Annotated in this window: 46 protein-coding genes, 2 tRNA genes and 1 pseudogene (1 of these 49 cut by a window edge); 31 read left to right on the plus strand and 18 right to left on the minus strand. The window is 59.7% G+C overall.

All coding sequences use genetic code 11. From position 1 onward, the window contains the following. From HWX76_RS30340 to HWX76_RS30355, 4 genes are all read right to left on the minus strand, one after another. On the minus strand, positions 1–331 hold the beginning of the coding sequence (locus tag HWX76_RS30340; RefSeq protein WP_176016807.1) for a hypothetical protein. The gene continues 857 nt to the left of window position 1, outside the view; only the first 331 of its 1,188 coding nucleotides appear in the window; it begins with the start codon at positions 329–331; the stop codon falls past the left edge of the window. Between the two features lie 301 nt (positions 332–632). Next, positions 633–1,556, minus strand: coding sequence for a plasmid partitioning protein RepB C-terminal domain-containing protein (locus tag HWX76_RS30345; RefSeq protein ID WP_239664417.1), 924 nt, complete (start codon positions 1,554–1,556; stop codon positions 633–635). Next, positions 1,553–2,440, minus strand: coding sequence for a plasmid partitioning protein RepB C-terminal domain-containing protein (locus tag HWX76_RS30350; protein ID WP_176016808.1), 888 nt, complete (start codon positions 2,438–2,440; stop codon positions 1,553–1,555). Before HWX76_RS30350 ends, HWX76_RS30345 begins: the two co-directional genes overlap by 4 nt. Beyond that, on the minus strand, positions 2,437–3,999 hold the full coding sequence (locus tag HWX76_RS30355; RefSeq protein ID WP_048989150.1) for a recombinase family protein: 1,563 nt from the start codon (positions 3,997–3,999) through the stop codon (positions 2,437–2,439). Before HWX76_RS30355 ends, HWX76_RS30350 begins: the two co-directional genes overlap by 4 nt. 222 nt (positions 4,000–4,221) lie before the next feature. Between HWX76_RS30355 and HWX76_RS30360 the strand changes: the two genes are divergently transcribed. The 13 genes from HWX76_RS30360 (at position 4,222) to HWX76_RS30415 (ending at position 13,249) form a co-directional block, all read left to right on the plus strand. Further along, positions 4,222–4,944: a hypothetical protein gene (locus HWX76_RS30360; protein WP_239664418.1), complete on the plus strand. Its 723-nt coding sequence runs from the start codon at positions 4,222–4,224 to the stop codon at positions 4,942–4,944. 118 nt (positions 4,945–5,062) lie between these two features. Then, positions 5,063–5,191, plus strand: a complete 129-nt coding sequence (locus HWX76_RS36985) for a hypothetical protein (RefSeq protein WP_279612911.1) — start codon at positions 5,063–5,065, stop codon at positions 5,189–5,191. Further along, entirely contained in the window at positions 5,184–5,618 is a 435-nt protein-coding gene (locus HWX76_RS30365) for a hypothetical protein (protein WP_080353735.1), read from the plus strand. The genes HWX76_RS36985 and HWX76_RS30365 overlap by 8 nt, the downstream gene beginning before the upstream one ends. 90 nt (positions 5,619–5,708) lie before the next feature. Next, positions 5,709–6,677 (plus strand): DUF932 domain-containing protein, encoded by a 969-nt coding sequence (locus tag HWX76_RS30370; RefSeq protein ID WP_176016809.1) that lies wholly within the window; start codon positions 5,709–5,711, stop codon positions 6,675–6,677. After that, on the plus strand, positions 6,674–6,874 hold the full coding sequence (locus HWX76_RS30375; protein WP_176016810.1) for a hypothetical protein: 201 nt from the start codon (positions 6,674–6,676) through the stop codon (positions 6,872–6,874). The genes HWX76_RS30370 and HWX76_RS30375 overlap by 4 nt, the downstream gene beginning before the upstream one ends. Positions 6,875–6,942: 68 nt before the next feature. Continuing rightward, positions 6,943–7,938 (plus strand): lambda-exonuclease family protein, encoded by a 996-nt coding sequence (locus HWX76_RS30380; RefSeq protein ID WP_176016811.1) that lies wholly within the window; start codon positions 6,943–6,945, stop codon positions 7,936–7,938. Positions 7,939–7,963: 25 nt separating this feature from the next. Beyond that, complete coding sequence (locus HWX76_RS30385) at positions 7,964–8,191, plus strand: hypothetical protein (RefSeq protein WP_176016812.1); 228 nt, start codon at positions 7,964–7,966, stop codon at positions 8,189–8,191. 59 nt (positions 8,192–8,250) lie between these two features. After that, positions 8,251–9,159 carry a phage capsid protein gene (locus tag HWX76_RS30390; RefSeq protein ID WP_176016813.1) on the plus strand — a complete coding sequence of 303 codons (909 nt, stop codon included), beginning with the start codon at positions 8,251–8,253 and terminating at the stop codon, positions 9,157–9,159. Further along, positions 9,156–10,244 (plus strand): hypothetical protein, encoded by a 1,089-nt coding sequence (locus HWX76_RS30395; RefSeq protein ID WP_176016814.1) that lies wholly within the window; start codon positions 9,156–9,158, stop codon positions 10,242–10,244. Before HWX76_RS30390 ends, HWX76_RS30395 begins: the two co-directional genes overlap by 4 nt. Positions 10,245–10,309: 65 nt before the next feature. After that, positions 10,310–11,116, plus strand: a complete 807-nt coding sequence (locus HWX76_RS30400) for a DUF4942 domain-containing protein (protein ID WP_176016815.1) — start codon at positions 10,310–10,312, stop codon at positions 11,114–11,116. A 105-nt stretch (positions 11,117–11,221) separates the two neighbouring features. Next, positions 11,222–11,521 carry a hypothetical protein gene (locus HWX76_RS30405; RefSeq protein WP_176016816.1) on the plus strand — a complete coding sequence of 100 codons (300 nt, stop codon included), beginning with the start codon at positions 11,222–11,224 and terminating at the stop codon, positions 11,519–11,521. Between the two features lies 1 nt (position 11,522). Continuing rightward, the gene (locus HWX76_RS30410; protein WP_176016817.1) at positions 11,523–12,152 is read left to right on the plus strand and encodes a hypothetical protein; all 630 of its coding nucleotides are present in this window, start codon (positions 11,523–11,525) and stop codon (positions 12,150–12,152) included. A 383-nt stretch (positions 12,153–12,535) separates the two neighbouring features. Beyond that, positions 12,536–13,249, plus strand: coding sequence for an HNH endonuclease signature motif containing protein (locus HWX76_RS30415; protein WP_176016818.1), 714 nt, complete (start codon positions 12,536–12,538; stop codon positions 13,247–13,249). Between the two features lie 195 nt (positions 13,250–13,444). Here HWX76_RS30415 and HWX76_RS30420 read toward each other — a convergent pair whose 3' ends face one another. From HWX76_RS30420 to HWX76_RS30430, 3 genes are all read right to left on the minus strand, one after another. Next, positions 13,445–14,248, minus strand: a complete 804-nt coding sequence (locus tag HWX76_RS30420; RefSeq protein WP_176016819.1) for a hypothetical protein — start codon at positions 14,246–14,248, stop codon at positions 13,445–13,447. Positions 14,249–14,373: 125 nt separating this feature from the next. Next, positions 14,374–14,613, minus strand: coding sequence for a hypothetical protein (locus tag HWX76_RS30425; protein WP_176016820.1), 240 nt, complete (start codon positions 14,611–14,613; stop codon positions 14,374–14,376). A gap of 462 nt (positions 14,614–15,075) precedes the next feature. Continuing rightward, entirely contained in the window at positions 15,076–15,405 is a 330-nt protein-coding gene (locus HWX76_RS30430) for a helix-turn-helix transcriptional regulator (protein WP_176016821.1), read from the minus strand. 200 nt (positions 15,406–15,605) lie between these two features. Here HWX76_RS30430 and HWX76_RS30435 point away from each other — a divergent pair, with 200 nt between their 5' ends. The 3 genes from HWX76_RS30435 (at position 15,606) to HWX76_RS30445 (ending at position 18,457) form a co-directional block, all read left to right on the plus strand. Continuing rightward, entirely contained in the window at positions 15,606–17,615 is a 2,010-nt protein-coding gene (locus HWX76_RS30435) for an acyltransferase family protein (RefSeq protein WP_176016822.1), read from the plus strand. Positions 17,616–17,787: 172 nt separating this feature from the next. Then, positions 17,788–18,102: a hypothetical protein gene (locus HWX76_RS30440; RefSeq protein ID WP_176016823.1), complete on the plus strand. Its 315-nt coding sequence runs from the start codon at positions 17,788–17,790 to the stop codon at positions 18,100–18,102. A gap of 13 nt (positions 18,103–18,115) precedes the next feature. Then, positions 18,116–18,457, plus strand: coding sequence for a hypothetical protein (locus HWX76_RS30445; protein ID WP_176016824.1), 342 nt, complete (start codon positions 18,116–18,118; stop codon positions 18,455–18,457). A 401-nt stretch (positions 18,458–18,858) separates the two neighbouring features. Here the strand turns inward: HWX76_RS30445 and HWX76_RS30450 are convergent, their stop codons facing one another. Together HWX76_RS30450 and HWX76_RS30455 are read right to left on the minus strand one after the other, a co-directional pair. After that, a complete protein-coding gene (locus HWX76_RS30450) occupies positions 18,859–19,629 on the minus strand; it encodes an SDR family oxidoreductase (protein ID WP_012339016.1) in 771 nt (256 codons plus the stop codon). Positions 19,630–19,774: 145 nt separating this feature from the next. Next, a complete protein-coding gene (locus HWX76_RS30455; protein ID WP_012339017.1) occupies positions 19,775–20,329 on the minus strand; it encodes an OsmC family protein in 555 nt (184 codons plus the stop codon). A 243-nt stretch (positions 20,330–20,572) separates the two neighbouring features. Here HWX76_RS30455 and HWX76_RS30460 point away from each other — a divergent pair, with 243 nt between their 5' ends. The 6 genes from HWX76_RS30460 (at position 20,573) to HWX76_RS30485 (ending at position 25,485) form a co-directional block, all read left to right on the plus strand. Beyond that, positions 20,573–21,136, plus strand: a complete 564-nt coding sequence (locus HWX76_RS30460; protein WP_012365316.1) for a TetR/AcrR family transcriptional regulator — start codon at positions 20,573–20,575, stop codon at positions 21,134–21,136. Between the two features lie 126 nt (positions 21,137–21,262). Continuing rightward, positions 21,263–21,604, plus strand: coding sequence for a carboxymuconolactone decarboxylase family protein (locus tag HWX76_RS30465; protein ID WP_012339018.1), 342 nt, complete (start codon positions 21,263–21,265; stop codon positions 21,602–21,604). Between the two features lie 69 nt (positions 21,605–21,673). Continuing rightward, positions 21,674–22,354 carry a DsbA family oxidoreductase gene (locus HWX76_RS30470; protein ID WP_125380561.1) on the plus strand — a complete coding sequence of 227 codons (681 nt, stop codon included), beginning with the start codon at positions 21,674–21,676 and terminating at the stop codon, positions 22,352–22,354. A 154-nt stretch (positions 22,355–22,508) separates the two neighbouring features. Further along, complete coding sequence (locus tag HWX76_RS30475) at positions 22,509–23,618, plus strand: alkene reductase (protein WP_041489984.1); 1,110 nt, start codon at positions 22,509–22,511, stop codon at positions 23,616–23,618. Positions 23,619–23,999: 381 nt separating this feature from the next. Then, positions 24,000–25,208 (plus strand): PatB family C-S lyase, encoded by a 1,209-nt coding sequence (locus HWX76_RS30480; RefSeq protein WP_176016825.1) that lies wholly within the window; start codon positions 24,000–24,002, stop codon positions 25,206–25,208. Between the two features lie 58 nt (positions 25,209–25,266). Then, positions 25,267–25,485, plus strand: a complete 219-nt coding sequence (locus HWX76_RS30485; protein WP_176016826.1) for a 4-oxalocrotonate tautomerase family protein — start codon at positions 25,267–25,269, stop codon at positions 25,483–25,485. Positions 25,486–25,835: 350 nt separating this feature from the next. Here HWX76_RS30485 and HWX76_RS30490 read toward each other — a convergent pair whose 3' ends face one another. After that, a complete protein-coding gene (locus HWX76_RS30490) occupies positions 25,836–28,307 on the minus strand; it encodes a UvrD-helicase domain-containing protein (protein ID WP_208458934.1) in 2,472 nt (823 codons plus the stop codon). A gap of 163 nt (positions 28,308–28,470) precedes the next feature. Here HWX76_RS30490 and HWX76_RS30495 point away from each other — a divergent pair, with 163 nt between their 5' ends. Together HWX76_RS30495 and HWX76_RS36840 are read left to right on the plus strand one after the other, a co-directional pair. Beyond that, positions 28,471–28,809, plus strand: coding sequence for an H-NS histone family protein (locus tag HWX76_RS30495; protein WP_176016827.1), 339 nt, complete (start codon positions 28,471–28,473; stop codon positions 28,807–28,809). A gap of 147 nt (positions 28,810–28,956) precedes the next feature. Continuing rightward, entirely contained in the window at positions 28,957–29,148 is a 192-nt protein-coding gene (locus HWX76_RS36840) for a hypothetical protein (RefSeq protein ID WP_244138039.1), read from the plus strand. 632 nt (positions 29,149–29,780) lie between these two features. Here HWX76_RS36840 and HWX76_RS30500 read toward each other — a convergent pair. The 5 genes from HWX76_RS30500 to HWX76_RS30520 all read right to left on the minus strand — a co-directional run bounded on the left by HWX76_RS30500 (position 29,781) and on the right by HWX76_RS30520 (position 34,517). Further along, positions 29,781–31,157: a hypothetical protein gene (locus HWX76_RS30500; protein ID WP_176016828.1), complete on the minus strand. Its 1,377-nt coding sequence runs from the start codon at positions 31,155–31,157 to the stop codon at positions 29,781–29,783. 353 nt (positions 31,158–31,510) lie between these two features. Beyond that, positions 31,511–32,377 carry a hypothetical protein gene (locus HWX76_RS30505; RefSeq protein WP_176016829.1) on the minus strand — a complete coding sequence of 289 codons (867 nt, stop codon included), beginning with the start codon at positions 32,375–32,377 and terminating at the stop codon, positions 31,511–31,513. 13 nt (positions 32,378–32,390) lie between these two features. Further along, positions 32,391–33,167, minus strand: a complete 777-nt coding sequence (locus HWX76_RS30510; RefSeq protein WP_176016830.1) for a hypothetical protein — start codon at positions 33,165–33,167, stop codon at positions 32,391–32,393. Between the two features lie 261 nt (positions 33,168–33,428). After that, positions 33,429–33,505 (minus strand) — tRNA-Arg (locus tag HWX76_RS30515). 181 nt (positions 33,506–33,686) lie between these two features. Next, positions 33,687–34,517: an undecaprenyl-diphosphate phosphatase gene (locus tag HWX76_RS30520; RefSeq protein WP_050013665.1), complete on the minus strand. Its 831-nt coding sequence runs from the start codon at positions 34,515–34,517 to the stop codon at positions 33,687–33,689. A 480-nt stretch (positions 34,518–34,997) separates the two neighbouring features. On the opposite strand from HWX76_RS30520, the gene HWX76_RS30525 reads away from it, so the two are divergent. From HWX76_RS30525 to HWX76_RS30545, 5 genes and pseudogenes are all read left to right on the plus strand, one after another. Continuing rightward, entirely contained in the window at positions 34,998–35,909 is a 912-nt protein-coding gene (locus HWX76_RS30525) for an aldose epimerase (RefSeq protein WP_050013664.1), read from the plus strand. 132 nt (positions 35,910–36,041) lie between these two features. Then, positions 36,042–36,743, plus strand: a complete 702-nt coding sequence (locus HWX76_RS30530) for a peptidoglycan DD-metalloendopeptidase family protein (RefSeq protein ID WP_006476318.1) — start codon at positions 36,042–36,044, stop codon at positions 36,741–36,743. Positions 36,744–37,110: 367 nt separating this feature from the next. Beyond that, a pseudogene (locus HWX76_RS30535) lies at positions 37,111–37,353 on the plus strand (AMP-dependent synthetase); the annotation flags it as partial. A 116-nt stretch (positions 37,354–37,469) separates the two neighbouring features. Continuing rightward, the gene (locus HWX76_RS30540) at positions 37,470–37,793 is read left to right on the plus strand and encodes a DUF2288 domain-containing protein (protein WP_050013661.1); all 324 of its coding nucleotides are present in this window, start codon (positions 37,470–37,472) and stop codon (positions 37,791–37,793) included. Positions 37,794–37,803: 10 nt separating this feature from the next. After that, positions 37,804–39,183 carry an MATE family efflux transporter gene (locus tag HWX76_RS30545; RefSeq protein WP_176016831.1) on the plus strand — a complete coding sequence of 460 codons (1,380 nt, stop codon included), beginning with the start codon at positions 37,804–37,806 and terminating at the stop codon, positions 39,181–39,183. 19 nt (positions 39,184–39,202) lie between these two features. Here the strand turns inward: HWX76_RS30545 and HWX76_RS30550 are convergent, their stop codons facing one another. After that, positions 39,203–39,379, minus strand: a complete 177-nt coding sequence (locus HWX76_RS30550) for a hypothetical protein (RefSeq protein ID WP_089467143.1) — start codon at positions 39,377–39,379, stop codon at positions 39,203–39,205. A 136-nt stretch (positions 39,380–39,515) separates the two neighbouring features. Between HWX76_RS30550 and HWX76_RS30555 the strand changes: the two genes are divergently transcribed. Continuing rightward, complete coding sequence (locus HWX76_RS30555; protein WP_006476323.1) at positions 39,516–39,686, plus strand: hypothetical protein; 171 nt, start codon at positions 39,516–39,518, stop codon at positions 39,684–39,686. Positions 39,687–39,888: 202 nt separating this feature from the next. Here HWX76_RS30555 and HWX76_RS30560 read toward each other — a convergent pair whose 3' ends face one another. Next, positions 39,889–40,695 (minus strand): GNAT family N-acyltransferase, encoded by an 807-nt coding sequence (locus HWX76_RS30560; RefSeq protein ID WP_050013659.1) that lies wholly within the window; start codon positions 40,693–40,695, stop codon positions 39,889–39,891. Between the two features lie 170 nt (positions 40,696–40,865). Continuing rightward, positions 40,866–41,327: a phosphohistidine phosphatase SixA gene (sixA, locus tag HWX76_RS30570; RefSeq protein WP_176016832.1), complete on the minus strand. Its 462-nt coding sequence runs from the start codon at positions 41,325–41,327 to the stop codon at positions 40,866–40,868. A gap of 161 nt (positions 41,328–41,488) precedes the next feature. On the opposite strand from sixA, the gene HWX76_RS30575 reads away from it, so the two are divergent. Further along, positions 41,489–41,565 (plus strand) — tRNA-Pro (locus HWX76_RS30575). The last annotated feature ends 837 nt before the right edge of the window (positions 41,566–42,402 follow it).

The raw sequence follows: 42,402 nt of genomic DNA on the forward strand, positions 1-42,402 counted from the left end.
CCTTCTGCAAGTTGCCAGTCGTCTTCTCGAACGTGTGTCCTTCACGGCAAACGAACTGGTAGCGCGCCATACGACCGGCATATTTGGCGGACAAACAATGCCCGCCTGCCTGTCGCGCAAGTTGATCAAGCTGTCGCAGCGTTTCCTCATCACGGCAAGTCGGACACGCGACGAGATGGTAGTACAGATGGGAACCGGATCGGCTGACCTCGTGGCCGTTGCGGCATCGGACACGATATTGCGCATTCCATCCGTGCCATTCCGATCTCAGCAGCTTGAACCCATAAGGCAGAAGTGCCTCACGTAATCGTTCCAATTGATCAACCGACAACGTCGCTACTCCGAATGATTGATCTGCCTTGCTTGATGTCGCGACAACCGTGGCAAGTCGCGAGCAACAATCCGTGTGGTTTGTACGATAACGCAAAACCTGTCGATCAACACACTCGCGCAACGTCGGAGCGACGCGTTCGTCGATTTTTAACTATTTTTTTACTGTCTACCCGTCTGTGCAGAAATACGGCCCAGCATCCCCTTTCATCAATACCGCACATTCTCAGCGCATTTTGTACCGAGAATGTCAGGCCCCTCCATACCGCATCTCGCCTTGCTGATACCGGCTTCGATTCCTGTCATGCCGCCTGGTCGACACCCTTTGGTGTGCCCAACGACTTCACCTCCGCGATTGCTTGCAGTTGTTGCAAATAATCGGCCTTATGTTGCGCCAACCATCGGACGACACGCGCGTTATCAAGCAGATTCGTCACGTAGCTCTTGATGACTACAAGCTTGAGACTGTCCGGACCGTAATTTTCCTCAAGCAACTTGGTATCTGCCTGAAGCACTGCCAACTCACGCTCAAGTCGCTGCACCGCTTCGAGAGTCCCGCTTTTCGCTGCTCGCTCCCTCGGCCCTTCCAGCAGTTGATCATCCGGTGTGGTCTCGAGCATCGCTAGCGCGAATTTTCCTGAGTAATTCTCAAGCGTATTCATCGTGTGTGCTACATCGATCTGGCGCAGAGGCTTCATTTGACGCAGGATCGAAAAAACGCGTCGGGGCACGATCTTGTCCGACAGCAATCGGACGGCTTCGTCGCAAATACCGTCCAACATCTTGAAATGCCCCCTGATTGTTGAGGCCGAAAGGCCAAGCGCCTCCGCCAGCTGCTCGGCTGGCACTCCGCTTTCGTACACTTTGACAATCATCTTGTGTTCTTGCACGGCCGCCATCCGGCTAACTTTCTTGTTGTACGTAACCCCTTCATCATCTTTCGCAATTAAGCAACGTGCGTGGGTCCTGCCAAGCTCCCTCAATGCCTCGACTCGAAGATGACCATCGAGGATCGAAAATTGACCGGGAATTGACGAGTGTTGAATGACAACGACAGGTTCCACAAGACCGATCACTCCCACCGAGGACCGAATCTGTGCATATTTCGAGCTTTCCGTTACCTTACTCGGCAGCACTTTTGACGGATGAAGTACCGCCAAAGGTATATCGAACCACTCGTGGTTGAATCCACTCTCAACGGGTCTAATGCGTGACTTCTCCATCATACGAGCCCTCCACGGGTGGCAGCCTCGACCAGTGGTTGCGGAACTGTCGCCAACCCTTCCGCTTTTACTATTCGTACGAACTCCGGAGTGGCAAACAGCTCCTTGAAAATTTCGTTCGCAATGAGCAGTGAGTTACTGACACGATCGGCCTTGAGTTGGATGACCTTATGCCTGTCGGCGTCTCGTTGATACAGTCGCATCAGATCTTCCGGGCTCAACTTCTTGCGCTTAACATTTCTCCCTGCCTGCTCGCTAGTCCCCTTTCCGACGCGCGCGCGCTGATTGAGAATTCGGCGAATGACCGCTACCTTCTTCCCGCGAATCTCCCCGCTATTCACTGCGTCAAGCAACAGATGTTGAGCCTCAGCATCGGACGCCCGCGAGATTTCGATCGCCAAATGCAACGAGATATGTCCAGCTTCTGCCGCAGCAAGCAGACGTTTCTCGCCCTTCGCCAACAGCGTTCCGACCATGTTTACCCATGAGGCCGTATAGCCGATTTTTTTTCCTACCTCCGCATCCGAGTAGCCCTTCTTACGCAGTATCTCGACTTGCGCCAGCATCTCGCTGGCGAGAGGATTCCGTCGAGCAACGTTTTCGACCACGCCCATCATCAACCCGGTCTTTTCATCGATGTCTAGAATGATGGCCGGAATCTCTGTCTGTCCAAGCATCTTGAAGGACTCCAAACGCCCCTGACCGCAAACGAGAACGTATCGATTCGGATCGTCGTTGCAACGACGTACTTCGATCGGCCGCTTCAGCCCTACCCGTTGAATGCTCTCAGTGACCTCGCGGTGCGTCTTTTTGCTGCGAATTCGAGGATTGACTACTGTAATCGAATCCACAGGAATCGTGACAACCGGTCCAGTTTCATTGTTCACGTTACCTCCGCGAGCGGCACCCGAGCCGCAAGTAAATAAAATACTTCAAGGGTATCGAACTGGTATGCGTCCAGCGCAAAGCCGTTGCGCTCCGCACAGGGCAAAAATGCCGATGTGAAATCGATAGAAGGGAGAAGGTAAAAGTCGTACGGAGCGGTGTTGTCGTGATTCATACGAACAACAACCGTTATGTCGGGTTCTAAACTGGTATCGAGACGGATACGCCAGCGATAACTTCCACCAGATGTCGGCTTACACCGCGCAATGACGAGCGACGCAGTGAATTCCTCATTGACGTTGAGCAGATCTGTTTCAGTGTCGCGAAAAGACCGCCCACCAGCCTGCTCGATGCCCGCTTGGATCTCATCCAGTACTTCCGGATGCCGTCGGCGCAGCGCACGGTTGATTTCTAGATACGAGTAGTCGCGTCGCGGCAAGAAGCCAACGAGGCTATACGCGCGCAGAAGACTGCCAAAACGGGACCGGTATGCGGCACTCGATGGCGCCCCATCCTCCTCGTCAATGATCAACCCCGAAAGGGCGCCGTATTTGTCCAGAATACTCGCGAGTGCCTTGAGCATTTCAGCGTCGTCCAGGTGGCGGGAGCGATTCGCAATGATCGCCTGCACCTTCAGGTACCAGTCTGTGGGAATAATCGCCTCAAACGCTCCATCCTTCCGTATCCATTGTTCCGGTGGGTTCCGGACATGCTGCATCTTCAGTTTGAACGAGGTTCGGTTGTATACGTTGTTTCCGATGTACTTTTCGTTCGTCAGGATTTGATGAATCGTTCCTCTCGTCCACGGACGGCCGCAGTGATTCAGTACACCCTCGCGGTTAAGCAGCGATGCGATCACGCGCTCGGGCATACCTTGGTCCAGAAAGAGTCGATAGATGCGATGCACGATCGCTACCTCTTCCGCCGGGCCCGGCACCAGCACGACGCGATCGGTCTGGATGCTTTTTTTCTCCCCGTGATGTAGAGGCCCTTTTACGACGTGGTTCTCATCGATCAGTTGCCGCTGTAGCCCGAAGCCGGCCATACCGCCCTGACGATAGCCTCGCTGAATCAAATTGCGTGCGCCGGCAAACACCTTGTTCGATAGTTCCCTGCTGTACTCCGCCGCCATGCTGCGTTTGAGCCCCTTGAGCAGCGTCGAGCCGATTGACATATCACTGCCGAATTGTTCAGCGCAGTAAATGACTTGGACTCCATTGCGCTTGCACATCTGTTCGTAGACCGCCGCTTCATCGGGGTCGGGGAAACGCCCCCATCGACTCACGTCGTAGACAAGCACTGCCACGAAATCGATCTTCTTGCTTTGTATGTCTTCAAGCAGTCGTCTGAGCCCCGGCCGGCCCTCGATGTTCAACCCACTTTTTCCATCGTCCTGGTACGTGCGCACGATTTCCATGCCGTGCGTTCTCGCGAACTCAGCGATGTACTGGGCCTGATTTTCCGTCGAGTAACGCTGATGCTCTGTCGACATGCGCGTGTACTGCGCGACGGGAATCCTCTTGTCACCACGCTCTTCTTCAAACGTTTCCGAATCCCGCATGATCGCGCTCCAACGATCGACGTTGAAAGACAATCGTTCGCCGAACGCGTGACAGATTGATGGCAGCAGAGACTATTAATTTGGGACATGAGCACTTGGTTAGGAAAACTATTAGGGTCTATCCCAGAAAATTTCACACCTATATCACCTCCACGAGCACGGCCTGCTTTGGTCGCTCCGCCGCTGTATTTCCGCATCGGTGCACTTCGCTCAGGAGATTTCGTGAATTCCACTCTCTATACTGCCGTGCTGGTCGGCTTGGCACTCGTCCTCGTCGCGATGTTCGCGTTCGGCTTTTACTGGCTCGCGACCAAAGATCGTCCGACCTCCCCTCCCTTCCCGGCCCCGTCTTCGCCGTCGTCCGCCGTGATCGACGAACACGATGAATGGGAAGCGCTCGCGCCGTATCCCGATCATGCGCTGGATGCGCTACGCACCCCAGCTTCCATGTCGTCAAACCGCGAAGCATCCGCTTCATTCGCGCCGCGCGAGTTTGATGAGCCGCTTTTCGAACATGCATCGCCCGCACCGGAGGCACGTCACACGCCGCCGCCCTCCGACTATTTCTCTTACGCACCGTCACAGACGCAGGAAGCTGCCTCATCCCGAGCGGACGCGCACAGCTGCCCGCAGTGCGGTTCGATGCACGTTGAAACGCGCAATGTCGGTCGCAAGACCGGCGGCACGATCGGCAGCGTCGCTGGCGCGACCAGCGGTTTTGCCATGGCGTTGTCCGGCGCCGAAGCCGGCGCAGCCGTTGGCGCGGTTGGCGGACCGGTCGGCGCTGTGTTCGGCGGACTGGCCGGTGCGGTGATTGCCGGTCTGCTTGGCAGCGCAGCCGGTTCCGTCGCCGGCTCGGCTGTCGGCGCCGTGCTCGACGACAACGTCTTCGACAACCATAGATGTTTGACGTGCGGTCACAGCTTCGGCTCCACCATTCGTTGAGCCCCTCCGTGCCGTCTGATCCGCACAACCGGCCGAAAGCGCTCAATTACCGCACCATCGGCCAGCGTCGGCATGCCAATGCATCACGTCGCGTTCGTCCATTCTCAGGAAACGAACCATGCTCTATCCCTCTCCACTCGACTACCTCGCCGCGTTCGCCCCCGCGTTCATTGGCGGGATGCTGGTCGCCGCATGCCACTGCAAGTACGTCGGCAAGATTCGCAAGGAGACTACAACCCATGCATGATCACCGCCCGTTCGATGACGACGAGGAATCCTGGTCCACCGGCCCGTCACGATCGGATACCGCTGAATCCACCCATTACCGTCCCGGATTGGGGCCGGCTTATCCGTGTCCGCAGTGCCAGTCGCCGCGTACGGAACCCCGCCATGTCGCTCGTCGTATTGGCGGAACAGTCGGTGCAGCGGCCGGCGCAACCGGCGCCGTCGCTATCGCGTTGTCGGGCGCGGAGGCCGGCGCCACGGCCGGCTTGATCGCCGGTCCGATCGGTTCCGCGTGCGGTGGCGTGGCCGGTGCAATCCTAGCCGGCCTGATCGCTGGCGCGGCTGGCTGCGCAACCGGTGCCGCCTTTGGTGAAGCCGTCGACCAAAAGATTCTCGACAACTGGCGCTGCCTCGCCTGCGGACGCGCCTTCAGCGTTCAACCTCGTTAGTCCGTTTCTCGTCGCATTTTCCTCATTGATTTCGTTCCGCTCGGCCTCGGCCGGGCTTTATGCACCGTGATTTTCTAATAGGAGTTTTTCATGCATCTCGTTCAGTCAATGGCCTACCTTGGGGCCGAACCGTGGCATGGCCTCGGCAACAAGCTCGCCCCGAAACAACCGCTCGAAGTCTGGGCGCGCGCTGCCGGGATGGACTGGCGCATTGAAGAAGCCGAAGTACGCTTCGTCGCCGCCGGCGGCCGCAGCCTTGGCTCGATTCACGCGTTTCCGGAACAGAAAGTGCTGTACCGCTCGGACAACAAGACACCGTTGTCCGTCGTCTCCGCTCGCTATCAGGTCGTACAGCCCGAAGAGATCCTGGAGTTTTATCGCGACCTGACGGAGATCGGCGGCTTCCAGCTCGAGACGGCCGGCGTGCTCAAGGAAGGACGCAAGCTGTGGGCGCTCGCCCGCACCGGTCAATCCGGCACGCTCAAGGGCAAGGATCAGGTCAACGGCTATCTGCTGCTCGCCACGGCCTGCGACGGGACCTTGGCGACCACCGCGCAATTCACGTCGGTACGTGTGGTTTGCAACAACACACTTCAAATCGCCTTGGGCAATAGCGCTGGCGCGATCAAGGTGTCGCACCGTTCGCAGTTCGATGCGGCGGCTGTCAAGCGCCAGCTCGGCATCGCCGTCTCCACATGGGACGCCTTTATGGCACGAACCAAAGCGTTATCCGAGCGCAAGGTGACCGACTCGGCCGCCGAAGCGTTCCTGCGGCGCGTGCTGACGTACTCCACGACCAATCTCCCCGATCGTGAAGCAGTGGCCGTCAACGAGCGCGCCATCAAGGCGGTCGGTCAGCTCTACGCCGGACGCGGGAAAGGCGCGGACCTGGCTTCGGCATCGGGCACGGCGTGGGGCTTGCTCAATGCGGTCACCGAATACGTGGATCATCATCGCCGCGCGCGCAGTGACGATCACCGCCTGGACGCTGCTTGGTTCGGCGCCGGCGCAACGCTCAAGCAACGCGCGTGGGACGAGGCCATGAAGCTTGTCGCATGACCAAGCCCATCCCGCCTCTGGCTGTCGACATGCGCATTCAGATTCCGCGCGGCGCCGGGTTACGGTTCGGCGGCCGTTACGCCACGATCCTGCAAATCACACCACAAGGTACGACAGTCCACCTCGGAAACGGGAAGCTCGTGACCTTCGCATACGACGCATTGCAAGACGCCATGCGCCGTATCGGTTCCAAATAGCCTCCCATCCCCTCACCTCTCGCCCGGCCAGATCTGCTCTGCCGGGCTTTTTGTTTTTGGAGCAAACCATGACTACACCTCACCCCGAACCACCTCGCGCACGCAAGCCCGCGCTGAAGCTCGTCAAGACGCAGGAACTGAGTCGAGATGACTGGCTCGCCGTGCGCCGAACCGGCATCGGCGGATCGGACGCCGCTGCTGCGGTCGGCCTGAATCCGTACATGAGCGCGCTGGAATTGTGGCTCGACAAAACCGGCCGTGCCGACGGCCTTCCCCGTCCCGATCCGGACGATACAACGGCACCTACGTATTGGGGCACGCTGCTGGAACCGATTGTTGCAGCCTCGTACACGAAGCAGACCGGCAATCGGGTTCGGCGCGTGAACGCCGTGCTGCGGCATCCCTCGATCCCGTTCATGTTGGCGAACATCGATCGCGAGATCGTCGGTGCGCCCGACGTGCAGATTATGGAATGCAAGACAGCCGGCGAGTTCGGCGCGCGGCTCTGGCGTGACGGTGTGCCCGAGTACGTACAGATCCAGGTTCAGCATCAGTTGGCCGTGACCGGCAAGACGGCGGCACACGTCGCTGTGCTGCTGTGCGGCCAAGCCCTCGAAGTCCATCGGATCGAACGCGACGACGCGCTGATTGGACGACTGATCGAACTCGAAGCCCGGTTCTGGCGGTTCGTCGAAACCGACACGCCGCCCCCCGCCGATGGATCGGAGTCGGCCGACCGTGCGCTGCGGCACCTGTATCCGGGCAATGGCGAAACGGTCGACTTCAGCGACGACCACCGCCTTTCGTCCGTCTTTGCCGATCTGGTTGCGGTACGGGCGGAGATCGAGACGCGACAGCTGCTCGAAGCGCAATTCAAGCAAACGATCCAGCAGGCGATGGGTGACGCAATCCGGGCTGTCTTCCAGACCGGCTCCGTGTCGTTCAAGCGCAGCAGGGATTCGTCTTCAGTCGACCTGGAGCGGCTATTGGCCGATCACCCCGCGCTCCAACAGCAGTACGCCATCTTGAAGCCCGGTTCACGGCGCTTCCTCATTTCCACCTAACGGAGGTCTGACCGTGAGTCGACACATGACGAATCTCGAATGCCTCACCGACATCATGGAGTTCTCGCGATACGGCGCACTCGCGCAGGCATTCGTCATGGACGCGCTGAGCAAGCACGCCGAACGCGTCGCCAAGCTCCCTCTCGACGAGTTGCATAAACAGCTCGGGAATCACCCGCTTGTCAGCGCGCGTGCCTGGCACGGCGTCGCCCAGGAAATCCACATCAAGCTCGAATCGCATTTCGCTCGGTAGCCCGTACAGCTTACCGGCGATCGCTGCTCTCTTTTCCCTTTTCTATTTGGAGGACCATCATGCTCAAGGGTTTGGCTATTACACCACCGGTTGTCGGTCGCATCGCGATCGGAAAAATTGTCGAGAAGAACGGCAAGCGCTTGCCCGAGAAGGACGACCAATTCACGCTTACCACACAGGTACAACAGCGCGGCGAGTGGATGTTGCATCCGCTGAACGAAACGCTGCGCAAAGCGACGCCCGGCAAGCTGCGCGCAATTCCGATGCGCGTGCTGTTCAACGATCCGGACCTGAACCTGCGTGCCGAGTACACGCTGTTCGACCGTGATACCGGACGGCCCGTGTGCGTCGGCAACGGCGAGACGTGCCGACGTGTGACGGATGCGGGCATCGAAGCCCTTCCCTGCCCCTCGCCGGACAGTTGCACGTTCGGTCGTCAAGGCAACTGCAAACCCTACGGCCGGCTTAACGTGATCGTCGGCGACGACGACGAGTTGGGCTCGTTCATCTTCCGTACCACGTCCTATAACAGTATCCGAACGCTCGCCGCACGGTTGCATTACTTTCGCGCGGTGTCCGGCAATCTCCTCGCCTGCCTGCCACTGGAACTGAAGCTGCGCGGCAAGTCGACGACACAGAGCTATCGGTCGGCGATCTACTACGTCGACCTCGGCGTGCGTTCGGGCAGTGCGCTCGAACAGGCGTTGATGGAGGCGAAGGAGCTGGATACGCGTCGCCGCGCCGCCGGATTCGATCAGGCTGCGCTCGATGCCGCAGCACGTGCGGGGTTCGCCAACGGCGCGTTCGAGGACAGTCCCGATGAGCGCGCGGCCATCGCCGAGGAGTTCTATCCGGAGACGACGCCGGAACCATCGGATGCGGCGAACAGCGGCGGTGCGAAGACGCCGCCTACCCTGCGCGACAAGCTCGAACGCAAAGCCGTCCTGCTCGGCAGCAAAGCGGCATGAGCGCGCAGCGCTGGGCGTTCGCTCTGGCGACCGCCGCGACCGCCACCGCGCTCAGCCTGTCGATTCTGGCAGGCTGGCAGCGCGGCGGCGCGTTGGCAGAGCGAGTCGTCTGGGTCGCGATCGGCATCGTGCTGGTCGTCAGTGCGCACCTGCTGCCGGCGCTGATTCGCGATGCGCCGGTCTTGGTGCGCGGCGTAGGTAGCCTGCTATGGGGCGCGTGTCTCGCGACGGCGTGTTACGGGCACGCCGTTTTCTTCGTCACGGCACAACAACATGCGGGCGAAGTGCGGGCGTCGGCCGTGCCGCCGACTCGACCGCCCGGACGGAGCCTGACGGTCGTGATGGGCGAACGTGCGACCGTCGCCGCACAGCTTGCATCGGCCAACGCGCGTTACTGCGCCGGTAATTGCGCAACGCTCGAAGCCCGTCGCGCGACACTCGCGGCGCGACTGGACGCGCTGAACGCCGAAGCGGACGACGTTCGGCGTCAGCAGGCCGCAACGGATCGCGTCACGGCGCAGCGTGACGCGTTACGCGTCGATCCAGTCACGTCGCGACTCGCCGCGTTACTCGGCGTCACGACACCGCGTATCGACCTTGTGTCGGGATTGATGTTCGCGGCTGTACTGGAAGGTGTCGCGTGTCTGTTGTGGACCGTTGCGCTTCGGTCGTCGGTACCGGTGGCTGAATCGACCGGAACCAGCGCCGCGTCGTCAGTCGTCCCGGCAGTCACGGAACCGGCCGACGTGACCGGTCCGGTAGTCGCGCCGGTCACGAATGTGACGGATTCCGACCAGCCGGAAGTCACGCTCGTCATGGCGAGTCACGCCGCGCCGACCGTTAGTCGCAAAAACGAGCGCCCTAGTCACGTCACTGCACCCGGCAGTCGTGCACCGCGTGATGCCCCGGTCGCACCGTTTCCCGCTGGTGCGCCTATCGACGACTACCTGTCGCAACTCGTTCAAGACGTGACCGCCGGCATGGTTCGCCCGACCGTCGCCGACATCCGTCGTCACCTCGGCTGCTCCCAGGCGCGCGCGACGACACTCCGTCGTCAGCTCGCCGAACTCAACGTGACGGCATAAGGCCGGGCTTCGCGCCCGGCGCTTTTGCTGTTGCTTTCCCCATCACTTTCTCATCGCCATGAAATATGGAATCGAACACGCTCGTCCCCAGCATCAGCATCGCAAATCTCGCCAACCAGCGCGTCGCCGTCGTCGAGCGCGTGCGCGCCGCCCTCGATCTGCTCGGCGAAGCCCAACAGCTTGCCAAGGCTGCACATCTCGGATTTCCAAGACTCGTCCTCGATGAAAGCTACGGCTGTCGTGGGCGACCGACCATTACCGGAGAATATGCCAAACGTGACGAGGCCGAAGCCGCCATGGTCCGCATTGTCGACATACGCGGCTGGGACTACCTGCTTGTGGAGTCGGGACTGCGCACCTTCATGGACGCCAAGGCCCGCGAACAATGGAGCAACCAGATTGCCGAAGGCGACGTGCCGGAACTCACCGTCTCCAACATCGAAGCCACCTTCGCGCAGCTCTACGGCGCGCGGGGCGACATGTTCGAGCGCGGTGTACTACAGTGCTTCCGGCGGCTGTCGTGGTGCTACAAGACAAATCAACCTTTCAAGTTCGGCAAGCGCATCATCGTCAAGTACCTCTTCTCGCACGGTAGCTCGAACTACCGTGTCACGAACGAGCTCGACGATCTGATGCGGGTATTCAGCGTCCTCGATGGAAAACCGGAGCCGGATCATCGCCACGGCATCTCGGGGCTCGTCATGGACGCACAGCATCAACGAAAGACCGAAGCTGAAAACGCCTACCTTCACCTGCGCTGGTTCAAGAACGGCAACGGACACTTGACGTTCCTACGCCCGGATCTGGTTGAGCAAATGAACAAGATCCTCGCCAAGCACTATCCAGGCGCGCTCGCCTCGGAAGCACGGTAGCACCGGGACGCGTCCTGCGTCTCGTCTTTCCCCATTTCATTCAGCGACATCGGTATCCGGTTCTACCGGAGGCCAGCGCTCGCCCATATTCAGGAGCAATCCGTCATGACACTACCTTCCAAGATCCACGCCAGCCCGCGCTTCAAGCTCGGCCGCATCTTCGCCACGCCCGCCGCGCTGGAAGCGATCACCGACGCGCGTGTTTCGATCATCGACCTGCTGATCCGCCATGTACGCGGCGACTGGGGCGATCTGTCCGAATCCGACCGTGAGCAGAACGAGTTGTCGATCGAGGTCGGACTGCGCCTGCTGTCCAGCTACGTGCTGCCCGGCGGACAAACAGTCTGGGTCATCACGGAGTGGGATCGCTCGTCGACGACATTCTTGCTGCCAGGAGATTACTGACATGCTGATCCAGCAATTCCACCCCGGCATGCGGCTCGGCCGGCAGCCGACGCTTGCCACGTCGGGTAACCCACTGTTCAGCCGTCAGGGACACTGGGATGGCGGCAGCACATTGCACCGCGTCGCGATGGCGCTCGCGTTGCTCGGCAAGCTGGCTGATCCTGTCTACTTGCCGTATCACACCGATGGCCCCGAACAGAGTGTGTGGGACGACGCTTGGCCACACCACCTGCATGGTCTGGCATTGTCTGAACTCGCAAGCTTCATTGCCGAACTGAATCTTGGTGTGCGCCCAGCTAACTGCTCGGCCTCCGGCCCAACCATCCTGCACTTTGCTCGCCGGGAACTGGAAGCCGGTTGGCCGGTGATCGTCGGCTGGCGACAACGACATACGGTCAGGCGGCATGCCGCGCTGGTTGTCGGCGTCGAGGGATGTCGGCACGGTCGGGCGTTCGACGCGCAGGCATTGTTGCAGATCGATCCAGCAGGCAACGAACCAGGGCTCGCGGGATTTAATCCGCGTCTCGACCGACACCGCAACAGCCTATTCCGCTATCGATCACCCATCACCGCGCGAGCCGTGAAATTGCGCGGCGGCGTGTCGATCCGCTATGCGGTCGGCGGCTGCTGAAGCGTGATCTCGTGCAGCGCCGCGTTCGCGCGGCGCTCAGTGCCGCACAGTCGCAGAACAAACAAGCCGTTAGAGCACTTACAAACCAGGGCCGGCTGTTGGCGACGCTTAAGGTCCTGCGGGCTCACGTCTACTCACAAGCTGCTTCCAATCTGTAACCGCCCCTCGCGGCGGTCATCTGGGCATCGATGCAAATGTGTTCAAGGCGCAGGTCGCCGCACGTTGAACCGTAGCTACAATACCGTACCCATCCACCTCGCCAGCGGTCTGCAAGCCGAGAGGTACGCGCGGAACATCCGCACGGTCGCAGTGGGGTAATTCTGCAAGGTAGACTGCATAATCCGGCAAGCACAATTCAGATCTATTTGAGGAACTGATTTACCATGGCAAAAGGATACGACGCATTTGAAACGCATCTGCGTAACCTGCCCGAAGACACCGTTAGGCTTACGTACGAACAAATTCGAGAATACAGTGGCCTGGAAAAATTGCCCAAATCCGTTTTTGTCCATGCGCCTCAATACCTCAGTAACTCAAAGTCGCAACCTATCCCGGCCGCGTGGCTGCGCGCTGGATGGAGGAAGTTCAATCACAACTACGATGAACAGTACATCGACCTGCATCGTGCCGTCCCACTTGAAGTCGTGACGCTTGCGGATGAAACTGGCGACGATGGTGTGGATAACGAAAATCGGCAACTTGTGAACGTCAAAACTCGACGTGGCCAACCTGACTTCCGCGAACGTCTCCGGCACGTTTACAGTGACACGTGTGCAATTACGGGTTCAATTGTCGTGCCTCTCCTTGAGGCAGCGCACATCGTGCCGCACGCGCACAAAACGGACTACGCCACGTCCAACGGGTTGCTCCTGCGTGCAGACATTCACACGCTGTTCGACATGCATCTAATCGCTATCGATCCAGACGGCCAGGTGGTTGTCTCAGGACGGCTTCAAGGTACAGAGTATGCGCAATACCAGTTCCAGCGCCTTAAGGCTTTTCCTGAGACTCCGGATGACCAACCGTCCTTGGAAAACTTGAAACGCCATCACGACCTGTTCCTCGCTAGACAAGAAGCATCACCGGACCAACGTTGACGACGCCGACTAGCCTTACTGACGATGCCCCGGTGATCGAATGACCGGTCGCGAGTAGAGCCGCCTCCTTCGCTTCCAATGCAGCAGGATTGTCCCCGATCATCAACGCTAATCGTGGTTGAAAGACTCCTTGAGATCGCATACGCCGTAGTTCGAAACGTTGTCGGCAAGGGACGTTCGCTCCCCAGGCTTTTGCTACTCCATAAGAGCGATAGTCAAGCGCCACAAAAATTCGTCAGAACACCGCTGCGCAACAAGCCCGCCCCCCCGACCAAGCGACTCAGGGCTCACCCGCTCAATGGCAACATCGAACCCATCGAAATTTAGATCGTATCTAACGAGCTTTTCGATTTTCTTGAGAGCGGCGTCGTCCCATACCGTCCAGTCCGGACTGTAGGTGCGAAGCCCCATATAGACAGTCTTCTCGTCTCCATGACCGATGTCCCACGCGAGTGCATCGGACAAGTCAAAAAACGGATCTTCGGTGGCGCGGACGATGTGCGGCCAAGTCGTATAAAACTGCAGGCGAGACAACGGGGGCCACGAGTACTTGTTCAGTTCGCGGCCGTCCGTAAACACATTGCGCGGGAATGCGTTGTGCCGAATCCGGTGTTTCAACCGACCCGCCGACCCGGCAACCTGCATACTTCGGCCGTTGCTGGACGTAACTGAAATCCATTGACTGTCAGTCGACTCGCTGTCAATGATCTCCCTCACTTCGCCCTCATTGAGCAGGCAAACGGTCTCATCTCCGCATACCAGCACAAACCAGACAATATAGTCAGCTGACGAGGTGAGATCCACCAGATCGTCGGGGCGGACCGTAAAGCGCCACGTTCCGCGATTGGCCGTCGCGTACTTAATGAGCAGACGCTTGTCACCGTTGAGCTGGTAGTAGCCTTCCTTTTCACTAACCGAATGCACTTGAGACAGAGCCGGATACGCCGCGATCTGCGCCAATGCAGCGCCGTAGTAAAAATCCCCGACCTTGAGCTTCATATTTTCACTTAGTTGGAGGCCGCCGGCACTCGTCCGGATGAACGGGACCGGCTTAACTTCAAGGACTGTTTGCTCGATGCCCAGACACGCGCGCTTGCGCTGATCGAACCATCCGTCCCGAGGATCTACCCCTTGACCGGATTGAAGTTGTAGTCCTGGCACACGACGACAACTGCTCGACCATAGGCAATCAGCAAGCTCCTCGCACCAAGGCTGTGCGTTAACTGTTCCTGGAAGGCCTCCTTGATTCGCTCGCGGCCCGTCGCCTTGTAGAAGTCTTTCCATTGGTACGTGAGGGCTTGTGCGCCCTGCTTGCGCATCTGATCTGAGATTTCTTCTGCGATTGTTGCAGCGGACTTCGGCATGTCGCTTCTCCTTATTGGAAGCCGAAGTATAAGGCTCACGTACAATCAGCACAACAAGATTTTGCGCTACTCCTAAAAAATTCTAAGGTATCTCTAAGACAATCGTAACAGCGGTTATGGTCGGCCGAACGGGGTTTTCGCGCTGTTGCAAACACGCAGAGCAACGGCACGTGACAAGAACGATGCGACGCAGCGAATGGCAATTCGCCCGCCGATCGTAATGGATGATTCCGCGAGACTGACTGTGAGATTCTAGTGAGATGCTCGGACGGCGCACGGGGAATGCCCGTGACTGTCATCAGCGGCGCTGTCATGATCAAGGGCAATTCTCGGGCAAAGGGCCGCCGTTCAAAGGTCGACACTGAATGCCGAGCGAACGACCGGATGTGGCCGACAACCGACCTTCGATTTTCGGTCATGCATCGGAATTTGGGCCCGACAAGCCCGCAGGAACCATCCCAATCACCGCAACCGCTGGCGCTTGATCTCTGGCGGTGTCGCCGCGTTCGCGCGCCGCTCGCCGGTCGGCTTCAGCGACACCCCATCCAGCGGCGCAAACAGCTCCGCCAGCGTCACGTTCAACGAGTAGCAGATGTTCGCGAGCGTCTCGATAGAAGGATTCGCGATGCCGCGCTCTATCGCCGAGATATAGGTACGGTCGACGAGCGCTTCGAAGGCAAGCGTTTCCTGGGATTTCTCAGCCGCATGCCGACACTCCTTGATCCGTTTGCCCAAGGCAATCGAGATCGGAGCCGGTCGGGTAACGGACGGGGATGAGCGCTTCACAGTCATGGCGTGCAGGATGCCGCGCCGTCGACTGATTCACGACGTAGTATACACAACGTTAATCGCAGTGTTTACTCTACAATCCGTTAGCTATTGATCCGAGGGATGCCGGATTGTCCTCTGCCGCTCGCGGCCGAGCGAGCCATCGCACCCCGATTTGTCGAGTAAACACTACAAACCAAACGCAGCAGCTCACAAGAACAACCATGACCAAAATCCTTTCCGCCCCGGCCACGGCGGCGGCCGGCACGCTCGTCTACCGGCCCGACATCGATGGCCTGCGCGCCGCCGCTGTGCTCGCCGTCGTGCTGTTTCACGCATTCCCGTCCGCACTGCCCGGTGGCTTTGTCGGCGTCGATGTTTTCTTCGTCATCTCGGGCTACCTGATCACCGGCATCCTGTTGTCCGATCTAGAGACGGATCGTTTCTCCTTTCGCCGTTTCTACGCGCGCCGGATGCGGCGTATCTTCCCGGCGCTGATCGCCGTGCTGCTCGGCACCTACGCAATCGGCTGGTTCAGCCTCTATGGCGACGAGTACCGCGAGCTCGGCAAACACATCGTCGCCGGCGTTGGGTTCGTGTCGAACTGGGCGTCGTGGACCGAAGCCGGCTATTTCGACCAGGAGGCGCAAGCCAAGCCGCTGCTACACCTGTGGTCCCTTGGTGTCGAGGAACAGTTCTACATCGCCTGGCCGCTCGTGCTGTGGGCGGCGCACAAGGCCAAGCGCGTCGGATGGGCGTGCGGCATCGTCGGCCTCGCCTCGTTCGCCGCCAACGTCGCGCTCGTCGGCCACCATCCGTCCGCCGCCTTTTACTGGCCCATCACGCGCATGTGGGAATTGCTGGCCGGTGCAGCCCTGGCGATCGGTGCCGTCGGGTTCTCGCCCGTCGGCGGGAAATGGGCGAACGCGCTGTCGGTCAGCGGCGGCCTGCTGTGCGCCGCGTCGTTCACACTGCTGAACGCGCGCATCGTCTTTCCCGGCTGGTGGGCACTGATGCCGGTCGCGGGTGCTGTCACGCTCATCGCGGCCGGTCGGAACGGCTGGGTCAACCGCCACGCGCTCGCCCATCCCGTATCGGTCTGGTTTGGCAAGATCAGCTACGCGCTGTATCTCTGGCATTGGCCGCTGTTGTCGTTCGCGTTCATCGTCGCCGGCCGGGCGCCCTCGCCGGCGGTACGCTGCGGACTGGTCGTGATCGCCGTCGCGCTCGCGTGGCTGACGACCTCCATCGTTGAACGTCCGATCCGCTTCGGGCCGGCGAAACGCTGGAAGCTGATCGCACCGTGTCTATTGATGGTCTGTGTCGCCTATCTCGGCGGCATGACGTACGCGCGCGGCGGACTCGGTTTCCGCAAGGGCTACAGTCCCGATGCCGATGTGACCACCGCCAAGCTCGGCGCGGGTCATGAGTTCGTCAATTCCATGTGCGGCGTGTCGCCGGACGAACAGCAGCTGTTTCCTTTCTGCGCGACAGACAAGCGCGTGCGCTCGCACTTTGCCGTGTGGGGTGACAGCAAGGCCGACGCGCTGTACTGGGGGCTGGTCCGCGAATCAGCGCCCGGCGAAGGCTGGACGCTGATCGCGCGTCCGAGCTGCGCGCCGATGGCAGGCGTCTGGCGCACCTCATCCAACGCAGATGACGATCCGGCGCTATGCCGTGACGCCAACGCGATAGCGCTGCGGATGCTGCTGGACACCCCGGAACTCAAGACGGTCGTGCTCGTCATGACCGATCGAGACGTGATCGGACAAACCTTTGCCGACCGCAACCAGACCACGGCCCGTGAATCTGCCGCGCTCGACGGTCTAGACCGGGCGGTGAAGGCACTCGAGCGGGCCGGCCGGCGCGTCGCGCTGGTCCTCGATAACCCGCGTCTGCGCGATCCCCGACAGTGCATGGATCGACGCCCGCTCGCGTGGCCCTTCGTGCGGCATGCACTGGGCGTCACCGACATGAGCGCGGCTCAGCGTTGCGCGATCGGCTATCGCGCACACGTCGCGCGCATGGCGCCGTTCACCGCGCTCATTGACGAACTGAAGCGCCGCCATCCCGCTCTGCTCGTCTACGACCCGGCAAACGCGCTGTGCGACCGCAGCCGCGACACCTGTCCGATGACAAAGGATCGCCACTACCTCTACAGCTACGGCGATCACCTGTCCGACTACGGAAACGAACTCGTCGCCCGGCAGTTCTTGCCGTTGCTGCGCCGCTGATCGCGCCATGCGAATCAACACTCGCGCCATGCTTCATTGCCTGGGTTCTGGCGCCCATCCGCCTCGGATTGCCAGAACCACTTTGCCGACTGGGGAACCGGTCGGCTCTTTTTATTCCTATTGGCCGGTTGCGTCGGCCCCCTACCTCACGCGCATCACTCAAGGAGACCCTATGAAAAACCTCATTGCCTCACTTTGCGCCGTACTCGCGTTGGCCGGCTGTTCGGACAGTCACCTGAAGGTGGGCCTGACCAACAACCCCGCCTTCCCGGAGATTCCTCGCCTGCGTCTTGCCGCTACCGATCAAGACGTGACCATCAGCGGAGTCAAAGTCAACGACGGCGACTGCTCGCTGAACATGCTCGAACGGTTCCCTCGGACGATCCCGAAAGGATCGAGCGATGCCATCGACATTCTGTCGTCATGCGACACCGTAAAGAGCGTTGCCATCAAGACCGACGATGGCACCTTCCACTTCTCTTTTTGAAAGGAAATCGACTATGAAACAGATCCTTGCGCTACTCGCTGCTGCCTGCGCGTTCACAACCGTCCATGCTGGTACCACGTGCGTCTATACGAAGACAAAGACGTTGCCCAACTACAGCCTCGCCCTCGTACATCCGATCACTGTCTATAAGGAACCTGATGTGAAATCGGAATCGAAGCAGATCACAGAAGTCGGCACATACTACGTGACCGCGCGCAAGAACAACTTCATCAAGCTTGCGGACGCGCGCTATCACGAGAAGAATCCGGCGTATGCGTTCGCTGGATGGGCGAAGAAGGACGATTTCGACGTCGTTGCATATCGCAACTGCGCCGCAGCCTCGACATCTGAGTGATCTCCGACGATCACAACGGCCGCAGGGGAATCCCCTGCGGCCCACTGCATCGTTTTGCTTTTTTTGTCCAAGGGTTCAAAAGTGAGGCAGATCGCCTTTGAACTGGTAGCGGCTGGATCGAGCTAAAGCCGTGAGCCCATACCACCGCTACCTGAGACATCGTCCGGTTAACAGATGCCGCCTATCCGCGATTAGATGTGTTTTATCGATTCACCGTAGCACAGGTTCGATCCGCCGCGAATAGTCTTCACAGGCGTGGGCATCTCCTTGCTCGACCTCCATGAAGGCGTCGACTGCTCCGTCAATGTCCTGTTGGACCACCGCTGGAAGTGGCGGTGGTCCTTCTTTCATCTCGTTGCCGTTGCACATCAGCTGCTAGCGCGCACCCCTCCAAACAGCCATCATTTGCGCACTGCCATCACCCCCGCGTCCACATTCCAGATGGCACCGGTTACCCACGAGGTCTTGTCCGAAAGCAGGAAGACAATCGTGTTCGCAACGTCTTCGGGCGTACCGACGCGTCCGAGCGGATGAAACGAATCGAGCGCTTTCATCGCACCGGCAATGTCTTCCTTCGCCATGAAGCCTTCGTAAATCGACGTCTGTACGATCGCCGGCGAGACAGCGTTCACCCGGATACCCGCATCGGCGAGTTCAATCGCGAGATTGCGCGTGAGCGCGTGCAGACCTGCTTTCGCCATGGAATACGCGGACGCCGCCGAGTCGCCCAGCGCTGCCTGCGCGCCGATCGACCCGACGTTCACGATCGCGCCTTGGCGCTTCGCGGCGAGCATGTTCCTGACCACGTCCTGCGTAATAAAGAAAGTGGCGCGATTGAGCGACAGGTACATGTCGTAATCGGATTCTTCGTGGTCGATGAAGGCTTTCGGAACAAAGATGCCCGCAGAATTCACCAACAGCGAAATATCTTTGTGATTCGCGTTGATCTCCGCACGGATGGCGTTCATGCCTTCCTCGGTCATGAGGTTCGCCGCGATCACGGAGACCGGACCGAGCCCGCTCAATTCGGCGCGCACAGCTTCAGCCTTGTCCTTTCTATTACCCGTTAAGACGACGCTACCGCCACTTTTCAGTACTTGTTTGGCCGTTGCGAGCCCGATGCCGCTGGTGCCACCGACGACAAGAAGTTTTTTACCGGAAAAATCGTTCATTTTGGTTTCCTTAATTTGAATGTCTGGACCAGTTCCGTATGCGCGGCCGTGCCAAAGCGCACCATCGCTCGCCTTGTCGCGTCCATGAATCAGTTCGCCCCGCGTAGAACGCGGGACGTGACCGGCATCGCAATACGTGCGCCGGTTAGCCTTCGCGGACTTCGAGCGTCGAGACCACGCGGATCGCCTTCGAGAAATTCGCGCGGTTGACCGAAGTTTTCGTCACAACCCGGTGCAACTCCTCGACACGCTCGCGCGAAGCGTCGGTGTGGAGGCGAACGACGTAGCTCACTTCGTCGTACCCAGGGTTCACGCTCTCGTCGAGCCCGAGGAAACCGCGCAAGTCCAACTCACCATCCGTCTCGATTTCCAGACTGTGGACAGTGATCCCCATCGCGGCGGCGTTGACGACGTACCCGACCGTCAAACAGGCATTGAGCGCCGCCATCAGCAGTTCCTGCGGGTTGGGCGCGCTATTCGTACCCAGAAGCTGCGTGGGTTCGTCCGCTGCGATTTCGAAATGCCGCTGGTGGGTTACCCCGCCCAGCTCATAGTGGCTGACGGTTGCCACGGAGCGCGTCTGGTGCGCCCATTTCGTCTTGACGTTGAAGCGTGCATTCCGCTTCGTGGGGTCCGTGGCGACCTCTTGCACGAATTGCTGCAAAGCCGGCACGTCGATTCCGTTCGGGTGGGTAGTCATCTGGTGGTCCTCCTGGGGGCGCTCTCGCGCAGGGAAAATTGAAACTCACCAGAAGCCTACCATCTAGTTGGTAGCTTCACAAGGATCTTTCTCGTCCTGGAGGTCGCGGTGTTCCTGCGAGATTGATCACACAATTTGCCGCCCTGCGGAACTGCAAAAGATCGGGGCGCCGCTATGCTTGACAAGAAACCAACTAGTAGGTAGACTGCATCTCATTGAGTTTGGCAGTGAGCCGGAGGATGCATGGCAGTAGGTACGCGCGACGCGCTGGTTCAAGCTGGAGAGGGCCTGATGCGCTCGATGGGTTATGCCGCGTTCAGTTATGCGGATCTGGCCGAAACCGTTGGTATCCGGAAGGCAAGCATTCACCACCACTTCCCGACGAAGGAAGATCTGGGCGTTGCAATTGTGGAAGCCTATGTCACGAGAGTGGTGGAAGCGTTCGAGCGAATCGACCGCGAGAATGAGGACTTCTGGGGTCGCCTGAACGGATTTTTCGATACCTTTCGCGCCAGCAGTGATGGAAGCCTGCTCCCGCTTTGCGGTGCGCTTGCCGCAGAGCTGGCTGCTTTGCCGCCCGAACTACAGAAGCTCACACACCGGTTTTTCGAGCTGCAACTGCGCTGGCTGACCAAGGTCATCGACAAGGGCATCGGCGACGGTGAGATCCCCGCTGGCGTCGGAAGCTACCAGAAGGCGCATCAGGTATTGAGCGTTCTTGAGGGAGCCAGCTTTGTCGAATGGGCGATGAAGAACGGCGAAACGCTCGATCGCGGCATTATCCGACTTATCGTCTCCGCAGCATAAAAAGGAATCGCTTCCCCAAGCTATTCATCGTTGCACCAACCGTGAGAGCCGTTTTCCACGTGAACATGGCTCTTTTATTTGGCCCCAAACCCTACCAACTAGTTGGTTGTTATCTGGAGAGGAACCATGGAAAACTGGACTGAAACTATCGGCGCCGTCACCCGCCGCGTGCATGAACTTGCACGGTACACCCCGGACACCATCAAAGGCGTCGGTTTGCTTGGTGCCGCCGGCGCCAAGACAAATCATCTCGACGCAAAGACGCGGGAGCTGATTGCGCTGGCAGTCGCTGTCACCACACGCTGCGACGGCTGTATCGCTTTTCACGCCGCAGAAGCCAACAAGCTCGGCGTGACGAAGGAAGAAGTCGCGGAAGCACTCGGTGTCGCCATCAATCTCAATGCCGGTGCCGCTGTGGTCTATAGCACGCATGTGCTCGACGCGCTGGACCAGCTCGGCCGCGAGTAAATGTCCTGCCCGGCGCTGCCGCTGCGAGCGGAGCGCCACCAAGCAGCAATTTCCAGCTGAGGATGAAACATGAAGCGGGTCAATGTAGAAGTATGGTCGGACTTTGTCTGTCCCTGGTGCTGGATCGCAAAACGACGCCTGGAAAAAGCGATAGAAGGCATGGCGCAGCACGTCGACGTTGTCGTGACACACAAGTCCTACCGTCTCGCGCGAGGCATGGTTCCGACTGGCTTTACAGACGCGCTTTATGCCAAGTTCGGAAACCCCGCAGCAGCGCAAAGAATGATGGATGCGGTGTGCTCGGCCGGCGCCCAGGAAGGACTGAACTATCGATTCGAGACCATGCGCTTTGGTGATACGAGCGACGCGCACTTGCTCGTCAAAAGCGTCCAAAAGCCTGAAGACAAACAACGATTGATCGAAGCGATCTACCGGGCCGCGACGACCGACGGTGTTGACATCTTCGACAGAGCCGCGCTCGTCGAGCTTGCGAAGAACATCGGTATCTCTGCTGCGTCGCTCTCCTTCGACGATCGCGAGATGGTGTCCGAAATCGCGCGAGATGAAGCAGAAGCGAATCGGATCGCAAACGGCGTTCCGCTGTTTGTCTTCAACAACCGAACGTACCTCTCGGGCGCACGTGAAGTCGCTGTGTTCGAAAAAGCGTTGATCGACTCCGCCGAGAACGTACCGGACGAAAGCGCAGACACCGGAGGCATGAGTTGCAGCATCGACGGATGTGCTGGCTAGGCGGCGGCGCCCGATTCATAGGGGAGCCAATTTTCCGGATTTGTTCAATATCCGCGTGAAGCGGCGATCCACCGCGATTCGATAACCGTCCAGTTCATTTCGCATTCAGCGCGACACTTAACCAGCGCCCTGGCGCACCTTCATTTTGAGCAACATGATGAGTAAATTGTTTACGCCCTACGATCTTTCCGGGACGCAGCTCGCCAACCGCGTCGTGATGGCACCGATGACGCGCACGCGTACGCCCGATAACATTCCCAACGACCTCACCGCGCTCTACTACGCGCAGCGGGCTTCTGCCGGCCTGATCATCACCGAAGGTCTTCCGGTGTCCGAAGAGGGTCGCGGCTATCTGTATACGCCGGGCCTGTACACCGACGAGCAGACGGAAGGATGGCGAAAAGTCACCGATGCCGTGCACAAAAAGGGCGGCAAAATCTTTGCCCAGCTCTGGCACGTTGGCCGGCTGTCCCACGTTTCCATCCAGCCTGGCAATGCGGCTCCGGTGTCGTCGGGCGAAGTGCCGGCGACCACGACCATGGTCTACGCATGGGTCGAACCCGGCAAGGAAGGCCCGGTCCTCCCGAGCGTGCCGCGTGCGCTGACCACGGCAGAAGTGCAGCGTGTCACTCAGGACTTCGTTGCATCCGCGCGTCGGGCGATGGACGCAGGCTTCGATGGTGTGGAAGTGATGGCAGCCAATGCCTTCCTGTTCGACCAGTTCCTGAGCAGCAAGCTAAATACCCGCACCGACCAGTATGGCGGTTCCATCGCTAATCGTCAGCGCTTTTTGCTCGAGACGATCGACGCTCTGGCGGACGCCATTGGCGGTGAAAAGGTAGGCGTGCGCATCTCGCCGTTCGGGCGCATCTACGATATGGAGGCCTTCGAAGGCGAAGCGGATGCATGGGCGAGCATGGCCTCTGCCTTGAACGAAAGAAAGCTGGCGTTCGTGCACCTGAACTATCAGACGACTATCTCCGCTGCCGGTACACCGGAGGGCTTTGGTGCGGCTTTCCGCAAGGCCTACCAGGGCACGCTGATCGGCGCCGGCGGCTTCACACAGGAGCTGGCCGAAGCCGAACTCGCGAAGGGAGAACTTGACCTGATCGCATTTGGCACGGCCTTCATTTCCAACCCCGATCTGGTGGAGCGGATGAAGAACGGTTGGCCGCTCACGGAGCCCGATCGGTCGACCTTCTATGGCGTCATTGGTGCCAAGGGCTACACCGATTATCCGACGTTCGAGCAGGAAACAGCGTAATCGGACTGAAATGCCGACGCACCAGTCCGGTCCCCGACATGAAAGTGAGATGAGGTACGGCGGGCTCGGACTGCTTTCATGGGAAGTCTTCGAATCAACTTTTTCAGGTCATTCGAAGTACTTCCCGTCGGCATTAAAAATGCGTCCAAAGATCTGGCGAAACCACGCCGGCCGGCCATGGTCCGGACCGGTCGACGCGTCGCCTCAGGTTGCATGCCACATTCAGACCGCCCATCGACGTCAATGCAGGCCATCGAAGCTGTTGCGCGTCATGGGGCCGAAAGGTCAAGCGGATATGCCGTCGTACGTCGGTGCGATAGACCCGTAGCTGCATCGCGCGAGGCTCGTCGAATGCTTGATCTCGTACATGGAGAATCCAGTATGGGCTATAACTTTGATCGCTCGATCTCACGCCGCGACACAAATGCGATCGCGGAAGAAGGTTTCGCCAACTATCTGTTCGGAGCGGATGCACCTGCACTTGCACTCGAGATGCCGAGAGAAGAGCTGCTATCGATGTGGGTGGCCGACATGCAATTCGCGGCCCCCGATGCCGCCATCGATGCCATTACCGAGCGCCTCAAACATCCCATCTTCGGGTACACAGCAGACCTGGACGAGCAGCTCTATCAGGCTTTCCACTCGTGGTGCGCGCAACGATATGACTGGCATTTCGCTCGCGAGGAAATGCAGGTCTCACTTGGCGTCATACCCGCACTCTTCGCGCTCGTCGAGTACGTGTGCCAACCCGGCGACAAGGTGCTTGGTCTGACGCCTGCCTACGGATACTTCAAACACGCGGCGAAGCAGCGCGGCCGCGAGTTCGTGACGTCGCGCATGCTCGCATCCAACGATGGCGAATACACGGTCGACTTTGAAGACTTCGAAGCGAAAGTGAGCGATCCGGCAGTGAAGCTCTTTTTTCTGTGCCACCCGCACAATCCGACCGGCCGAATCTGGACAAACGACGAGTTGCGTCGCATGGGCGAACTCTGTATCGCAAACGGTGTGAAGATTGTCTCCGACGAGATCCATTGCGACCTGCTGAGAACCGGCAAAGCACACACGCCGTTAGCGAAGCTGTTCCAGGGCAGCCCGGACATCATCACGTGCATGGCCGTTAGCAAGACATTCAATCTCGCCGGGATGATGATCGCAACCGTCATCATCCCGGACCCGGAACTGCGCTCGGAATGGAAGCGTCGCCACTACCCGTTCGCGAACCCGCTCAGTCTCGCGGCCGCCATCGGCGCGTATCGCAACGGCGCTCCGTGGCTGGATGCGCTGCGGCTGTATCTCGACGAGAACTTCGCCTTGACTCAACGCTTTCTGGGGGATCACTTGCCAGAAGCCAAATTCCACGTTCCGGAAGCGACCTATCTGGCGTGGATCGACCTGCGGATCTATTTCGACGATTCAGTCAACCTCACGCGATTCTTTCTTGAAAAGGCTGGTGTCATTCTCGAGGGCGGTGAAATGTTCGTCGAGAACGGTGACCGAAGAGTGCGACTCAATCTTGCGTGCCCTCGGGCTCAGCTCCAACTGTCTCTGGAACGAATCCGCGATGCAATTTTGAGCCAATACCGTTGAATCAAGCAGACGCAAGGCAAGACAGCGCCATCAACTCAAACAAATCCAGGGAACACTTATGCCACTCATCAATGTAAAAGTCATCGAAGGCGTTTTCTCCGCAGCCGACAAGGAAAAAATCATTTCTACCCTGACCGACGCGATGGTGTCGATCGAGGGCGAAAACATGCGGCCCGTTACCTGGGTCATTGTTGAAGAAGTAAAGAGCGGTGACTGGGGCATTGCCGGCAACGCACTAACAACCGAGAAAGTTAAGGTACTGGCCGCAGGCCAGTAACTGACTAGCCCCGACGGGCTCCAGCGGCAGTGAGCGACCATCACTTATGCAGTTGGAGCCCTTTTCATTGCCTCCAAGGCATGCTACGTATATCGCGCAGTCAGCGATGTATGTTCGAATAGTCGAACTACAGAATCGAGAACTACCATCCACGCCTCCATCCAAATCCTCATCGCATAGGTGCACAGCCAGTTTGACGCCCTGCGACGTCATCGTTTGGGTATCTTCTCACGCGAATCTGTGCCCCTACGCTTCCAGATCGAGCGTGGGGGAACACACTAGAGCGGGTTCGAGAAGAGCTATATCGACTGCGCTGAAGAACGGGCGGCCATCCCAACCACGCCCCATAGTTATCGCTTACGCTCGTCTCGGAAATACGGCCTGTCGGTGGGAATATGCGCCGATGCACGGGGCCGCCCCTGAGCTCCGGTGGGAGCACCAATGAACCAAAAACACTGGCGAGCTGCCCGCGTAATAGCAACGTACGCAAGCCGGAGGATCTCGTGGCGCTGGGCTGTGTCGAACGGCGTAATGTCGTTATCGACACCCAGCCCTGCCGCGATATATGCCTGATTCTTGTACGGGGAGTCCGTCATGTGGACGCAGTCACCAATTAGAAATACCGCGTCCGCCTCCAACCCCTTCGAGCGATGGTAGGTGAGCAGCTTCAGACGCTGCTTCTTTTCAGGAAGACGCTTGTCGACTTTAATCAAGTCGGCCAGCAATTCCTTCATCGCCTCTCCGTCGTCGCCTCGCCGGAAAAGAACCATAACTGAGTCGCCCTTGGCATATCGCTCGCGGACACGCTCCGCGAGGGCCGCATCGTCTCGATCAAGCACCACCACGGGAACTGGATCCGCCGCCGCCGTGCCTGCGGATCGAGCCTTCTTGCCAGGAATCGCCGGCGCCGATCTAACGATGTGCTCGGCCGCATCGATGACGTACTGGTGGCTGCGAAAATTCTCGCTCAGCATCACCTGTGTTGTGGCAGGAGATTCGAATTCGTCCTCAAACTCGAGGAAATATTTTGGCGAGCTGCCCCGCCAGCTGTAAATCGATTGCCAGTCGTCACCCACACAAAGCAAGGAGCTATGCATAGCGTTGCGCCCAGCATGCAGCGCCGCGCCACGACGCCGAATCTCAGTCAACACGGCCCGAACCCATGACACGATCTGCGGTGAGATGTCCTGGAACTCATCGACCATCAGGTGCGACATCGTGCGCAACACCGGATCTGGCACAAGGCGCAAATTGGCTCGTGAGTGCTCTCCGAACAGCGCGAACATGCGATTGAACGTCATGATTTTCGGCTGCTGGGCATCCAGGTGACTTTCGAATGCTGGCCAGAAAATCGCCAAAGCCTCGAAGAACAAACGGTCCGGATCAGACGACGTGAATTTCATCTGACCGACGGTCCCAGGCACGTCAAGCCCTAGGTTTTCAATGAACGACGCCGCCGAGAAAAAACACTGCAACAGGGACTCGGGCCTGATCTCCCCTGCGATTTGATACTCGAACCCCGGAGGGGCACTCGCGCCGTCGGCCAACCACTTCAGCAGACCATCCGTTGCGTTCGGTTCGGTAAGCCAGACAACAGGTACGTCACAGCAAGCACGAAAGATTGTTTGCTTGAGCCCCAGTTCCTGCCCCAGTCGATATTTGCTTCCCGGCCTGCTGAACGCCGAACCGGGAAGTTTGTCAGGCATCAATATCACGGGCATATCGAGAGCGGTGATTCTGCCGTGAACGTAAAACGTGCGCCCTTGGACCTTGATGACTTCGCGGCACTCAGTAACGCCAGCGATCGGCCATTTGCCAGCGCTTCGCCATTCGGCTTCAACTGCGTCCATCACGGCAACGTCATTCTCCGAAGCATTCTTGATCAGCCGAAGCTTTTTCTTCACCTCCTCATCATGCTCAACCGGCGGAAGGATCAACGAGCGCCTATACAGGATCTGGACGAGTGCACGAAATGCTTCGTTGTCAGCGTACAGCTTGGTGAAGGTCTCGTTCAAAAGCTCCTGTTGCAGACTGTTCAGGCGAGTTTCGAACGGCAGTCGATCTTCGTCCTCACCATCGGCGACACTATCCCGCTTCTTGACGAACTCAAATGCACTCACCTTCGCGTACCCAGGCAAGCCTCGAACGAAGGTCAGAATCTTTGAATGAAAGGTACAAACAACGTCTTTCGCCTCTTTGAAAGGTAAGTCGATACCCCAAAGCGCAAACGTCTCGATCAGCTTCGCAACGAAGTCCCAGCGCGACATGTTCGTAAACGTCACGACAGTAAGCGACGACAGCTCGAATCCGAGATAGTGATGCAGCAGTAGTATGCGGAGCACCAGTGTCGTCGATTTCCCGGAGCCCGCCCCCGCCACAACACAGGTCGAAGGCGTCGTACTGAAGATCATTCGCCATTGATCGTCGGTAGGCTGCTTGTACGCCGGCAGCTTCGCCTGGACATCTGCTATGACGCGTTGCCGGAGCGATTCATCGATCGGAAGGGACCAACTATCGAACAGATTGTTGTCAATACCTGGCCTTGCAAATTCATTACTACGCCGATCGACGACTTCCAAGACCTGCTTACCCTCTTCCAACCCTTCCGCATATCCGACCTTATGCCCAGCCTTCTCGCCTGCCCTCTTTCCCATCGCATAGCCAGCTACATGACCTTGCTCAAATGAAGGATCATGCAACACTCCAAGGCGCGTCAACGCTCGCGAGAGCATCGATGCAACGAGCCGTATTTGGAAAGGTTGGTGTTTGCTGGAAGCAAGTGGCACCGACGAAAAGAATTTATTCTGATCAGCTTCGGACAAGATGACGCCTTACGTAGAAGTTCGTTGTTCAGTATCACGCCGTGGTCTATTCTGACATACGCAGCAGAAATGTGACGGATTGATTTTGACGTTTCACACAAGTAGATATTTTCTCTACAATGTCGCATCACCCTTCACACACCACAACCGATAGACAAAACAGATGACGACAAGCGAAAACATTGCCGCAGAAATAGCCGAGCTCGAGCAGAAGCTCAAAGAGCTGCGAAAAGCCGCCGACGAACAACTTGCCCGAGAGAAGGTAGACATCATCGGTCAAATCAATGAACTGATAGCCAAGTACGGTATCTCACCCCAAGAACTGGCCTTCCCCAAAACAATCAAGGGCAATAAGGCACCGTCCTCCAAACCCCAGAAAGGAACTCCTGGCAAGCCCAAATACCGGGATCCCAAGACCGGAGCGACCTGGACGGGCAAGGGCAAGCCCCCGGCCTGGATCCGAGACGCAGCTAATCGCGACGAATTCTTGATCCAAGGCTAATGAAACGACGAGGAGGGACGTCCCTCCTCGTTATTCGCTCCGAACCTGAGGCACTCAGAGGCACCTTCGCGCGGCTCTATTACGGGCACGCACCGATCTTCCCTTCTCCCGGTAGAATCAATTTTCCGAAAACGAACCTAGGCCTCCATGCAAGTCCGTGTCGCATACGAACACAGCCTTTCCGATGCTCCGGATGACTTCATAGCCAATGTACCGTCTCAGGTCATTGAAAACGTTCCAGCGAACATCCCACCAGCATTGTTGCCAGAGTACCTCACCGACCTGATTCTGAAGCGCTCACCTCAGATCGGAAAGGTTCGTAATCTTCGGCTGCTTTGAGGCTGAAGATTGCCATGATGCGCGCAGTAGAGAACTGTATTCGATCGTCCTGTCGGACATAGGGTAGATGGTCAGCTTAATTTAAAAGTCAGTCTCGCGGTCAACTCGACCGCTTCGAGTAGAAGACTACGCTGCGTGTCCTTAGCGCCCACAAGGCGCGTTGGACACTTCGCTATTTCAAAGTTAGATCTCGTCCCTCTCTGGGGACTCGATAAGGTGCCGCTCCACGAGGAGTCCTCGTTCCGCTTAATAAAGTTAGTCGGTGACCTTGGAGGGTCACCGATAAAGGGGTAACGCTACGCTTATGCTTGACAGCATAAGCTCCGCTCTAAGTGCCTCGACGTTGCTTCGCTCGTCTCGGAGAACGGGGGTGGTTCAAACCATAAGCAGGACGATAAAATTTTATACCAAACCACGTTTCGATAAACAAACTACTCCCGTACAAACTATCGGGCGCAGACGCCCAATCGTTCGAACGGAAGTAGTTTGTTGTGTGCTGCGTGATTTCCCCGAAGGGGAATGTGTAGTCAGGTTTGTATCATGCGCGCGCCGTTTGATCCATCCAAGCGCGCTGCAACGCGCACACGACATACACAACGGCACCCGAATCTCTTCAATGCCTCAACCAAACATTACGGCCGCTTCTTTCGCTCATACGTGATGCCCGATTTACCTTGTTTTGCCCCGCGCCCTTCCTTATCATAGCCGCACCCGGTTCGGAGATCACTTTTCCCAAAGCGCCGCGTATTATCCTTGATCAATGTCGCAGTCGACGATTGCTTCCCCTGCTTTCTCAGAGCCGCCGAAAACACCATCGTCTTTGCGACCTTCAGCAAATTACGTGCTCGTGCAGAGTCTCTTGCAACAACCCCTACGAACCCTTGCTCGTCAGGAATTCGACCTATCCTCTCCATCCTCGAAATAAGATTTCCCGACGAATAAGGACTGAGGCTCGCTCCAGTAAGTGCGCGGCATCCACCAGCGCCGTCTGTAATTTTACGCCATCGCTCGCTGATATGTTCCCCGATAGCATCTATTTGACCGTAAAGACTTACATCGAAGAACAACACGAGATCATAGTGCAATGCGATCCCGCCATTCACACCCTGCTTACCTATCGTCCACAACCGCTTCCGCAAGCTTACCTTGAAACTCTCCTGTAACACCCAAAAATATCCGACTGCTTGTTTCAGGTAAGTATCGCCGCGCCGATCTCCAATCAAGCGATTAAACGCTTTCGCCATTCGATCGCCCATGTAATCCAGCGCGCTCGCCTGCCGGATAGACAATCTTAGCGCCACCACTACCAGTCGCGTGTGATGGTTCAGCAGTCCATTGATTAAGGACGAAACACTATTTGCTCGCGATCGGAGCTTGGATAGCTCCCTTGCCCGCTTCGAACGATACTCGTTGCCGCTGACAATTTCTGCGATCCGCTGTATGGCTTGATTGTAACGCTCAACGGCCGGCCACACCAGTTCAGTAACTCCCTTCCTAAATTCAAACTCCGAGACATCGTCCGGACGAGGAAATCCAATTGGCGGAAGCTCGATAAAACCGGTCGGATACACAGACAATAGTGCATGACGAGCCGCTTCGATACTGACGCAATATTTCAGTGCCCCGTACTCGGGCGTACAGAGCAACGCGTAGAACGCTCGCAATATCTCGTAGAAATTCACCGCCATCGGTGAGTGTCTCAGCAATTTCGCAAACTTTGGCTTACCAAACGGAATATCGCTCGACGGATATTCCTCTAGTGAGAACTTTGCGCCCCAGAAGGACGGCGATCTATGGAGGTTGATCTCAATATGCCGCACGACCTCATAAACCAGACCCAGGGTCTTTTGCGGAAATTCAGCAACGTCCTCCTGTCTCTTATCCCTTTCAGGATCACGGAGAAGCTGAATGACCTCTCGGGTGACGTCCTGTTCGAGTCCATCCCCATATTCGTACACTTCGTAGATTTCAAGCGCATCCTGGCCATATGGCCGTACCTTCCTTACCACGACGCTCCTCCAAATTTACCCCATCGGTTCATGTTCGACGCCCATGCATGAGTCGCCCTACCGCCCGGTAATCGCTGCCGTGGTCGAAAGCCGCCCCGGCGCGTTCGCGCCGTATGGTTGATCCCATTCCCGCGAGCATACACCGTTAGCACGTAAGTCTGGCAACAATAAGTCTGGATTCGGTTGGAAACGGCATGACATCCACGAATGATTTCAGCGGATTACAGTGGATTTGAGCGGATTCACTCTATCAATCGCGCACTAGGTTTGGATAGGCGTGGTAGAGTCTTCGCAGACGCGTCTTTGTTGATAGCGACGGCATAAAGGCTGACGTCGAACCGCCAGCGCGATGGTCAGTGTGATGTGCTGTTACCAGCTTCGTAAGCAGACTGCTGCTGGTCGTCACGCCACCGCCAAGCCTTCGCGCCCTGCGGCTTGTACGGGCTAAACCCAGCGATCGGCCTACGTTGGCGGGCATATTTCGTCAAAGTCAGATACTTCAGATTGGTTAATCTGGCGACTTCTTCTGTCGTATAAAAACCCCGTTGCACAGGGCCTATGTTCAGCAAGTCGGAGACATGCTGGTTGTGGCTGGTACTCTTTCCGCTCGACGGTCCAACCAATGGCTGCCTCAGTCCGCTTCCGCTTCCGCTTCCGCTTCCGGTTCCGGTTCCGGTTCCTTCCTGCGATTTATCTGAAAAATGTCCACTATGCCGCCCTCGCAGCGCGCTAACCAATCCAAATGGGATTATGGCGGGCAGCTTCAGACCGACAGCATTGCCGATAATGAATAACCAATGAAGTTGATCGATCACCTCGCGCCGCAGCATGTCCCTTGCCGCAATTTTCACCCCATTCTCTGCCTGAGAGATCCCTCTGGATACTCCCAATCGCTCCATCATCTCTTTAGGCGTGCCGACATCGATACGCAAATCACGAAATCGCCGGAGCAAATTCCCATATAGAACGGGATTCGATGGCAAATACTCATCCGGATCCAGGGGCACCCCATCTAAAACCGTACTGATTTCACCATTCGATGCTGCCTGCTTCTCTGATGAGCATTCATTCGGGGCAAAACCAGCGCAAAGCATAGCAGTGTCCCTCGCCGTCCATGTCGGTTTCGCCAACCATTTCGACAACACGGGATTTACTCTATCGTAAAAATCGATTAACTCCGTTACGCTGTCTGGAGACGTCCGCCCGCTATTCAGCAACATGATTGAACACCCATCACGATCCGTCACCCGACTTTTTTTTCTTCATCATTCGATCGACCGCATCAAGCGGCCATGCGAGCGAGCGATTGTCTTGTTTGGCAGGCGCGACGCCACGATAATGACCATCCTCAGAGTGACGTTTGTAGATGGTCTGCGGCTGAACACCTAATGCAGATGCGAGCTCTTCCGTTGTCAGGTGCTGACGAAGCGGATTGATCACGACCTTGGGACTACCATCGCCAGACAAGATGGGGACGACGGCAATCGAACCTCGGCGCGCCGCCTTAATTGCGCGACGGTCGATCTCGTCCAACTTCTCGAGAATCAATTCCAACGGCTGCGCCGTCTTCGCGGCATAACGCGCCACCTCGAACGGCACATGGCCGCTCGAGTAGCCAACCATATCTTTGAACACGTCAATCCATTGAAATTGATGGTGGATGGCGAAACGCTCTTTGATTTCGTCCTCGACACACCAGTCAATGAACTCTATAGGCTTCATCCCGGCCGCCGGATCACGTCCGCGATCCTCGCACCAATCATTCCACTGCTTCAGGATTGTTCGCGCTTCGTGATACTGGCCAGTCCCAAAGCCAACTATCTCGGCACCGTCAAGGCCGATACCGCCGCTTTTCGGTAATTCCGTGCAGCCAGGAGGCGGCTGGATACCGGACAGCAGCAACGCACCCGTTACTGGCGTCCAGCTGTCCATATCGAGATAGCCGCGCAAAGTCTCGTGCAACTTCGTGCTGAATTCGATGATTTCCTGCGGCGCCTTCTGTTGCGTCACTCCTCACCCCGCTCTGTTATATCACCGGCGGCCAATCCGGCTTACCCAAGCATCGATATCGTGCCACAACTGACGCAGATCGGAGCATGATGGCAGCAGTCCCTCACGTCGGCTTGCGGCGCTGCCAATCGCTCTCCAACGCCCCTTCCGACATGGATTAATCTGGATCTGCATTGGCCGCGAACACCTACACGACGCCTACATGGAATTTTTTGAGGATCGGGATAGACTTTGAAATACGATCTAACCCATTGATTTCATTGGCCCGCCCTACACGATTCGAACGTGTGACCTACGGCTTAGAAGGCCGTTGCTCTATCCAACTGAGCTAAGGGCGGTCGGGGAGAAAAGACACGGCCTTTCGCGGACCGTATTCGGCATCGGGCTTTCGAGTAACGCACGGCAGCGACCGCACCGCCAAACTCAAACCCCCGAAACAAAACGGGCCCGACACGAAGCCGAGCCCGAAATTATACCCGATCATCGCACCAGATCACGCGAGACCGGCCCCCCGCGGCATCAAACCGGCTGCGGATGCAGCATGAACCAGCCGAGGCAGAACACGCCGGCGATCACGCAATACACGCCGAATGACGCGAGCCGGCCGCGCCCTTCGAAATAGCGCATCAGGAACCGCACGCTCAGGTACGCGGCGATCGCCGTCAGCACGCCGCCGAGCAGCGCATCGGCGAGCTGGTCGCGCGCATGGAACAGCTTCGGCAATTCGAGCACGCCCGCGGCAAAGATGATCGGCGTGCCGAGCAGGAACGAGAATTCCGCGGCCTTTTCCGCCGTCAGCCCGGCCACGTTGCCGGCAATCATCGTCAGCCCGCTGCGCGAGAAGCCCGGAATCAACGCGCCGATCTGCGCGAGGCCCACGAAGAACGCCTGCTTGAACGTCATCTTCTCGGGCGGCTGATGCGCGCGGCTGCGCTGGATGCGATCGCCGACCCACAGCAACACGCCGTTGACGATCAACGCGATCGCGACGATCCGCAGATCGTGAAACACGCGCTCGATTCGCTTCTCGAGCAGCAGCCCGACGATGCCGGTCGGGATCGTGCCGATGATCAGCGCCCACATCAGGTGCCCGTCGTCGTTCTTGCGGCCGCCGAGCTGCGCGAAGAAGCCGCCGATCAGCGCGATCCAGCGCGCGCGGAAGTACCACAGCAGCGCCAGCGCGGTGCCGAGATGGAGCGCGACGAGGAATGGCAGCAGTTGCGGCGCGTGCTTGTCGATGTGCATGCCGAACAGCGCCGGCACGAGCAGCGTATGGCCAAGGCTGCTGACGGGGAAGAGTTCGGTAACGCCCTGCAGGACGCTCAGGAATACCAGAAACCAGAGGCTCACGCGTCGGTCCTTTTAGTGAAGATTAAGCGGGAAGGAAGGCGGACGACGCGATGCGCGTCCTGAAAAACGCGCCCCGATTATGCCGAGCCAGGATTACTGCGCCAAGGCATTTGGCAGGATATTGCGGCGCTGCACACAAACACTTGCAATTTGTAAGCGCGCAGAAAGCAAAAAGCCCGCCATTTGCATGGCGGGCCTGTCGACTTCGGCAGGAATTGCCGTCAGCGGCCGAGCTGATAGAAAAATAATACCGTGCTGCCGGTAAACATGCCGAACAGTGCGATTCCCATTGCCATTGCCAGATCCATGGCCCCCTCCACGAAGTGTCATGACCCGGCAACATCACCGGTTTAGAGGCATTATCCCGACGGTCGACCGTGTTAAAAACTCGCAATTTCCCGAGAAGGGTTTTCCCCGACCGGCCGCGGCCCGATAATGGAACGCCCGTTGCTCCCGTCACCCCGCCCAACCCGATTCGCCATGCCGATCTTCCAGCAACACGACATTCACGAACTTCACGCCGGCCCGTCGCTCGTCCGGGTCGCCCCGCAATTCGGCGGCCGCCTGCTGTCCTGGCACGTCGATGGCGAACCGGTGATCTTCTGGCCGGAAACCGCCGACTGGAGCAACCTCGCACGCGTGCGCGGCGGCAATCCGCTGCTGTTCCCGTTCCTCGGCCGCCACCGCGTCGACGGCGAGATCGGCCGCTGGCGCGACGCAGCCGGCGTCGTCCGCGACCTGCCGATGCACGGTTTCGCGCGCGATCTGCCGTTCGACGCGCACCCGTCGGCCGACGGCGCCGCGCTGTCGATGACGCTCGACGCGAACGATACGCTACGCGCGAGCTACCCATTCGATTTCCGCTTCGAAACGACCTACCGGCTGGCCGACGCGCATACGCTGGACGTCGCGCTGACGACGACCAATCGCGGCGACACGCCGCTGCCCTATTACGCCGGCCACCATTTCTATTTCGCGCTGCCGCACGGCGAGCGGGCCGACACCGTCCTCGAGCTGCCGCCGACGCACCGTTGCCAACAGCGCGCGGACGGCTCGATCAGCCAGCCCGAACCGGGCCAGGCCCGTTATCGCCTCGACGATCCGGATATCCTCGATCGGTTTCACTGCCTCGACGGTCAGCGGTTGGCGCCGGTGCGCATCGTGATGCCGGGCCGCCGCCGCACGATCGAGATCGCGCTGGACGTGCCGGGCTCGATCCCGTGGTACGCGGTCACGACGTGGACCGAAAAGCCGGATTCGGATTTCTATTGCGTCGAACCGTGGCTCGGCCTGCCCGATGCGATCCACAACGGGCGCGGGCTGCGCATGCTCGCGCCGGGCGCGACCGAGACGGCCACGCTGCGGATCCGCGTCGCGCCGCTCGCCGGCTGATTCGACACGCGCCGAACCGGGGCGCGGCAGCCGCACCCGCGACCGAAACTGCAGTGCGCGGGTCGAACCCGTTAAAATCTGACGTTTTGTGTTGCCTGCCGCGTCATGCGCGGCGGGGTTTTGCGAGGTTCAATGTTCGGAACAACAACGAAGCGACTCTTCGCAGCCGCCTGCGCCGCCCTGCTCGTCGCGTGCGGCTCCGCGCCCGTCGGCCCCGGGTTCTATCGCGTCGAGCGTGGCGACACGCTGTACAAGATCGCGCGCGACAACCGCACGTCGGTACAGAGCATCGTGCGCTGGAACCAGATGACGAACCCCGACGCGATCGAAGTCGGCCAGGTGCTGCGCGTCGCACCGCCGCCCGGCACGACCACCGCGTCGACGCCGTCGACCACCGGCACCGGCAGCGCGGGCCGCGCGCGCCCGGCCCCTTCCGCGCCGGTCGAATCGGCCGTGAAGCCGGCCACGAGCATCGCGCTGATCTGGCCGGCGGCCGGCAACGTGGTGCGCACGTTCGACGGCTCGAAATCGAAGGGCATCGACATCGCGAATTCGCCGGGCACGCCGGTGGTCGCGGCCGCGCCGGGTGTCGTGGTCTACGCCGGTAACGGGCTGCGCGGCTACGGCAACCTGATCATCCTGAAGCACAACGCCGATTACCTGACGGCCTACGCGCACAACCGCGCGCTGCTGGTGAAGGAAGGCCAGTCGGTCACGCAAGGGCAATCGATCGCGGAGATGGGCAACAGCGACAGCGATCGCGTCGCGCTGCATTTCGAGCTGCGCTATGGCGGCCGCTCGATCGATCCGTCACGCTACCTGCCGGCGCGCTGAGCGCACGACAGACGACACGCGACGCCGGCGCGCATCGCGTGCCGTCGCGTCGAAAACGGAAAAAATCGAGTCAGCGCTTGCGCAGACGTCCGGTGAAACGGCCGGACAACGGATCGACGTGACGAGCAAACACCACCAGCACCCCGATTCCAATCAGGCTGAACCCCGCAGCTATCAGAAGCAAATCCATGGTCACACCACTGTTTTGTCTTGATCTTATGCGTCATTGTGGAATCGTGCACTGAGCCTCGCCTATTGGACGAGTCCGAACATTCCCTATCAGGAAACACCATTGTGGATTCGTCTGCGTGAACTCCTGATGTAAGCCGTTCACCCGACGCCACGCTCGACACCAGGAGATCGCCCGATGCTGCCCGCCGCCGACTGCTACGACGCGCGCCTCTCCCGCTTCCAGTGGGGCATTCCGGCGCGCTACAACATCGGCGTGGACGTGTGCGACAAATGGGCAGACGGCAGCGGGCGCCTCGCGCTGATCCACGAAACGACGCAAGGCGGCGTTTTCCGCGTCACGCTCGACGACCTGAGGAATGCCTCTAACCGGCTCGCGAACAGCTTTGCGCGTGCCGGCCTGCGGCGCGGCGACCGGATCGGTACCTTTCGCGCGCGACGCCCGCCGACTGGGCATGGAGCGCGCTGCGCGACGCGTGAGCGGCCCGCCCGGCCGGATGGTTTATAGTGGCGCCACGTAGTCTTTCCAAGAAACCGATGTCCTCTGATCAACACGCCGCCGCGGGCGCGTCGCACAGCCCGCTCTACGCCAAACTCCTCGGCGAGACCGCCAAGATCGACTGGTGCGATCTCGAGCGCTTCTTCGCGCAGGGCAAGCTGCTGTCGATCGCACGCGACCTCGATCTCGTCAGCGTCGCGGAAGCCGTCGCCAGCGACGACGCCGAACAGGTCACGCGCTGGCTGTCGTCCGGCCTCGTCGCGCGCATGCCGGCCGAGACCGCCGCCGACTACGCGGCGCGCAATCCGGAGCTGTGGGCGGTCGTCGTCTCGCCGTGGGTCTGCGTGCAGGAACGCGCCTGACGCGTCCACCATGTCCGACTCCGCGTTACCGCACGGGGACGGCGGCGCCGCGGCCGCCGTCACGCATCGGCGCGTCCTCGCGCTCGCGTTTCCGATCGTCGTCGCGAACCTGACCCAACCGATCCTCGGCGCCGTCGACACGGCCGTCGCCGGCCACCTCGACGGCGCGCAATATCTCGGCGGCGTCGCGCTCGGCGGGCTGTTCTTCAATTTCGTGTTCTGGGGCTTCGGCTTCCTGCGGATGGGGACGACCGGGCTCGTCGCGCAGGCGCATGGCGCCGGCGACGCCGCCGGGATCCGCCTGAACCTGCTGCGCGCGCTGATCGTCGCGTTCGCGCTCGGCGCCGCGGTGCTGGCGCTGCAGGTGCCGCTGCTGTCGTTCGCGCTGTCCGCGCTCGGCGGCAGCGATGCGGTCCGCGCGACGGCGCTCGCATACAGCCACGCACGGATCTGGAGCGCACCGTTCGCGCTCGCGAACTACGTGGTGCTGGGCTACCTGCTCGGCATGCAGCGCGTCCGGCTCGCGCTCGTCGCGCAGGTGTTCATCAACGCGGTGAACATCGCCGCCGTGCTGCTCTACGTGTACGGCTTCGGCTGGGGCATCGCGGGTATCGGCGCGGCGACCGCCACCGCGGACGCATGCGGCTTCGCGCTCGGCGCGTGGATGCTGTGGCGGCTGCGGCCGCGCGGCTTGGCCCCGCTCGCGGCACGTGCGCTTGCCGACCGCGTCGCGCTCAAGCGGCTGATCGCGCTCAATCGCGACATCTTCCTGCGCACGCTGTGCCTGCTCGGCGCGTTCGGCTGGTTCGCGCATCTCGGCGCGAAACAGGGCGACGCGACGCTCGCAGCGAATGCACTGCTGCTGAATTTCCAGACCTTCATGGCGTACGGCCTCGACGGCTTCGCGCATGCGGCCGAGGCGCTCGTCGGCGCGGCGGCCGGCGCGCGCGATCGCCGCGCATTCCGGCAAGCCGTGCGCATCACGCTGTTCTGGTCGGCACTTGGCGCGCTGCTGTTCGCGCTCGTTTACTGGGCGGCGGGCGGCTGGATCGTCGCGCGCCTGACCGATCAGGTCGAGATCCGCGCCGTCGCGCTGCGCTACCTGCCGTGGGCCGCGATCTCGCCGATCGTGTCGGTCTGGGGTTTCCTGCTCGACGGCGTGTTCATCGGCGCGACGCAGACGCAATCGCTGATGCGCGCGATGGTCGTGTCGTTGTCGATCTTCATCGCGGCCACGCTCGCCGCCGTCGGCACATTCGGCAATCACGGCCTCTGGTTTGCGCTGCTCCTGTTCATGGCCGCGCGCGGCGCGACGCTCGCGCGCTACCTGCCGGCGCTGTTGCGGCGCATTGGTGCGGACCCGCAGGCCGCGTCCGCGACCCGCGCGTGACGGCGAGCGCGGCCGAGCGTTACTGCACCGGCTTCGGCGACGGCGCGTCGAGCATCGACGGCGGCGTCATGTCGGTCGGCACGCCGTGATAGTCGGCAGGATCTTCCGGTGGGTGGCCGCGGCGCGCCTGGCGAGGATCGCTGCTGCAGGCGGCAAGGAGGGATGCGGCCAGCACGGCCAGCATGAAACGGGTCATCAGGTAGAGCTCCGGAAAACGGCGCGCCCATCGCACGCCGGGACCGCGCCGAGTCTAGCGGAAATCCGGTTTCGGGGTTGCGCCGCACATGTCCTACTATGTACGCATGGCGCTGTGCCGTTGAAAGGAGGCTGCCATGTCGTCTGAAGAAATTGCGGGCCTGATCGGCCTGTTCATCGGTCTGATGGTGCTCGTCGCGCTGTCGTACTTCGAGTCGCGCGAATACAAGCGCAGCCACGAAGGCGAAGGGATGATCCACCACTGGATGGCGGAACACCATCTGCTCGACTGGCGGCGCAAGCACTGAGCGCGTCGCTGCTGCTCGGCCCTCCCCGGGCCGTCGCGAACGTGCCGCACCGCGGCACGATGAGCGTCGCGTATCGCTGAAATTATCAGGGCCGATACATATACATGCGCCAGATACACGAACGCCGTCGCGTAGCACTTGCCACGCGACGGCGTTCGCTTGCGTGCGCCGCGCCTCAGGGGCGCGATACGGTTCAGACCGCTCAGCCCAGGAAGTGGCGTGCGTAGCGCGCGTTGATGTCCGACAGGCGGAACAGCGTCAGGAAATCCGCGCAGTTGAAGTCGGGATCCCAGGCCGGTGCGCCGCAAATCTTCGCACCGAGACGCAGGTAACCCTTGATCAGCGGCGGCGGCGCGACGGCGGTGCCCGTCTGCAGTTCGTCGACCGGCAGGGCCGTGTGCGGGAACGCGCGATACTCGGGCGCCGTCAGCGAGCCGGCCGACAGCGACTGGTACAGGTTGGCCGCGTAGTGGCCGCCGTCGGCCATCGACACGCTCGCGCAGCCCAGCATCGTTTCGTAGCCGTTCTGCATCATGTACGCGCCCAGGCCGCCCCACAGCGCCATGATGACGGCGCCGCTGCGGTAGTCGCTGTGCACGCACGAGCGGCCGACCTCGACCATCTTGCCGCGCAGATGCGTGAGGCGCGACAGGTCGAATTCGCCTTCGGCGTAGAGGCGGCCGACACGTGCCGCCTGGTGCGGCGGCAGCACGCGGTACGTGCCGACGACTTTCAGCGTGTCGAGATCGCGGACCAGCAGGTGGTCGCAATACGCGTCGAACGGATCGACATCGAGACCGGACGGGCCGCTGACCTGCGCGCCCATCTCTTCGGCGAACACGCTGTAGCGCAGGCGCTGGGCTTCGCGCAATTCGTCTTCCGTACGCGCCCATGCGGCGCGCAGGCGATACTCCGATGTGACGGTTTCACTGGCGCGCGGCAGGTGGCGCCGCGACATGTCGAGGGGCAGCGAGGCAAAAGGGAGCGTAGGCGTCGGCAGTTCTCGCATTAGGCTTTCCTGGTCGTAAGGAATAGGACGACATGCCCGCCAATGTAGTAACCGGCCGTGACCGTTATGTGGCACGACCGTGTCTTTTCAATGACGTGTCGCCGAATTGACTTTAGCAGAAAGCTTGCGAAACCGTACGATCAATCCCTTCAAACCCATTCAGGCGGGCTTCACACCAGTTCGGGCGTCAGCACCGCGCGCAGCACGGCCTGCCGGCTGCCGTCGCGCGTGCGGCTCGCGAGCCACACGATTCCGCCCTTCTTGACGCTCCAGCTGTCGTCGTCGCCGACGATCAATTGCGCGGCGACGCTGCCGAGCGTCGGCTGGTGGCCGACGATCACGACCGTCGGCGCGATGCCTTCCGGCCAGCCGGCCGCCGCGAGCACATCGTCGACGCTGCCGCCCGGCGCGAGTGCGTCGACGGTCCGGTACTGGTCGGTCAGCGCCTCGACGGTCTGCACGGTGCGCGCCGCCGGGCTCGCGAGGATCACGGTATTCGTCTCCAGCCGGCCGCGCAGCCATTTGGCCATTGCCTGCGCGTCCTTGCGGCCGCGCACGGTCAGCTGGCGCGCGAGATCGCTCGCCGCGTAGTCTTCGGCTTCGGCGTGGCGCCACAGGATCAGATTCATCATGATGTTCTCCTTGCTTCGGCGAGCGGCCGCGCGCGCATGCGCTCGGGCCGGCCGATCATCATGGGAATTGTCGCAAATCGCGGGCGGTTCGCGGTCGCGACATTTACCCGCATATCGTGATTGACCGGATCGGCCATTCGACGTTATTATCTTTGGCTCGTCGGAGCGTAGCGCAGCCTGGTAGCGCATCTGATTTGGGATCAGAGGGTCGTAGGTTCGAATCCTATCGCTCCGACCAAGAAAATCAAGGACTTACGGTTTCGCACCGTAAGTCCTTTTTTCTTTTCCCGCTGGCCGTTACCGTCGCGTTACCGGAAAAGGGCTAGCACGGCACCGAACATCACCGGCACCAGTCGAACCCGACGGAACTGACGCTCGCTTCTGCCCTCTTGGCTCATCCCCCTCGCTTGCACATCGCGACGCGAAACAGGGGCTGGACCAATTGCGCTGCAAGTGATAACCTATGACTCGTACGGGGTGGTGAAACTTGGTAGACACACCGACTTGCCAAGTCGGCGCTGCAAGGCGTGCGGGTTCGACTCCCGTCCCCCCCACCAAAATTGCACGGGCTCTGAGTCAAGACTCAGAGCCCGTTTTGTTATGCGTCATGGCAATCATCGTCCTTCCAGCAGAGTACTAACTTAGGAAGGTTGCCGCGAGTCATCATTCGTTTCCGAGCGGCATCACCGCAGCAACCTTTCGTGCCGCCAATCGGTGTGAGAGCACGGGGACGTGCACCTCCACGTCCAGGCGCTCACCAGCAATACACGGGGGAAGCCCCCAGAAATCAATGCAATCAGCAAGGCGGGCAAGCTTTTGAGGTTACTCGATAGCTTCTGCCATCAGCGCATCGGCAATCGCTCCGCCCAATTCCGTCATTGTCATTTTGATGATCTGATCGCCCCGACGGACGTGCCATTCATCCCCATTACCCACCCGTGTCGTGAGCTCAGTACCGCCGGGGGCCCCATCGTCCACGGAAATGACCTTGCCCCTGTTTCACGAATCCCATAACCGAGGCAATCAGGCCGCTTGCCCTTGCTGAGCGGCGGCCCAGTTCTTCTCGAACGTCATG

This window comes from Burkholderia sp. BCC0398, assembly GCF_902833245.1.
Lineage (GTDB): Bacteria > Pseudomonadota > Gammaproteobacteria > Burkholderiales > Burkholderiaceae > Burkholderia > Burkholderia sola.

What these genes read in the sequence shown, in the direction of transcription:
- HWX76_RS30345 (WP_239664417.1), bottom strand. Translation starts at nt 1,556, where the DNA reads ATGATGGAGAAGTCACGCATTAGACCCGTTGAGAGTGGATTCAACCAC.
- HWX76_RS30355 (WP_048989150.1), bottom strand. Translation starts at nt 3,999, where the DNA reads ATGCGGGATTCGGAAACGTTTGAAGAAGAGCGTGGTGACAAGAGGATT.
- HWX76_RS36985 (WP_279612911.1), top strand. Translation starts at nt 5,063, where the DNA reads ATGCTCTATCCCTCTCCACTCGACTACCTCGCCGCGTTCGCCCCCGCG.
- HWX76_RS30365 (WP_080353735.1), top strand. Translation starts at nt 5,184, where the DNA reads ATGCATGATCACCGCCCGTTCGATGACGACGAGGAATCCTGGTCCACC.
- HWX76_RS30370 (WP_176016809.1), top strand. Translation starts at nt 5,709, where the DNA reads ATGCATCTCGTTCAGTCAATGGCCTACCTTGGGGCCGAACCGTGGCAT.
- HWX76_RS30375 (WP_176016810.1), top strand. Translation starts at nt 6,674, where the DNA reads ATGACCAAGCCCATCCCGCCTCTGGCTGTCGACATGCGCATTCAGATT.
- HWX76_RS30380 (WP_176016811.1), top strand. Translation starts at nt 6,943, where the DNA reads ATGACTACACCTCACCCCGAACCACCTCGCGCACGCAAGCCCGCGCTG.
- HWX76_RS30385 (WP_176016812.1), top strand. Translation starts at nt 7,964, where the DNA reads ATGACGAATCTCGAATGCCTCACCGACATCATGGAGTTCTCGCGATAC.
- HWX76_RS30390 (WP_176016813.1), top strand. Translation starts at nt 8,251, where the DNA reads ATGCTCAAGGGTTTGGCTATTACACCACCGGTTGTCGGTCGCATCGCG.
- HWX76_RS30395 (WP_176016814.1), top strand. Translation starts at nt 9,156, where the DNA reads ATGAGCGCGCAGCGCTGGGCGTTCGCTCTGGCGACCGCCGCGACCGCC.
- HWX76_RS30400 (WP_176016815.1), top strand. Translation starts at nt 10,310, where the DNA reads ATGGAATCGAACACGCTCGTCCCCAGCATCAGCATCGCAAATCTCGCC.
- HWX76_RS30405 (WP_176016816.1), top strand. Translation starts at nt 11,222, where the DNA reads ATGACACTACCTTCCAAGATCCACGCCAGCCCGCGCTTCAAGCTCGGC.
- HWX76_RS30410 (WP_176016817.1), top strand. Translation starts at nt 11,523, where the DNA reads ATGCTGATCCAGCAATTCCACCCCGGCATGCGGCTCGGCCGGCAGCCG.
- HWX76_RS30415 (WP_176016818.1), top strand. Translation starts at nt 12,536, where the DNA reads ATGGCAAAAGGATACGACGCATTTGAAACGCATCTGCGTAACCTGCCC.
- HWX76_RS30420 (WP_176016819.1), bottom strand. Translation starts at nt 14,248, where the DNA reads ATGAAGCTCAAGGTCGGGGATTTTTACTACGGCGCTGCATTGGCGCAG.
- HWX76_RS30425 (WP_176016820.1), bottom strand. Translation starts at nt 14,613, where the DNA reads ATGCCGAAGTCCGCTGCAACAATCGCAGAAGAAATCTCAGATCAGATG.
- HWX76_RS30430 (WP_176016821.1), bottom strand. Translation starts at nt 15,405, where the DNA reads ATGACTGTGAAGCGCTCATCCCCGTCCGTTACCCGACCGGCTCCGATC.
- HWX76_RS30435 (WP_176016822.1), top strand. Translation starts at nt 15,606, where the DNA reads ATGACCAAAATCCTTTCCGCCCCGGCCACGGCGGCGGCCGGCACGCTC.
- HWX76_RS30440 (WP_176016823.1), top strand. Translation starts at nt 17,788, where the DNA reads ATGAAAAACCTCATTGCCTCACTTTGCGCCGTACTCGCGTTGGCCGGC.
- HWX76_RS30445 (WP_176016824.1), top strand. Translation starts at nt 18,116, where the DNA reads ATGAAACAGATCCTTGCGCTACTCGCTGCTGCCTGCGCGTTCACAACC.
- HWX76_RS30450 (WP_012339016.1), bottom strand. Translation starts at nt 19,629, where the DNA reads ATGAACGATTTTTCCGGTAAAAAACTTCTTGTCGTCGGTGGCACCAGC.
- HWX76_RS30455 (WP_012339017.1), bottom strand. Translation starts at nt 20,329, where the DNA reads ATGACTACCCACCCGAACGGAATCGACGTGCCGGCTTTGCAGCAATTC.
- HWX76_RS30460 (WP_012365316.1), top strand. Translation starts at nt 20,573, where the DNA reads ATGGCAGTAGGTACGCGCGACGCGCTGGTTCAAGCTGGAGAGGGCCTG.
- HWX76_RS30465 (WP_012339018.1), top strand. Translation starts at nt 21,263, where the DNA reads ATGGAAAACTGGACTGAAACTATCGGCGCCGTCACCCGCCGCGTGCAT.
- HWX76_RS30470 (WP_125380561.1), top strand. Translation starts at nt 21,674, where the DNA reads ATGAAGCGGGTCAATGTAGAAGTATGGTCGGACTTTGTCTGTCCCTGG.
- HWX76_RS30475 (WP_041489984.1), top strand. Translation starts at nt 22,509, where the DNA reads ATGATGAGTAAATTGTTTACGCCCTACGATCTTTCCGGGACGCAGCTC.
- HWX76_RS30480 (WP_176016825.1), top strand. Translation starts at nt 24,000, where the DNA reads ATGGGCTATAACTTTGATCGCTCGATCTCACGCCGCGACACAAATGCG.
- HWX76_RS30485 (WP_176016826.1), top strand. Translation starts at nt 25,267, where the DNA reads ATGCCACTCATCAATGTAAAAGTCATCGAAGGCGTTTTCTCCGCAGCC.
- HWX76_RS30495 (WP_176016827.1), top strand. Translation starts at nt 28,471, where the DNA reads ATGACGACAAGCGAAAACATTGCCGCAGAAATAGCCGAGCTCGAGCAG.
- HWX76_RS36840 (WP_244138039.1), top strand. Translation starts at nt 28,957, where the DNA reads ATGCAAGTCCGTGTCGCATACGAACACAGCCTTTCCGATGCTCCGGAT.
- HWX76_RS30505 (WP_176016829.1), bottom strand. Translation starts at nt 32,377, where the DNA reads ATGTTGCTGAATAGCGGGCGGACGTCTCCAGACAGCGTAACGGAGTTA.
- HWX76_RS30525 (WP_050013664.1), top strand. Translation starts at nt 34,998, where the DNA reads ATGCCGATCTTCCAGCAACACGACATTCACGAACTTCACGCCGGCCCG.
- HWX76_RS30530 (WP_006476318.1), top strand. Translation starts at nt 36,042, where the DNA reads ATGTTCGGAACAACAACGAAGCGACTCTTCGCAGCCGCCTGCGCCGCC.
- HWX76_RS30540 (WP_050013661.1), top strand. Translation starts at nt 37,470, where the DNA reads ATGTCCTCTGATCAACACGCCGCCGCGGGCGCGTCGCACAGCCCGCTC.
- HWX76_RS30545 (WP_176016831.1), top strand. Translation starts at nt 37,804, where the DNA reads ATGTCCGACTCCGCGTTACCGCACGGGGACGGCGGCGCCGCGGCCGCC.
- HWX76_RS30550 (WP_089467143.1), bottom strand. Translation starts at nt 39,379, where the DNA reads ATGACCCGTTTCATGCTGGCCGTGCTGGCCGCATCCCTCCTTGCCGCC.
- HWX76_RS30555 (WP_006476323.1), top strand. Translation starts at nt 39,516, where the DNA reads ATGTCGTCTGAAGAAATTGCGGGCCTGATCGGCCTGTTCATCGGTCTG.
- HWX76_RS30560 (WP_050013659.1), bottom strand. Translation starts at nt 40,695, where the DNA reads ATGCGAGAACTGCCGACGCCTACGCTCCCTTTTGCCTCGCTGCCCCTC.
- sixA (WP_176016832.1), bottom strand. Translation starts at nt 41,327, where the DNA reads ATGATGAATCTGATCCTGTGGCGCCACGCCGAAGCCGAAGACTACGCG.